44 protein-coding genes and 3 pseudogenes are annotated in these 44,474 nt (G+C 73.5%); 29 read left to right on the top strand and 18 right to left on the bottom strand.

Features of this window, described 5'->3' with window-relative positions; genetic code table 11:
• Nucleotides 1-612: 612 nt before the first annotated feature.
• Entirely contained in the window at nucleotides 613-1,542 is a 930-nt protein-coding gene (locus KBX37_RS18520) for a GNAT family N-acetyltransferase (RefSeq protein ID WP_210777196.1), read from the top strand.
• Here the strand turns inward: KBX37_RS18520 and KBX37_RS18515 are convergent.
• From KBX37_RS18515 to KBX37_RS18510, 3 genes and pseudogenes are all read right to left on the bottom strand, one after another.
• Nucleotides 1,514-2,164 carry a futalosine hydrolase gene (locus tag KBX37_RS18515; protein WP_210777195.1) on the bottom strand — a complete coding sequence of 217 codons (651 nt, stop codon included), beginning with the start codon at nucleotides 2,162-2,164 and terminating at the stop codon, nucleotides 1,514-1,516. The genes KBX37_RS18520 and KBX37_RS18515 overlap by 29 nt on opposite strands.
• A pseudogene (locus KBX37_RS36000) lies at nucleotides 2,161-2,361 on the bottom strand (MFS transporter); the annotation flags it as partial. The pseudogene KBX37_RS36000 and the gene KBX37_RS18515, both read right to left, overlap by 4 nt.
• Before the next feature lie 246 nt (nucleotides 2,362-2,607).
• Nucleotides 2,608-4,017: pseudogene (locus tag KBX37_RS18510) on the bottom strand (MFS transporter); the annotation flags it as partial.
• Nucleotides 4,018-4,104: 87 nt separating this feature from the next.
• On the opposite strand from KBX37_RS18510, the gene KBX37_RS18505 reads away from it, so the two are divergent.
• The gene (locus KBX37_RS18505; protein WP_210777193.1) at nucleotides 4,105-4,944 is read left to right on the top strand and encodes a DUF3027 domain-containing protein; all 840 of its coding nucleotides are present in this window, start codon (nucleotides 4,105-4,107) and stop codon (nucleotides 4,942-4,944) included.
• A gap of 3 nt (nucleotides 4,945-4,947) precedes the next feature.
• Here the strand turns inward: KBX37_RS18505 and KBX37_RS18500 are convergent, their stop codons facing one another.
• Complete coding sequence (locus KBX37_RS18500) at nucleotides 4,948-5,160, bottom strand: DUF2530 domain-containing protein (RefSeq protein ID WP_218896793.1); 213 nt, start codon at nucleotides 5,158-5,160, stop codon at nucleotides 4,948-4,950.
• Between the two features lie 134 nt (nucleotides 5,161-5,294).
• Here KBX37_RS18500 and KBX37_RS18495 point away from each other — a divergent pair, with 134 nt between their 5' ends.
• From KBX37_RS18495 to thpR, 5 genes are all read left to right on the top strand, one after another.
• Complete coding sequence (locus KBX37_RS18495; protein WP_210777192.1) at nucleotides 5,295-6,773, top strand: NCS2 family permease; 1,479 nt, start codon at nucleotides 5,295-5,297, stop codon at nucleotides 6,771-6,773.
• Nucleotides 6,774-6,894: 121 nt separating this feature from the next.
• Entirely contained in the window at nucleotides 6,895-7,344 is a 450-nt protein-coding gene (locus tag KBX37_RS18490) for a MarR family winged helix-turn-helix transcriptional regulator (RefSeq protein ID WP_172894517.1), read from the top strand.
• Between the two features lie 70 nt (nucleotides 7,345-7,414).
• Nucleotides 7,415-8,701 carry an MFS transporter gene (locus tag KBX37_RS18485; protein ID WP_210777191.1) on the top strand — a complete coding sequence of 429 codons (1,287 nt, stop codon included), beginning with the start codon at nucleotides 7,415-7,417 and terminating at the stop codon, nucleotides 8,699-8,701.
• Nucleotides 8,702-8,809: 108 nt separating this feature from the next.
• A complete protein-coding gene (locus KBX37_RS18480; RefSeq protein ID WP_210777190.1) occupies nucleotides 8,810-9,325 on the top strand; it encodes a hypothetical protein in 516 nt (171 codons plus the stop codon).
• The gene (gene thpR, locus KBX37_RS18475; protein ID WP_210777189.1) at nucleotides 9,322-9,900 is read left to right on the top strand and encodes an RNA 2',3'-cyclic phosphodiesterase; all 579 of its coding nucleotides are present in this window, start codon (nucleotides 9,322-9,324) and stop codon (nucleotides 9,898-9,900) included. The genes KBX37_RS18480 and thpR overlap by 4 nt, the downstream gene beginning before the upstream one ends.
• A 62-nt stretch (nucleotides 9,901-9,962) precedes the next feature.
• Here thpR and KBX37_RS18470 read toward each other — a convergent pair whose 3' ends face one another.
• From KBX37_RS18470 to KBX37_RS18455, 4 genes are all read right to left on the bottom strand, one after another.
• On the bottom strand, nucleotides 9,963-10,949 hold the full coding sequence (locus tag KBX37_RS18470) for an aldo/keto reductase (protein WP_210777188.1): 987 nt from the start codon (nucleotides 10,947-10,949) through the stop codon (nucleotides 9,963-9,965).
• A 58-nt stretch (nucleotides 10,950-11,007) separates the two neighbouring features.
• Nucleotides 11,008-12,084, bottom strand: coding sequence for a septation protein SepH (gene sepH, locus KBX37_RS18465; protein ID WP_210777187.1), 1,077 nt, complete (start codon nucleotides 12,082-12,084; stop codon nucleotides 11,008-11,010).
• A 123-nt stretch (nucleotides 12,085-12,207) separates the two neighbouring features.
• Entirely contained in the window at nucleotides 12,208-13,338 is a 1,131-nt protein-coding gene (gene serC, locus KBX37_RS18460) for a phosphoserine transaminase (RefSeq protein WP_210777186.1), read from the bottom strand.
• A gap of 389 nt (nucleotides 13,339-13,727) precedes the next feature.
• On the bottom strand, nucleotides 13,728-14,834 hold the full coding sequence (locus KBX37_RS18455; RefSeq protein WP_210777185.1) for a citrate synthase 2: 1,107 nt from the start codon (nucleotides 14,832-14,834) through the stop codon (nucleotides 13,728-13,730).
• 272 nt (nucleotides 14,835-15,106) lie between these two features.
• On the opposite strand from KBX37_RS18455, the gene pdxH reads away from it, so the two are divergent.
• The 7 genes from pdxH (at nucleotide 15,107) to KBX37_RS18420 (ending at nucleotide 21,227) form a co-directional block, all read left to right on the top strand.
• Nucleotides 15,107-15,736: a pyridoxamine 5'-phosphate oxidase gene (pdxH, locus tag KBX37_RS18450; RefSeq protein ID WP_210777199.1), complete on the top strand. Its 630-nt coding sequence runs from the start codon at nucleotides 15,107-15,109 to the stop codon at nucleotides 15,734-15,736.
• Nucleotides 15,733-17,028, top strand: a complete 1,296-nt coding sequence (locus KBX37_RS18445) for an MFS transporter (protein WP_210777184.1) — start codon at nucleotides 15,733-15,735, stop codon at nucleotides 17,026-17,028. Before pdxH ends, KBX37_RS18445 begins: the two co-directional genes overlap by 4 nt.
• Before the next feature lie 107 nt (nucleotides 17,029-17,135).
• Nucleotides 17,136-18,065 carry an aldose 1-epimerase family protein gene (locus KBX37_RS18440; RefSeq protein WP_210777183.1) on the top strand — a complete coding sequence of 310 codons (930 nt, stop codon included), beginning with the start codon at nucleotides 17,136-17,138 and terminating at the stop codon, nucleotides 18,063-18,065.
• Between the two features lie 12 nt (nucleotides 18,066-18,077).
• Complete coding sequence (locus KBX37_RS18435) at nucleotides 18,078-18,680, top strand: nitroreductase family protein (RefSeq protein WP_210777182.1); 603 nt, start codon at nucleotides 18,078-18,080, stop codon at nucleotides 18,678-18,680.
• Between the two features lie 179 nt (nucleotides 18,681-18,859).
• Nucleotides 18,860-19,165, top strand: a complete 306-nt coding sequence (locus KBX37_RS18430; protein ID WP_154940070.1) for a type II toxin-antitoxin system VapB family antitoxin — start codon at nucleotides 18,860-18,862, stop codon at nucleotides 19,163-19,165.
• Between the two features lie 32 nt (nucleotides 19,166-19,197).
• The gene (locus KBX37_RS18425) at nucleotides 19,198-20,361 is read left to right on the top strand and encodes an acyl-CoA dehydrogenase family protein (protein ID WP_210777181.1); all 1,164 of its coding nucleotides are present in this window, start codon (nucleotides 19,198-19,200) and stop codon (nucleotides 20,359-20,361) included.
• Between the two features lie 98 nt (nucleotides 20,362-20,459).
• Nucleotides 20,460-21,227 (top strand): DUF4230 domain-containing protein, encoded by a 768-nt coding sequence (locus tag KBX37_RS18420; protein WP_210777180.1) that lies wholly within the window; start codon nucleotides 20,460-20,462, stop codon nucleotides 21,225-21,227.
• A gap of 59 nt (nucleotides 21,228-21,286) precedes the next feature.
• On the opposite strand, the gene KBX37_RS18415 is transcribed toward KBX37_RS18420, so the two are convergent.
• Nucleotides 21,287-21,490 carry a PspC domain-containing protein gene (locus KBX37_RS18415; RefSeq protein ID WP_154940064.1) on the bottom strand — a complete coding sequence of 68 codons (204 nt, stop codon included), beginning with the start codon at nucleotides 21,488-21,490 and terminating at the stop codon, nucleotides 21,287-21,289.
• Between the two features lie 315 nt (nucleotides 21,491-21,805).
• On the opposite strand from KBX37_RS18415, the gene KBX37_RS18410 reads away from it, so the two are divergent.
• The 10 genes from KBX37_RS18410 (at nucleotide 21,806) to KBX37_RS18365 (ending at nucleotide 35,254) form a co-directional block, all read left to right on the top strand.
• Nucleotides 21,806-23,176: an L-serine ammonia-lyase gene (locus tag KBX37_RS18410; protein ID WP_210777179.1), complete on the top strand. Its 1,371-nt coding sequence runs from the start codon at nucleotides 21,806-21,808 to the stop codon at nucleotides 23,174-23,176.
• Between the two features lie 58 nt (nucleotides 23,177-23,234).
• Nucleotides 23,235-24,062, top strand: coding sequence for an ABC transporter permease (locus KBX37_RS18405; RefSeq protein WP_210777178.1), 828 nt, complete (start codon nucleotides 23,235-23,237; stop codon nucleotides 24,060-24,062).
• A 1-nt stretch (nucleotide 24,063) separates the two neighbouring features.
• A complete protein-coding gene (locus KBX37_RS18400; RefSeq protein WP_210777177.1) occupies nucleotides 24,064-24,807 on the top strand; it encodes an ABC transporter ATP-binding protein in 744 nt (247 codons plus the stop codon).
• Entirely contained in the window at nucleotides 24,804-26,756 is a 1,953-nt protein-coding gene (locus KBX37_RS18395; RefSeq protein WP_210777176.1) for a DUF5941 domain-containing protein, read from the top strand. The genes KBX37_RS18400 and KBX37_RS18395 overlap by 4 nt, the downstream gene beginning before the upstream one ends.
• A gap of 17 nt (nucleotides 26,757-26,773) precedes the next feature.
• Nucleotides 26,774-28,951, top strand: a complete 2,178-nt coding sequence (locus KBX37_RS18390; protein WP_210777175.1) for a bifunctional glycosyltransferase family 2 protein/CDP-glycerol:glycerophosphate glycerophosphotransferase — start codon at nucleotides 26,774-26,776, stop codon at nucleotides 28,949-28,951.
• A gap of 138 nt (nucleotides 28,952-29,089) precedes the next feature.
• On the top strand, nucleotides 29,090-30,397 hold the full coding sequence (locus KBX37_RS18385; RefSeq protein ID WP_210777174.1) for an ABC transporter ATP-binding protein: 1,308 nt from the start codon (nucleotides 29,090-29,092) through the stop codon (nucleotides 30,395-30,397).
• Nucleotides 30,398-30,492: 95 nt separating this feature from the next.
• A complete protein-coding gene (locus KBX37_RS18380; RefSeq protein WP_210777173.1) occupies nucleotides 30,493-31,515 on the top strand; it encodes a hypothetical protein in 1,023 nt (340 codons plus the stop codon).
• 97 nt (nucleotides 31,516-31,612) lie between these two features.
• Nucleotides 31,613-32,080 carry a DUF4442 domain-containing protein gene (locus KBX37_RS18375; RefSeq protein WP_088964229.1) on the top strand — a complete coding sequence of 156 codons (468 nt, stop codon included), beginning with the start codon at nucleotides 31,613-31,615 and terminating at the stop codon, nucleotides 32,078-32,080.
• A 58-nt stretch (nucleotides 32,081-32,138) separates the two neighbouring features.
• Nucleotides 32,139-32,888, top strand: coding sequence for a beta-phosphoglucomutase family hydrolase (locus KBX37_RS18370; protein ID WP_210777172.1), 750 nt, complete (start codon nucleotides 32,139-32,141; stop codon nucleotides 32,886-32,888).
• On the top strand, nucleotides 32,885-35,254 hold the full coding sequence (locus tag KBX37_RS18365; RefSeq protein WP_210777171.1) for a glycoside hydrolase family 65 protein: 2,370 nt from the start codon (nucleotides 32,885-32,887) through the stop codon (nucleotides 35,252-35,254). The genes KBX37_RS18370 and KBX37_RS18365 overlap by 4 nt, the downstream gene beginning before the upstream one ends.
• A 57-nt stretch (nucleotides 35,255-35,311) precedes the next feature.
• On the opposite strand, the gene KBX37_RS18360 is transcribed toward KBX37_RS18365, so the two are convergent.
• Nucleotides 35,312-35,491 carry a hypothetical protein gene (locus KBX37_RS18360; protein ID WP_088964226.1) on the bottom strand — a complete coding sequence of 60 codons (180 nt, stop codon included), beginning with the start codon at nucleotides 35,489-35,491 and terminating at the stop codon, nucleotides 35,312-35,314.
• Nucleotides 35,492-35,638: 147 nt separating this feature from the next.
• On the opposite strand from KBX37_RS18360, the gene KBX37_RS18355 reads away from it, so the two are divergent.
• On the top strand, nucleotides 35,639-36,343 hold the full coding sequence (locus KBX37_RS18355) for a dienelactone hydrolase family protein (RefSeq protein WP_210777170.1): 705 nt from the start codon (nucleotides 35,639-35,641) through the stop codon (nucleotides 36,341-36,343).
• Nucleotides 36,344-36,484: 141 nt separating this feature from the next.
• Here KBX37_RS18355 and KBX37_RS18350 read toward each other — a convergent pair whose 3' ends face one another.
• On the bottom strand, nucleotides 36,485-37,621 hold the full coding sequence (locus tag KBX37_RS18350) for an AI-2E family transporter (RefSeq protein WP_307849113.1): 1,137 nt from the start codon (nucleotides 37,619-37,621) through the stop codon (nucleotides 36,485-36,487).
• A gap of 273 nt (nucleotides 37,622-37,894) precedes the next feature.
• On the opposite strand from KBX37_RS18350, the gene KBX37_RS18345 reads away from it, so the two are divergent.
• The 4 genes from KBX37_RS18345 (at nucleotide 37,895) to KBX37_RS18330 (ending at nucleotide 39,946) form a co-directional block, all read left to right on the top strand.
• Nucleotides 37,895-38,077, top strand: a complete 183-nt coding sequence (locus KBX37_RS18345) for an antitoxin (RefSeq protein ID WP_210777169.1) — start codon at nucleotides 37,895-37,897, stop codon at nucleotides 38,075-38,077.
• 189 nt (nucleotides 38,078-38,266) lie between these two features.
• On the top strand, nucleotides 38,267-39,475 hold the full coding sequence (locus KBX37_RS18340; protein WP_307849112.1) for a cytochrome P450: 1,209 nt from the start codon (nucleotides 38,267-38,269) through the stop codon (nucleotides 39,473-39,475).
• 43 nt (nucleotides 39,476-39,518) lie between these two features.
• Nucleotides 39,519-39,767, top strand: a complete 249-nt coding sequence (locus KBX37_RS18335) for a ferredoxin (RefSeq protein ID WP_307849111.1) — start codon at nucleotides 39,519-39,521, stop codon at nucleotides 39,765-39,767.
• A gap of 2 nt (nucleotides 39,768-39,769) precedes the next feature.
• Nucleotides 39,770-39,946: a hypothetical protein gene (locus KBX37_RS18330; RefSeq protein ID WP_210777200.1), complete on the top strand. Its 177-nt coding sequence runs from the start codon at nucleotides 39,770-39,772 to the stop codon at nucleotides 39,944-39,946.
• Between the two features lie 51 nt (nucleotides 39,947-39,997).
• Here the strand turns inward: KBX37_RS18330 and KBX37_RS18325 are convergent, their stop codons facing one another.
• The 7 genes and pseudogenes from KBX37_RS18325 to KBX37_RS18295 form a co-directional block, all read right to left on the bottom strand.
• The gene (locus KBX37_RS18325) at nucleotides 39,998-40,597 is read right to left on the bottom strand and encodes a hemerythrin domain-containing protein (RefSeq protein ID WP_210777167.1); all 600 of its coding nucleotides are present in this window, start codon (nucleotides 40,595-40,597) and stop codon (nucleotides 39,998-40,000) included.
• Between the two features lie 246 nt (nucleotides 40,598-40,843).
• Nucleotides 40,844-41,503, bottom strand: a complete 660-nt coding sequence (locus KBX37_RS18320) for a C39 family peptidase (RefSeq protein ID WP_210777166.1) — start codon at nucleotides 41,501-41,503, stop codon at nucleotides 40,844-40,846.
• A 353-nt stretch (nucleotides 41,504-41,856) separates the two neighbouring features.
• Entirely contained in the window at nucleotides 41,857-42,276 is a 420-nt protein-coding gene (locus KBX37_RS18315; RefSeq protein ID WP_210777165.1) for a TIGR03618 family F420-dependent PPOX class oxidoreductase, read from the bottom strand.
• A gap of 42 nt (nucleotides 42,277-42,318) precedes the next feature.
• Nucleotides 42,319-42,660 (bottom strand): YkvA family protein, encoded by a 342-nt coding sequence (locus KBX37_RS18310; protein ID WP_210777164.1) that lies wholly within the window; start codon nucleotides 42,658-42,660, stop codon nucleotides 42,319-42,321.
• Nucleotides 42,661-42,746: 86 nt separating this feature from the next.
• Complete coding sequence (locus KBX37_RS18305) at nucleotides 42,747-43,544, bottom strand: hypothetical protein (protein ID WP_210777163.1); 798 nt, start codon at nucleotides 43,542-43,544, stop codon at nucleotides 42,747-42,749.
• A gap of 135 nt (nucleotides 43,545-43,679) precedes the next feature.
• A complete protein-coding gene (locus KBX37_RS18300) occupies nucleotides 43,680-44,024 on the bottom strand; it encodes a hypothetical protein (protein ID WP_210777162.1) in 345 nt (114 codons plus the stop codon).
• Between the two features lie 230 nt (nucleotides 44,025-44,254).
• Nucleotides 44,255-44,474: pseudogene (locus KBX37_RS18295) on the bottom strand (hypothetical protein); the annotation flags it as partial.

The following is a 44,474-nucleotide window of genomic DNA, read 5'->3' as shown; positions in this document are numbered from 1 at the left end:
CTCTTGTGACCCCGCCGCCGCGCTCGCGCTGCCCGCGCCCTCGCGCTGGCCGGGCCTTCGCGCTGGCCGGGCCTTCGCGCTGGCCGGGCCTTCGCGCTGGCCGGGCCCTCGCCCCCCGGCGCTTCACGCCGGCGCCGCCCTGCTCGCCCGCCTGCCGCGCCGCCCATCGGCCGCCCGCCCGCGCCGCCCATCGGCCGCCCCGCCCGCGCCGCCCATCGGCCGCGCCGCCGGCGCCGCTCAGCGCTCACTGGTCAGGCCGTTTCAGGACGCCTGGCACCACCTTCGCAACTCGCTTTGGAGCTGATGTCGTGAACGATTCAGCCGGGTGGGTGCCGCTGGTGGATGCGTCGGCGCCTCACCGTCCGTGCCTCACCCTCGGCAGGATGGCCGCCGCAACAACGGGCCGGTTACCCGCTGCTGCGCTTCGCGCCACCACCGGACGTCATACCGCTCACTCAGCGCGTAGAGCCGGGCGTGAGTCGTTAGCGACATCAGCTCCAAAGCGCCGCATCACCCCACCGTTGTCCCCAGCCCGGCGGGTTTTCCACAGGGTTGTCCACAGGATGGCCAGGGCTGTTGAAAGGACGCGGCGCTTGGCCGCAGCATGAGTTCGTGACGCAGACATCGCCCCGGATCGACCTGGGCCGCACGATCCGCGCGATGCGCCGCCGCGCCGATCTGAGCCAGCGGGAGCTGGCCGAGAAGGCCGGGGTACCGCAGGCGACGATCGCGCGCATCGAGTCGGGACGGGCGGTCGACCCGCGCTTCCGCACGATCGAGGCCCTGGTGGCAGCGGTGCAGGGCCGGATCGTGATGTCCGTGCCGACCGTCGGCGACGGGGTCGAGGTCGGGTGCGGCATTGAGGCTGGGCCAGCTGGCCACGGCGCGGCTGAGGAGGGTGGCGGGCAGGCGACGTGCGGGCTGCCGGCCGTACCGCACGACGAGCTGCGGGACGCGGTCGGTCGGCGCTACCCGGCACATCTGGACGCATGGCCGGTGCACGAGCCGAAGGACTGGCCGGGTGCGTGGTGGGCGGACTGGTACAACCTGCCGCCCGAGCGGTGGCCCCTGCCGCTGCCCGAGGCGACGTACGAGCGGGACCGCGGCTACCGGGACCGGCGGCGCAGGGCGGAACGGGTGCGCCGCGAGTTCTCGATACGCCAGGTCGTCGAGTCCGGCCGGTCGGCGACGTGCTGGCGGTTCGTCGCCGAGCTGCCCGACGGGGAGCTGATCGGCGAGTTGCGGGCCCACGAGCGCACGCTGCACCTGGCATACGGGGGCGACGAGTCGGTGTGGCCACGCGACCTGGTGCTCGACGGAGTGCTGGTCGCCGGCGAGCACCGGCGGCTCGGCATCGGGCGTCGGTTGCTGGACGCGTTGCTCCGGCGGATGGCGGAGGCGCGGATAGGTGCGGTGTCCGGGGTCGCCGAGGGCCCGGGCGTCAACTTCCTGGCAGCGTGCGGCTTCCGAATCGCATCGCACCGGCCCCTGGCGATGTGTCTCGCGCTGCCGGTCAGTTCAGGGCCCGGGCGGCCGCCGTGAGGGCGGTGAACGCCTCCCGCATCCGCCACGACCCCCGGTCGCGGGGGCCGATCGGGTTGGAGACGGTGCGCAGCTCGGCGAAGGGCAGGCCGGCGTGCGCGGCGGCCACCGCCACGCCGTACCCCTCCATGGCCTCGGCCACGGCGTCCGGGTGACGGTCGGCGAGGGCTCGGGTGCTCGCGGCCGTGCCGGTCACCGTGCTGACGGTCAGCACCGCGCCGACGACCGCCTCGGGGAGCGCCGCGCGCAGGGCGGCCAGCAGCTCGGGGTCGGCGTAGACGGTCGGGCCGCCACCCAGCAGCTCCGGCGGCATGCCCAGCTCGTCGACCGGGATGAACCCCTCGGGCGACTCCGCGCCCAGGTCCGCCGCCACGCTGCGGGTGCCGAGGACCGTCGCGCCGACCGCCACCCGGCCGGCGAAGCCGCCGCCGATCCCGGCGCTCACCACCGCCCGGTACGGGCGACCCGCCGCCTCGGCCAGCGTCAGCAGCCGCGCGGTGGCGGCACCGGCCACCGCCGGCCCCACCCCGACCGGCCGTACGGTCACCGTCGGGTCGGTGAGGCCGGCCCGGACCGCCTCCGCCTCGGCCGGTACGGCGGTCAGCACCAGCAGACCCGTCACGACACCGACCCTGGCGACTGCCGCCGCTGGTCGTCGTCCGCCCCGCCGGGACGCGCCACCGCCGAGGACGGCCGGTAGATGTGGTACCCGGGCGGCGCCAGCCCGGCGTCGTCGCCGGCGGTGTCGGGGGAGCGGTGGCCGGTCGGCGCCGGTGAGGTCGGCGCGGCCTGGGCGGCGGCCGCCGTGGCGGCGTCCGCCGCCGCGTCGTGATCGTGCGGACCGGCGGTGTACGGCTCGTGGCTCGGCCCGGGCCGGTCCCGACCGGCGGTGCGCGCCCCATGGGTCGGCTCAGGCCGGTCGCGACCGGCGTAGTGCGGCTCGTGGGTCGGCACGGGCCGGTCGCGACCGGCGTAGTGCGGCTCGTGGGTCGGCCCGGGCCGGCCGCGGTCCGGGCTGTCCGGCCGGTCTGAGCCCGGCGTGCTGCCTGCCGCGTCCTCCGGCACGTCGTGGTCCGCCAGTTCCTCGTCGGTGAGTGGGCGACCGATCAGCCGTTCGCCGCGCAGTCGACCGGCGACCACGATGCCCCGGACGGCGGCGAGCACGCCCACCCCGGCGGCGACCGCGATGCCCACCCGCCCCTCGAAGGGGACCAGGCCGAGACCGCCGCCGGCCACGAAGGCCAGCATCAGCGCGGTTTCCGAGTGGGCGAAGGAACTGGCCCGCAGCCGCTCCGGGATCCGCTCCTGGATCGAGGCGTCCACGGCCAGTTTGGCGATTCCGCTGGTCAGCGCGGCGACCAGGCAGAGCATCGCCACCATCGGCAGGGAGAACTTCAGCGTGGCCAGGACGGCGACCCCGGCCACGATGACCATGCTGCTCGACTGGATCGCGGCGGGCCGGTGGATGCGCAGCCGGGTGCCGAGCGCGGTGGCCAGGAAGCCGCCCACCACCAACGCCCCGCCGACCAGGCCCAGCGCCGCCTGGTCGCTGAGCTCCCGCCCGAAGAAGTCGGTGTTCAGGTCGCCCTTCTTGAGCGCGAACGCGAGGAAGAGCAGCAGGAAGCCGTAGAGCGCGCGCGGCGCCGCCGCGCCGATCAGGGTGGCGATCACCAGGCGGCCGGCCGGGCGACCCCGGCCGAGGGGCCGGTCCCGGTCGGGGTTCAGCCCGCGCCACGGGCGGGGTACCCGCTCCGGCGGCTCGGAGTCCGCCTTCGGTGGCAGCCGCAGCGCGATCACCATGCCGACCAGGAAGATCACCGAGGCCACCCGCAGCGGCCACTGCGGCCCGAACCAGAACGCGGCCAGCCCGATCGGCGCCACCAGCGCGCCGGCCACCGTGCCGTAGACGCTGGCCCGGGCCCCCACCTGGGAGAGGCCGAGCCCTTCGGGCAGCAACCGGGGCACGGCCGCCGAGCGGGCCACCCCGTACGCCCGGGAGAGCGCGAGCACGCCGAACGCGGCCGGGTACAGCCCGAGGCCGCCGATGTAGTCCGAGATCAACCAGGCCAGGAACGCCCGGCCGAGCATGGTGGTGGCCAGGGCGTACCGGCGGCCGTGCCGGAAGTGGTCGAGCAACGGGCCGACCACCGGCGCGAGCATGGCGAACGGCACCATCGTGACCAGCAGGTAGAGCGCGACCTTGCTGCGCGCCTCGCCGAGCGGGACGTCGAAGAAGATCGTCCCGGCCAGGCCGATCGCGATGAGCGTGTCACCGGCGCAGGAGACCGCGTGCAGGTCGAAGAGGCGGACCATGCCGACGTCACCGCCGGCACCCCGGGCCCGCGCCGACCCCGCCCGCCGGGTCATCCAGCGTCCTCCGCGCAGTGATCCGCGGAACAGCAGACGTACGGAGCGGATGCCCGTGCCGGCGGTCCGGCCGAGGACGGACCGCCCGGAGCGGGAGGAGAGCGGCATGTGCACCATCCTCGCCCATCTGATCCACGCCCGTCGCGCCACCCGGGGAAGACGTCATCGGGGAGTCCCTGTCAGGCGGCGACGTGCATGGGGAACAATGGACGGGTGACCAGGCCCGCCTCCACCCGCGCCGCCCGCCTCGACCAGGTCTGCGCCGCCGCCGTCGACGTGGCGCGCGACGCCATCACCGAGGTGGAGCCCTCCGACGTCGGTGATCACCTGCGCGCCGTCGCCGAGGGCGACCGGGTCGTCACGCACTACTTCGAGTGCCGGCTCGCCGGCTACCGCGGCTGGCGGTGGGCGGTCACCGTGACCCGGGTGCCGCGCAGCAAGCACGTCACGGTCTGCGAGACCGTGCTGCTGCCGGGCTCCGACGCCCTGCTCGCCCCGGGCTGGCTGCCCTGGCAGGAGCGGCTCAAGCCGGGCGACCTCGGTCCGGGCGACCTGCTGCCCACCGCGCCGGACGACGAGCGGCTCGCCCCGGGCTACCTGCTCTCCGACGACCCGGCGGTCGAGGAGGTCTCCTGGGAGCTCGGCCTCGGCCGGCCCCGGGTGCTGTCCCGCGAGGGGCGCTCCGAGACCGCCGAGCGCTGGTACGAGGGCGACCACGGCCCGTCCGCGCCGATCTCGGTGGCGGCACCCGCCGCCGCCCGCTGCGGCACCTGCGGCTTCTACCTGCCGCTGGCCGGCGCGATGCGGCAGGCCTTCGGAGCCTGCGGCAACTTCTACGCCCCGGACGACGGCCGGGTGGTCAGCGCCGACCACGGCTGTGGCGCGCACTCCGAGGCGCTGGTCGAGGCGGCGGAGTCGCCGGTCGACGAGATGCCCACGGTCTACGACGACAGCGCGGTGGAAGCCGTGTCGGTCAGTCGCGCGCCGGGCTCGGTGGAGACGGGCGAGCCGGCGGAGCCGTACGGCCACTCCTGACGGTCAGTCCCGCGGGGACGATTCGCGACGGCGGCGCCGGTTGGCGTCGTGCCGCATCATCACGGCCAGGCCGGGAAAGCCCCACAGGAAACCGGCCAGGCAGGTCCAGAGCCAGTTCTGGTGCCCGTGTTCGGTGAGCCAGCCCCGGAAGAAGACCAGCAGGACGAGGCCGACGACCGCCCAGGCGATCAGCCCGGCGACCGCGAACGGGACCATCGGCGGGTCGAGCGGCTCGGGCCGCGGCGCTTGCTCCTGTGGCACGGGGGAAAGCGTACGCGACCAACTTTTCCTGCCCTGCCGTGATCTGGGACGATGCGCGCGACAACGGAAGATCACCTGCGAGGGACCTGATGGCCATTGCGCCGCCGGACAACGGCACTCCACCCGATCCCGCCCAGCCCCGCACCGGTTTCGACCGGTTCTTCGAGATCTCCGCCCGTGGTTCGACGATGAGCCGCGAGGTTCGGGGCGGTCTGGCGACCTTCTTCACGATGGCGTACATCGTGGTGTTGAACCCGCTGATCCTGGGCGGCGCGGTCGACGGTGACGGCAAGAAGCTCTCGATCCCCGCACTGGCCGCCGCGACCGCCCTGGTCGCCGGCCTGATGACGATGCTGATGGGCGTCGTCGGACGATTCCCGATGGCGCTGGCCGCCGGCCTGGGCGTGAACGCGCTGGTCGCGTACGAGATCGCGCCGGAGATGACCTGGGCGGACGCGATGGGCCTGGTGGTGATCGAGGGTGTGATCATCGCCGTGCTGGTCCTCACCGGCCTGCGCACCGCGGTCTTCCGCTCGGTCCCCACCCAGCTGAAGACGGCCATCGGCGTCGGCATCGGTCTCTTCCTCACCATCATCGGCCTGGTCGACGCCGGCTTCGTCCGGCGGCTTCCGGACGCGGCCAACACCACCGTGCCGGTGGGCCTGGGCATCAACGGCAAGATCGTCAGCTGGCCGATGCTGGTCTTTGTGGTCGGCCTGCTGGTGACCCTGGTGCTGGTGGTACGCCGGGTGCGCGGCGCGATCCTGATCGGCATCCTGGCCTCGACCGTGCTGGCGATCATCGTGGAGGCGGTCGCCAACGTCGGGCCGTCCTTCGTCGACGGCAAGCCCAACCCCAAGGGCTGGTCGCTGAACGTGCCGGAGCTGCCCAAGCAGGTCGTGGACGTGCCCGACCTGTCACTGCTGGGCAACTTCAACGTGCTGGACTCGTGGAGCCGGGCCGGCTGGCTGGTGCCGCTGATGTTCGTCTTCACCCTGCTGATCACCGACTTCTTCGACACCATGGGCACGATGGTGGCGATCGGCCAGGAGGGGGACATGCTCGACGAGCGGGGCACCCCGCCGCGGGCCAAGGAGATCCTGCTGGTCGACTCGATCGCCGCGGCGGCCGGTGGCGCGGCGAGCGTCTCCAGCAACACGTCGTACATCGAGAGCGCCGCCGGTGTGGCGGAGGGCGCCCGGACCGGCGTGGCCAACCTGGTCACCGGCGCCCTTTTCCTGCTGGCGATGTTCCTGGCGCCGCTGTCGGTGGTGGTGCCCTTCGAGGCGGCCTCGACGGCGCTGGTGGTGGTCGGCTTCCTGATGATGACCGCGGTGCGCACCATCGACTGGACCGACTACGAGATCGCCATTCCGGCGTTCCTCACCATCACCTTCATGCCGTTCACCTACTCGATCTCCAACGGCATCGGCGCCGGCGTCATCAGCTACGTGGTGCTGAAGCTGGCCAAGGGGAAGGCGCAGGACATCCACCCGCTGCTCTACGGGGTGGCCGCGCTGTTCGTGCTCTACTTCCTGCGCGGGCCGATCGAGTCCGTGGTGCAGTAGCTCCACCGCCGATCCGGGCCGGGGCCGAAATCGGATACCCGGCCCGGAGCAGCACAAACTTCCTCGTGAGCATGGTCATATCGCATGTCGTTAGCCAGGCTCATTAGTTATGCTAACTACTGTGACGGAGCGGACGGTGACGGCGAAACGCGTGCCACCGGCGCAGCTGGCCCCTCAGCTGCGTGATGCGATCACCCGACTCAACCGACGGGTCCGACAGGCCCGGCCGGTCGGCGACCTGACGGTCACCCAGCTCTCCGCGCTCACCAGCCTCAAGCTGGCGGGCGCGCTGACGCCCCGGGAACTGGCCGACGTCGAGCGGGTGCAGCCACCGACGATGACCAAGATCGTCGCGAAGTTGGAGGAGCGTGGCCTCGTGCAGCGCACCCCCCACCCGACCGACGGTCGTCAGGTCATCCTGGCGGCGACCGAGGGGGGCCTGGCCGTGCTCGAACAGTTCGAGCGGGCCCGCAACGAGTGGCTGGCCAGCCGGCTCGCCGCGCTCACGGAGGACGAACGCGACACGCTACGGCGCGCCGCCGAGATCCTCCAGCAGCTCGCCAGAGCCTGACCGCACCCGTACCTCGGGGTCCGCACCGTCCGTCGTGGATGAGGCGTACCACCGAGGAGGCGCACCAAGAGTGCAGGCGAAGCTGACGACGATGTTCCAGTCCCTACAGGTCCGTAACTACCGGCTATTCGCATCCGGGCAGCTGATCAAGCTGATCGGCGTCTGGATGATGTTCATCGCCCAGGACTGGCTCGTCCTCGAGCTCTCCAACGACTCCGCCACCGCGCTCGGCGTGGTGACGGCACTCCAGTTCACCCCGGTGCTGCTGCTCACCCTGCTCTCCGGCCGGCTCGCCGACCGGTACGACAAGCGACTGCTGCTCTTCGTCGCCAACGCCTTCTGGACGGTGCTCGCGCTCGGGATGAGCGTGCTGGTCCTCACCGACCTGGTGCAGCTCTGGCACGTCTTCGCCTTCGCCGCCCTGCTCGGCGTCGCCAACGCCGTCGAGACCCCGGTCCGGCAGGCGTTCGTCTCCGAGCTGGTCGGTATGTCCCTGCTGCCCAACGCGCTCTCGCTCAACGCGGCGGTGTTCAACTCGGCGCGGATCGTGGGCCCGGCCGTGGCCGGCCTGGCCATCGCCGCCTTCGACGTCGGCCCGGTGTTCCTCTTCACCGCGGTCAGCTCGATCGCCCCACTGGCCACCGTGGTACGGATGCGCCCCGCCGAACTGCACCGCAAGGACCTGCTGCCGGTCGGCGAGCGGGACTCGGCCAAGGTCGTCGACGGGCTGCGGTACGTCTTCCGCCGTCCCGACCTGCTGCTGCCGATGGCGGTGATGTCGGTCGTCGGGATGACCCTGTTCAACTTCCAGCTCACCCTGGCCGCGCTGGCCAAGACCGTGTTCCGTACCGGTGCCGCCTCGTTCGGCCTGTTCAGCACCGCGCTGGCGATCGGGGCCCTGGTCGGGGCGCTGGCCGGCACCGGGCGGCGCAGCCGCCCCTCGGTCTGGGTGGTGCTCGGCGCGGCGGTCGGTTGTGCCGCCTTCGGCACCCTGGTCGGGCTGGCACCGGCGTACTGGCTGGTGGTGGCGCTGCTGCTGCCCACCGGCTTCTTCATGGTCTTCTTCGCCCAGGCCGCCAACCAGCGGGTCCAGCTCGGCGTCGACGCCGCCTTCCGGGGCCGGGTGATGGCCCTGTGGGTGCTGGTCTTCCTCGGCACCAACCCGGTCGGCGCCCCGCTGATCGGCTGGGTCGCCGAGACCTACGGCGCCGGGGCGAGCATCTGGATGGGTGGCCTGATCTCGCTGGCCACCGCCCTGCTCGCGCTCACCTGGCAGCTCCGGCGGTCCGGCGCCCGACTGCGCTTCCGGGTGCTGCCCATGCCCCGCTTCTACGTGGTCTCGTCGCCCGACTGCTGACCGACGCGCCGCCGGCCCGCCCCCCGCCACGCGGAAAGGTGGGCCGGTTTCGCGTCCGGATACGGCAATCCGGTGGCGGGAGCCGGGCGTGGGCCTTAGCGTCGATATGTGGCAGGCGGTGGCGCACTGACGCTGGTACTGGCGATCCTCGCCGTGGCATGTCTGCCGGCGGCGTTCGCCCTGCTCTTCTGCCTCGACGAGATCTTCGACCGGGTGGCCTGCGGCTGGGCCGAGTGGCGCGACGGGCGACGCGAGCGCCGCACCATCGCCCGGCTGGACCGGGCGATCGAGGCGGACGCCCTCACCCGCGACATCGACCTGACCCAGCTCGACCGGGTCGACCGGCAACCCCTGGAACGCATCGCCGCCGACCTGCGCCGCCTCGGCGGGCACCGGCTCGCCGCCCGCGGCCGCTCGGTGGTCTGGCACGCCTCGGTCATCGACGCGTACGACGACCGGCTCCGGGCCGCCTGCCGGGCCCTGGCGATCACCGAGCACCTCACCGAGCTGGAGGGCGTGGACCGGGAGATCGAGCGGGTCCGGGTCGAAGGACTGCTCGCCCAGGCGGGGCTGGCACTGCCGGCCGCCGCCGCCGGCCGCCGACCCCGTCACCGGCGGGCGTGAGACTCTTCGTCGCGGTCTACCCGCCGCCCGCCGCGGTCGCTCACCTGACCGACCGGCTCGCCGGGCTGCGGATCGGCGCCGCCTCCGCCGCCGGCATCAACGTCCGCCTCGCCGACCCGGCGAACCTGCACGTCACGCTCGCCTTCCTCGGTGACGTGGAGGCGGACCGCCTGGTCGACGTGGAGAGCACCCTCGGGCTCGCCGCCGAGACGTCCCGCGCGGGGCGCGTCGGCGCACCCCGGCTCCGGCTCGGCGGGGGCGGCCGGTTCGGTCGGGGCCGCTTCACCGTGCTCTGGGTGGACCTGCTCGGCGATGTCGAGGCGCTGCACGTGCTGGGCCGGCTGATCCGGATGGGGCTGCGCCGCAACCGCCTCCCGCACGACGAGAAGCCGTTCCGCCCGCACCTCACGATCGCCCGCCCCGGCGACCGGATCGACCCGACCGACGTGGCGGCCGACCGCGCCGCGCTCGGCGGCTACGAGGGGCCGGAGTGGCCGGCGACCGAGCTGGTGCTGGTCCGCAGCCACCCCGGCCCCCAGCCGACGTACGACCGGCTCGCCGCCTGGCCGCTCTGACCGGCCCCGGAGCCTGGTGCGGTCCCGACCTGCGGCGTGAGGTCACCGGTGTCGGGGGTGGGTCACCAGGCCCAGGCCTCCGGGCCGGGGCCACCGTTGCCGACCGGCGGGAACAGCTCGTCGAGGCGCTTCTCCGTCGCGTCGTCGATGTCGACGGTCAACGCGCCCAGGCTCCGGTCGAGCTGGTCCACGGTGCGCGGGCCGATGATCGGGGCGGTCACCCCGGGCCGGGAGAGCAGCCAGCCCAGCGCCACGTCGGCCGGGTCGTGCCCGAGGTCCGCGCAGAGTTTCTCGTACGCCTCGATGGTCGTCCGGTGCTCGGCCAGCGCGTCGGCGGCGCGCCCGCTGGCACCCCGCGCGGCACCGCCCTCGGCCATCTTGCGCAGGACCCCGCTGAGCAGTCCGCCGTGCAGCGGCGACCAGGGGATGACGCCCAGCCCGTAGTGCTGCGCGGCGGGGATCACCTCCAGCTCGACGTGCCGGGTGAGCAGGTTGTAGATGGACTGCTCGGCGACCAGACCGAGGAAGTTGCGCCGGCCCGCCGCCGCCTGCGCCTGGGCGATGTGCCAACCGGCGAAGTTGGACGATCCGACGTAGATCACCTTGCCTTGGGCGACCAGGGTCTCCATCGCCTGCCAGATCTCCTCCCATGGCGTGCTCCGGGAGACGTGGTGCATCTGGTACAGGTCGATCACGTCGGTCTGGAGCCGGCGCAGCGAGTCCTCGCAGGCCCGGATGATGTGCCGGGCGCTCAGGCCCTGCTCGTTGGGCCAGTCGCCCATCTTGCCGTAGACCTTGGTGGCGAGGACTACCTTGTCGCGCCGGCCGCCGCCCTGGGCGAACCAGCGGCCGATGATCTGCTCGGTGATCCCCTCACCGGTCTGCCAGCCGTACACGTTGGCGGTGTCGAAGAAGTTGATGCCGTGTTCCAGCGCCCGGTCCATGATGGCGAAGCTGTCCGGCTCGGTGGTCTGCGGCCCGAAGTTCATCGTGCCGAGGCAGAGCCGGCTCACCGACAGACCGGTGCGTCCCAGATTCGTGTACTCCATGGGTCCACCCTGGCACGCGCGCACTTAGAGTGCCTCGCGTGCCAGGGTGCCCGTTGGATCAGGAGGACTCGCGGGCCGCCGGGCCGGTGCCGAAGAGGACGTCGTCCCAGCTCGGCAGCCGCTTGCGCGGCTTGCCGGAGGCGTCGGTCGACTCGCCGCCGGCCGCCGCGGCACCCGTACGGCGGGGCCGGAGCACCGCCAGCGACGGTACGGCCGGGACCTCCTTCGGCGCGTCCGAGTCGTCGTCGAACGCCGAACCCTGACCGCCGCCGAGCAGTGCCGCCGCGCCTCCGCCAACGGCCCGCTGCCGGGGTGCGTCGGCGCCGGCCAGCGCGGCCGGGGAGCGCGGGTCGAGCCCGCGACCCGAGGTGCCGCCGAGCGGCCGGTCGAGGGAGGCGAGCAGGGCGTCCCGCCCGGCCCGGATCGGGTCCCGCCCGGAACGGCTGTGCTCGCCGGCCGCCGGCAGGCCGTGCCCGCCCCGGCTCGGCTCGCCGCGCGACGGGCCGGGCAGCGCGTGCCCACCCCGCTCCGGCGCCGGCTCCTGGCCGAGGATCGGCGTCGGACGCTCGGCGCACAGATATTGCGCCATGTCGTCGTGCGGGGTGACGTTCTGCCGCAGCTTGTCGAGGTCCCAGACCGCCTGCGCGGTGGCCTTGCCCGACGGCCAGGTGGCGATGATCCGCCAGGTGCCGTCGTCGCGCCGGTACGCGTCCCAGGAGATCTTCTCGGTGTCTATCCCGTGCTGGGCCAGCCGGCCGTTGACCACCTCGGCCAGCGGGGTCGGCTTCTCGGCGCCCTTGAGCCGGGTGCGCCGGGCGTGCTGGGCGAGCATGGCCCGCTCCTGGAGCACCGGGCCGGCGTAGCGCAGCACCCGGTCGACCGGGACACCCGCGATGCGGGCGACGTCCTCGGCGGACTCGCCGGAGCGGATCCGGGCCTGGATGTCCCGTGGGGAGAGCGACGGCGTCGGGTCGGCGGCGGTCGGCACCACCGCGAGCGGCGCCGCGCCGGGCTCGGCGTGCAGCACCGTGGCGATGCGTTCGTCGATGGGGAGGGCGAGCAGGCGCCCGACCTCGTCGGCGAGCACCAGAGCCTGGCCGTCCTCGGAGAGGGCGACGAAGCGTACTGGGCGCATGGCGTAGCCTCCGTCCCGCTTCGCTGGCCGTCACGCCACGAGCCGGCCACCCGGGCGTCCTCGGACCACCGTACGCTCTCGTACCCGAAGGTGGGGGATGCGACACCCGCATGTCGTGACTGTCTACTGGAGCCGGTCCACCACGTAGTCGATGGAGGCGGTCAGCGCCTCCACGTCGGCCGGCTCGACCGCCGGGAAGAGCGCGACGCGGAGCTGGTTGCGGCCCAGCTTCCGGTACGGCTCGGTGTCCACGATGCCGTTGGCGCGCAGCGCCTTGGCGATCGCCGAGGCGTCCACCCCGTCGGCGAAGTCGATCGTGGCGACCACGTTGGACCGCAGCGCCGGGTCGGCGACGTACGGCGTGGCCACGGCGGAGCGCTCGGCCCAGCCGTACACGATGCCGGCGCTCTCGGCGGTGCGCTTGGCCGCCCAGGTCAGCCCGCCCTGCGAGTTCATCCAGTCGGTCTGCTCGGCGGCCAGGAAGATGGTGGCCAGCGCCGGCGTGTTGTACGTCTGCTCCAGCCGCGAGTTGTCGATCGCGGTGACCAGGTCGAGGAAGGCCGGGATGTAGCGGCCGGATCCCTTGATCTCGGTGGCCCGCTCCAGCGCGGCCGGCGACATCAGGGCCAGCCAGAGGCCACCGTCGGAGCCGAAGCACTTCTGCGGCGCGAAGTAGTAGACGTCGGTCTCGCCGACGTTGACCTCCAGGCCGCCCGCGCCCGAGGTGGCGTCGACCAGCAGCAGCGAGCCGGGGTCGGCGCCGGGCACCCGGCTGATCGGCACCGCGACGCCGGTGGACGTCTCGTTGTGTGGGGTGGCGTAGACGTCCACGCCGGCCTCGGCGACCAGCGTCGGCGCGGTGCCCGCCGAGGACTTGCGGACCGTCGGCTCGCCGAGGAACGGCGCGTCGGCGACCGACTTGGCGAACTTCGCGCCGAACTCGCCGAAGCTGGCGAACTGGGCGCGGTCGCGGACCAGGCCGAAGGTGGCGACCTCCCAGAAGGCGGTGGTGCCACCGTTGCCGATGATCACCTCGTAGCCCTCGGGGAGGGAGAAGAACTCGGCGATCCCCCGGCGCAGCCGGGCCACCTCGTCGCGGACGGTCTTCTGCCGGTGCGAGGTGCCCAGGTAGCTGGTGGCCACGTCCGCGAGTGCGGAGACGGCCGCCGGACGGACCTTGGACGGCCCGCAGCCGAACCGCCCGTCGGCGGGCTTGATGTCGTCGGGAATCCGGATGGTCGGTGCGTCAGCCACGGTTGTCGAGATCCTTCCGCATGGGCGAGGGCGGGCCCTTCACCGGGCGGGGACCTGCGGCGGACGCGTGCGCGGGCGCACGGGCGGCCGGGATCCAGCCCGGTCCGGCGGCACTGCCGAGCCTTCATCCTCGCACCTCGTCCGGGCCGTCCGGCGGCTGGTCCCGTCCCGTGCGCTGAGGGATGCGCCACAACCAGCCGCCGCGGCCGGGCGGACCGGCCGGTCGGCCGACCGCTAGATCGACTCCGTGTCGGCGATGTGGCGGTGTCGCGGCGGCTCGGATACCGCCATGTCGCCGACATGGCGAGCCGACGCCGACGTCAGCGCCGGGCCGGGGGCGCGAAGGGGCCCCGTCCGCGCGGACGGGGCCCCTTCGACGGGTACGCGGGTCAGACGCCGTGCGGGATGGCGTCCCAGCCCTCGACCTCGCTGGGCTTGCGGCTGCCCGGCCCGACGTAGCGGGCGGACGGCCGGACCAGCCGCTGGAGCCTCTTCTGCTCCAGGATGTGCGCGCTCCAGCCGCCCATCCGGGCGCAGGTGAACATCGAGGTGAACATGTGCGCGGGCACCTCGGCGAAGTCCAGCACCACGGCCGACCAGAACTCGACGTTGGTGGCGAGCACCCGGTCCGGGCGGCGGGCCTGGAGCTCGGCCAGCGCGGCCTTCTCCAGCGCCTCGGCGATCTCGAAGCGCGGCGCGCCCAGCTCCTTGGCGGTCCGGCGCAGCACGCGGGCGCGCGGGTCCTCGGCCCGGTAGACCCGGTGGCCGAAGCCCATCAGCCGCTCGCCGCGGTCGAGGACGCCCTTGACGTACCCCTCGGCGTCGCCGCTGCGCTCGACGGCCTCCAGCATGCTCAGCACCCGGCTCGGGGCGCCGCCGTGCAGCGGGCCGGAGAGCGCGCCGATGCCGGAGGAGATGCAGGCCGCGGCGTCGGCGCCGGTGGAGGCGACGATCCGGGTGGTGAAGGTGGAGGCGTTCAGGCCGTGCTCGGCGGCCGAGATGAAGTACGCGTCGACGGCCTTGACGTGCCGCGGGTCCGGCTCGCCGCGCCAGCGCTTCATGAAGCGCTCGACGATCGTCTCGGCCTTGTCGATCTCCTTCTGCGGCACGGCGGGCAGGCCGAGGCCGCGAGCCGACTGGGCGACGAAGGACAGCGCGGTCACCGAGACCCGGGCCAGGTCCTCGCGGGCCTGCTCGTCGGAGATGTCCAGCAGCTGGTCCAGCCCCCAGTACGGGGCCAGCATGGCGACCGCGGACTGCACGTCGACGCGGATGTCGCCGGAGTGCACCGGCACCGGGAACGGCTCCGCCGGCGGCAGGCCCGGGCCGAACCGCCCGTCGACCAGCAGCGCCCAGACGTTGCCGAAGGAGACCTGGCCGATCAGATCCTCGATGTCGACGCCGCGGTAGCGCAGCGCGCCACCCTCGCGGTCCGGTTCGGCGATCTCGGTCTCGAAGGCTACGACGCCCTCCAGGCCCGGTTTGAAGTCAGACATGTCGTCTCCTGGCTTCCGGCTCGGTGCGCCCTCGCGGGCTCAGTCCGGCCCAGACCTTAGGCGACCCTCAGGGATGGTTTCGTGACATCTTGCCTGCTCGGTAACCAAATGCGCGACCCACTGCGACTGTGCCGCACGTGACATCCCCGCCGGTGGAGGCCGTCACGTCCTCGGTGACACTCTTCCGTGGGGGCTGGCCAGCGTCGGGGGACGCGGGCGCCGCCGCGAGGGGGAGAAGGAACGTGACGGGCGACACACCGCCGCCGGCGGCAATGCGTAACGAGTACGCCGCCGACCTGGGCCTTTCGGAGGCCGATCTGGCCGCGGACTGGTACACCCAGTTCGACCGCTGGTTCGCCGACGCGGTCGCCGCCGGGCTGCCCGAGCCGAACGCGATGATCGTCGGCACCGCCGACGCCGCCGGCCGCCCCAGCGGCCGCACCGTGCTGCTCAAGGGCTACGACCCGGAGGGCTTCGTCTTCTACACCAACTACACCTCCCGCAAGGGCGGCGAGGCGACCGCCAACCCGCACGCCAGCCTGGTCTTCCCCTGGTTCCCGATGCAGCGGCAGGTGGTCGTCGCCGGTCCGGTGCAGCGGGTCGACCGGGCGGAGACGGAGGCGTACTTCGCCAGCCGGCCCCGCGGGTCGCAGCTCGGGGCCTGGGCCAGCGCCCAGTCCCGGGTGATCGGAGACCGGGCGGCGCTGGACGAGGCGTACGAGGCGGTGGTGGCGCGCTTCGCCGACGTGGCGCAGATCCCCGCGCCGCCGCACTGGGGCGGCTTCCGGGTCCGGCCCGAGTCGGTGGAGTTCTGGCAGGGGCGGGTGAGCCGGCTGCACGACCGGCTGCGGTTCCGCCGGACCGACGGCGGCGACTGGGTCGTGGAGCGGTTGGCCCCGTGACCGCGACCAGGGAGACCCGGCCGCGCGGGGCGCGCCGCTGGGCGATCGACCTGCGTCCGCTGGCGGTGCCCGAGTTCCGGCGGATCTGGCTCGGCGGCGGCATCGCGATGCTCGGCTTCCAGTTCACGGCGGTGGCCGTGCCGGTGGAGATGTACGCGCTGACCCGGGACTCGTTCTGGGTCGGCCTGCTCGGGATCGCCGCATTCCTGCCGCTGCTGGTCTTCGGGCTCTGGGGTGGGGCGGTCGCCGACGCCCGGGACCGGCGGGGCGTGCTGCTGGCCAGTCAGGCGCTGCTCTGGGCGTCGATGCTGGCGCTGCTGCTGCAGGCGGTGCTCCGGGTGGGCAGTCCGGTGCTGCTGCTGGCCCTGGTGGCCCTCCAGTCGGTCGGCTTCGCGGTCAGCGGGGCGGCCCGCACGGCGAGCCTTCCCCGGCTCGTCCCGGCCGAGCTGGTGCCGGCCGCGAGCACGCTGAACTTCACCACGTACACCGCCGCGTCGGTGGCCGGGCCGCTGCTGGCCGGGCTGATCTTCGCGAGCTGGCGGACCGACGTCGCGCTGCCGATCGCGTACGGCCTGGACACGGTCCTGTTCACCGCCGCCGTCTGGGCGACCGTACGGATGCCGGCGCTGCCGCCCGAGCCGGACCCGGACGGTGACGGTAGCCCGCGCAAGGCCGGCCTGGCCAGCATCGTCGACGGGCTCCGCTACCTGGCGACCACGCCGGTGCTGATGCTCTCGTTCGCCATCGACCTGATCGCGATGGTCCTGGCCATGCCCCGGGCGCTCTTCCCCGAGGTGGCCGAGGAGCGGTTCGGCGGCGCCGCGGCGGTCGGCTGGCTGTACGGCGCGATCTCGCTCGGCGCGATGCTCGGTGGGCTCACCTCCGGCTGGATCGGCCGGCTCCGCCGGCAGGGCCTGGTGCTGGTGGTGGCGGTGGTCGGCTGGGGCCTCGCGGTGGCGGCGGCCGGGCTGGCCCGCCAGCTCTGGCTGGTGGTCCTGCTGCTCGCCCTGGCCGGGGCGTCCGACCTGGTCAGCGCGGTGCTGCGGCAGTCGATGCTGCTGGTCTACGCGCCGGACCGGATGCGCGGCCGGCTCCAGGGCGTCAACACGGTGGTCATCGCCGGCGGGCCGCGCCTGGGCGACCTGCGCGCCGGCGCGGTGGCGGCCGGGTTCGGCACCGGCGTGGCCTGGGTGGGCGGGGGCCTGGTCTCCGCGGTGCTCGCCGTCGCGCTGGTGGTGGTCTTCCCGGCGCTGCTGCGCTACCGGGCCACCCCGGCCGCCGACCGGGACTGAACCGTCCGCCGCCGGCGGGCGGGTCGCGGCGGACCGGGCGACCGCTGGGCGGGAAGCGGCTCGGCTGGTCCGACGGGGGCGGGGGCGGGCGACTAAGGTCGCCAGACATGGAGAAGGCCGGAACCCGCCCGCCGTCCGGGACACAGTGGACCATTGCCGCCGACGGCCACGAGGCGGTCATCGTCGAGGTCGGTGGTGGGCTGCGGTCGTACCGGCACGACGGCGTGGACTACGTCGACGGGTACGCCGTCGACGAGATCTGCCCCGGCTCCGCCGGGCAGGTGCTGGCGCCCTGGCCGAACCGGATCCGCGACGGGCAGTACACCTTCGGGGAGCGCTCGTTGCAGCTCGACCTGAGCGAGCCGGCCAAGCGGAACGCGATCCACGGCCTGGTCAACTGGGTGTCGTGGCACCTGGTCGAGCAGTCCGCCGACGCGGTCACCGTCGGGTACGACCTGCCGCCGACCCCGGGCTACCCGTGGGCACTGCAGCTGCGGAACCGGTGGAGCGTCGGCGCGGGCGGCCTGCGGGTCGAGCACGAGGTGACGAACCTCGGCGCGGAGGACGCCCCGTACGGCTACTCGATGCACCCCTACCTGCGACTGCCCGGCGTGCCGGTGGACGAGGTGTCGCTGCGCGTACCGGGGCGGATCCGGGTGCTGCTGGACGGCCGCCTGCTCCCCGTCGCCGCCACGCCGGTGGCCGGCACCGAGTACGACTTCACCGAGCCCCGCCCGATCGGCGACGCGGTGCTCGACCTGGCCTTCGGCGACCTGGTGCGGGACGCCGACGGGGGCTCGGCGGTGACCCTGGCCGCCCCGGACGGCTCCGCCGCGGTGCACATCTGGGCGGACCGGGAGTTCGGTTGGTGGCAGGTCTTCACCGGGGACACGCTGACCGGGGAGCGGCACCGGCGGTCGGTGGCGGTGGAGCCGATGACCTGCCCGGCGGACGCGTTCCGCTCCGGCAAGGACCTGATCACGCTGAAGCCCGGCGGCACCTGGCAGGGCGCCTGGGGCCTGCGGCCCGGCGTCTGAGCGGCGGGGGGCATGGAGTTCGGCGAGGTCGTCCGGCGACGGCGGATGGTGCGCAACTACGACCCGGACCGTCCCGTCCCGCCGGACGTGGTGGACCGGCTGCTCGACCACGCGGTGCGGGCGCCGTCGGCCGGGTTCGCACAGGGCTGGGGCTTCCTGGTGCTGGAGACCCCGGAGGACCGGGAGCGGTTCTGGACGGCGGCCACCCCGGGCGGCGGCGGCCGGGAGCGCTGGCTGGCCGGGATGCGGCGGGCCCCGCTGATCGTGGTGCCGCACGCCAACCGCTCCGCCTACCTGGAGCGCTACGCCGAGCCGGACAAGGGCTGGGCGGACCGGGCGACGGACCGCTGGCCGGTGCCCTACTGGTACGTCGACACCGGCTTCGCCGCGCTGCTCATGCTGCTCACCGCCGTCGACGAGGGGCTGGGGGCCTGCTTCTTCGGCATCCCGCCGCAGCGGCTGGACGCCTACCGCGAGGCGTTCGGGGTGCCCGAGGAGTACCAGCCGATCGGCGCGGTGACCGTGGGTTACCGAGCGCCCGACCACCGGTCACCGTCACTGCGTCGGGGGCGTCGACCGGTCGGCGAGGTGGTCCGGCGCGGCCGGTGGAGTTGAGCGTGGTTCACGCGGTCCGGGGTGGGTATCGGCGGTAGGGAAACCGACATGAGGGAGCAAAACGCAGTGTGGCGGAGGCGGTTAGGCTGGCACGGTCATCGGTGCCGCACCGCGCGGCGCCACGGCGTGACCCGGCTCCGCGCCGTCGGTCGGCCCGGCCACGGGGAGGGGAGCGTGCTGTGATCTTCAGAGCGGTCCGGGACGGGCGTCCGTACCCGGAGCACAACTTCACGCTCAAGCAGTGGGCGGAGATCCCGCCGCGCCCGCTGCGGCTGGACCAGCTCATCACCACCAAGCGGGAGTTGGCGCTGGACAAGCTCCTCGCCGAGGATTCGACCTTCTACGGCGACCTCTTCCCGCACGTCGTGCAGTGGAACGGCGGGCTCTACCTGGAGGACGGGCTGCACCGGGCGCTGCGCGCGGCGTTGCAGCAGCGCAACCAGATCCACGCCCGGGTGTTGGTGCTGGGCGGCCAGGAGGGATGACGCCCTCCTGACGACTCGTTAAGGTGGCCCCCATGACCGCACCCCTGGACCTGCTCGACGTCGATGCCTCGCTGAGCGAGGAGGAGCGGCAGATCCGCGCCGTCGTGCGCCAGCTCGTCGACGACCGGGTACGCCCGCACGTCGCCGACTGGTACGAGCAGGGCCACGTGCCGGCCCGCGAGCTGGCCCGGGAGTTCGGCAAGCTCGGCCTGCTCGGCATGCACCTGACCGGGTACGGCTGCGCCGGCGCCTCGGCGGTCGCGTACGGGCTGGCCTGCCTGGAGCTGGAGGCCGGCGACTCCGGCATCCGCTCGCTGGTCTCGGTGCAGGGCTCGCTCGCCATGTACGCCATCTGGCGCTACGGCAGCGAGGAGCAGAAGCAGCGCTGGCTGCCGGCGATGGCGGCCGGCGAGGCGATCGGCTGCTTCGGCCTGACCGAGCCCGACCACGGCTCCGACCCGGCCTCGATGGCCACCCGGGCGCGCCGCGACGGCGACGACTGGGTGCTCAACGGCGCCAAGATGTGGATCACCAACGCGCCGATCGCCGAGGTCGGCGTGATCTGGGCGCGCACCGACGAGGGCGTACGTGGTTTCGCCGTACCCATGGACACGCCGGGGGTGACGGCGCGCGAGATCCGGCAGAAGATGTCGCTGCGCGCCTCGCTGACCGGCGAGATCGCCCTCGACGACGTCCGGCTGCCGGCGGACGCCCAGCTGCCCGGGGCGATCGGGCTGAAGGCCCCGCTGAGCTGCCTGACCGAGGCCCGGCACGGCATCGTCTGGGGCGCGCTCGGCGCGGCCCGCGACTGCCTGTCGACGGCGCTGGACTACGCGATCACCCGGACCCAGTTCGGCCGGCCGCTGGCCGGCTTCCAGCTCACCCAGGCCAAGCTCGCCGACATGGCCGTCGAGTGGAACAAGGGCTACCTGCTGGCGCTGCACCTGGGGCGGCTCGCCGACGCCGGGAAGCTGCGCCCGGAGCAGGTCAGCGTGGGCAAGCTGAACAACGTGCGGGAGGCGTTGGCGATCGCCCGCCAGTGCCGGACGATCCTCGGCGCGAACGGCGTCTCGGGCGAGTACCCGGTGATGCGGCACGCCAACAACCTGGAGAGCGTGCTGACCTACGAGGGCACCTCGGAGATCCACCAGCTGGTCATCGGGCAGAAGCTGACCGGGGTCTCCGCCTTCGCCTGAGCGGCGCTTCACCCGATCGGGTCGCTCGACGCGCGGGTGTCGTAGCCGGCACGTACCGTCATCGCTAGACGACGTGTCTGACGAGGACGGTGAGGGCCATGGCCCGCGACGGTGACATCAACGAGCCCACCAGGGAGTTCCCCGGCTACCCGACCGCCGACACGCTTCCGGCCCGGTCGGACGACACCTCCCCGCCGCAGCCGCGTGGGTCGGCGCCCTCCGGCGGGCCCTCCCCCCGGGGCCTGCTCGTGTGGCTGGGCGCGGCGGCGCTGGCGGTGGTGGTGCTGCTCGGCGCCCAGGCGACCGGGATCTTCCCCGACTTCCGCAACCCCTTCGCCAAGGAGCAGACCGACCGCAGCCAGCCGCCGCTGCTCAAGTCGATCCAGGACCTCAGCCGCTACGTCGCCGCCGAGGGCAACTTCCAGGTCGTGGTCGACCTGCAGAACGACCGCAACAACGTGCCCGATTTCCTGCTCAACCAGCGGACCCTCTTCGTCGGGGCGGGCAGCGTGGAGGCGTACGTCGACTTCACCAGGATCTCCGAGGGGGCGGTGGTCGAGTCCGCCGACGGCAAGTCCGTCGAGATCAAGCTGCCGGCGCCGCAGCTCGGCAAGACCAACCTCGACCTGCAGAAGAGCTACGTCTTCGCCGAGGAGCGCGGCCTGCTCAACCGGCTCAACGACCTGGTCAAGGGTGACCCCAACCGGCAGCAGCAGGTCTACCAGCTCGCCGAGGAGCGGATCACCGCGGCGGCCCGGGACAGCGGGCTGACCCAGCGCGCCGAGGAGAACACCCGCAAGATGCTGGAGGGCCTGCTCCGCTCGCTCGGCTACGAGAAGGTCACCGTCACCTACGCCGCACCCTGACTCTGAAACCGGCAGCGCCCGCCCCGAGATGCCGGGGCGGGCGCTGCCGTGCGGGGAGGTCAGTAGCGGGTGGCGGCGCGGTCCTCGTTCGGCATCAGCACCCAGAGGACCAGGTAGACGATCACCTGGGTGCCGGGCAGCAGCAGCGACAGCAGGAACAGCAGCCGGATCATGAACGCCGAGGTGTTGAACCGGCGGGCCAGGCCGGCGCAGACGCCGGCGAGCATGCGCCCCTCGCGGGGCCGGACCAGTTTGCGACTCATCGTGGTACTCCCACTCTGCGGCGATCCGCCGCTCTGGAACCAACGGTAGGAAGGGGTGGCCACCGCGCCCTCCGTCGGAAGTCGGATCCGGCGGCCCCTCACCCGTAGGTGGTTACCCGCGCCGCCTCCGCCTGACGCACTCTGGAAGGTGTCGTCACCTGCGGCGGAAGGGCGGGAGGTGCGGCGGGCGGGTAGGCTCGCCGGTCGGATGCCGTCCACCACCCCGGGCGGTGCCGACGGCCGCCGGAGACCCCGGCGGGCGGAACCCGGGTCGGACCCGGCACCACCGGGCGCGACGGCGAGGAAAGTGCAGCCATGATCAGTGTTTTCGACCTCTTCAGCGTCGGCATCGGGCCGTCCAGCTCGCACACCGTGGGCCCGATGCGGGCCGCCCGGACGTTCGTCGCCGGGTTGAAGGGCGACGGGCTGCTCGCCGACGTCGTCCGGGTTCAGGCCGAACTGTTCGGGTCGCTCGGCGCCACCGGTCACGGCCACGGCAGCGACCGGGCCGTGCTGCTCGGGCTGGAGGGCGAGGCGCCGGAGACGGTCGACACCGACACCGTCGGCCCCCGGGTGGCCACGATCCGCGCCGAGGGCCGGCTGCACCTGCTCGGCGTGCAGGAGATCGACTTCGACCCGGACCGGGACCTGGTGCTGCACCGCCGCCGGTCGCTGCCGTACCACCCGAACGGGATGACGTTCGCGGCCTACGACGCCGCCGGCGCGCAGGTCAGGGCCCGTACCTACTACTCGGTGGGCGGCGGGTTCGTGGTGGACGAGGCGGCCGCCGGGGCGGACCGGATCAAGCCCGACACGACCCGGGTGCGCTACCCCTTCTACACCGGCGCCGAGCTGCTCGACGTGACCGCCGCGACCGGGCTGTCGATCAGCGAGGTGATGCTGGCCAACGAGTGCTCCTGGCGCAGCGAGGCCGACGTGCGGGCCGGCCTGCTGGAGATCTGGCGGGTGATGCGGGAGTGCGTGGTGGCCGGCTGCGAGCACGACGGCGTCCTCCCCGGTGGGCTGAAGGTCCGCCGCCGCGCCGCCGAGCTGCGCCGGAGCCTGGAGGCGGAGACCGACTCCACCGACCCGCTGCGCGCGATGGACTGGGTGACGCTCTTCGCCCTCGCCGTCAACGAGGAGAACGCCGCCGGCGGTCGGGTGGTGACCGCCCCCACCAACGGCGCGGCCGGCATCATCCCCGCGGTGCTGCACTACTACACCCGGTTCACGCCGGACGCCGACGACGACGGGGTGGTCCGCTTCCTGCTGGCCGCCGGCGCGATCGGCGTGCTGTTCAAGGAGAACGCCTCGATCTCCGGCGCCGAGGTCGGCTGCCAGGGCGAGGTCGGCTCGGCCTGCTCGATGGCCGCCGCCGGGCTGGCCGAGGCCCTCGGTGGCACGCCGGCCCAGGTGGAGAACGCCGCCGAGATCGGCATGGAGCACAACCTCGGGCTGACCTGCGACCCGGTCGGTGGGCTGGTGCAGATCCCGTGCATCGAGCGGAACGCGGTGGCTAGCATCAAGGCGATCACCGCCACCCGGTTGGCGCTGCGTGGGGACGGGGTGCACGCCGTCTCGCTGGACAAGGTCATCAAGACCATGCGGGAGACGGGCGCCGACATGAAGGTCAAGTACAAGGAGACGGCGCGCGGCGGCCTGGCCGTCAACGTGATCGAGTGCTGAGGGGCGTTCGTTCACCGACTGCTAACCTGTCGTCCGTCCTGGGAGGCGGGAGGCGACGGTGACCGCTGGCGTCGCGGCGTTGTGGTCGCACCGCAACTCGCTGCGGATCCTGGTCAAGCGGGACCTCGCGGTGAAGTACCAGCAGTCGGTGCTCGGCTACTTCTGGTCGCTGATCGAGCCGCTGGGCATGGGGGCGATCTACTTCTTCGTCTTCGGCGTGCTCTACTCCGGCGACACCGAGCGGCACCTCGGGCAGGCCGCCGAGTCGTACCCGCTCTTCCTGATCACCGGCATCTTCGCCTGGATGTGGACCAGTTCGGCGCTGAGCGAGGCGACCAACGCGCTGACCGGGCAGTCCCGCCTGATCACCACGATGAACGTGCCCCGGCAGGTCTTCCCCATCGGCCGGGTCACCGGCCGGTTCGCCGAGTACGCCGCCGGCCTGCCGATCCTCTTCGCCGTCGCCGCCGTCTACGCCGCGCACGGCAGGATCCACCCCGGCTGGTCGCTGCTCGCCCTGCCGCTGGCCGTGCTGGTGCAGGCCACCCTGCTGGTCGGGCTGTCGCTGCTGCTCTCGGCGGTCAACGTGCTGATGCGCGACGTCGAGCGCTTCATGCGGCTGATCATCCGGGTGCTCTTCTACGCCACGCCGATCATCTACCCGCTGAGCCTGGTCCGGGAGTCCGGGATGCCGGGCTGGGTGAAGGTCGGCTACGAGCTCAACCCGCTGGTCGGCATCTTCCAGCTCCAGCACGCGATCTGGTACCCGGACGAGTTCCCCGACGCCCGGCTGCTGGCCACCACGGTCGCCGGCAGCCTGCTGCTGCTGGTCGCCGGCTGGTGGGCGTTCCGCCGGCTCGAACCCGCCGTGCTCAAGGAGCTGTGAGGTGGCGCCGATCATCGAGGCCGAGGGCCTCGGTATCCGCTTCGTCCGCAACCGCCGGCGGCAGCTGCGGCTGCGTGAGCTGTTCATCCACCGGGGCGGGCGGGGCGCCGCGCCCGGGCAGTTCTGGCCGCTTCGGGACGTCTCCTTCACCGTCGAGCCCGGCGAGACGGTCGGCGTGATCGGGCGCAACGGCACCGGCAAGAGCACCCTGCTGCGGCTGATCGCCGGGGTGCTCATCCCCGACGAGGGGCGGATCCGGGTGCGCGGCGACGTCGCGCCGCTGCTGGAGCTCTCCGCCGGCTTCTCCAACGACCTCACCGGGCGGGAGAACCTCTACCTCGTCGGCGGCCTGCACGGGCTGTCGTCGGCGTACCTGAAGCGGAACTTCGACGACATCGTCTCGTTCGCCGGCGAGCAGGTGGAGCGGGCCATCGACACCTCGGTCCGGCACTACTCGTCCGGGATGAAGGTCCGGCTCGGGTTCGCCATCATCTCCCACCTGCCGCACCCGATCCTGCTGATGGACGAGGTGACCGCGGTGGGTGACGCGGAGTTCCGCAAGAAGTGCTATTCGACGATCGACCGACTGCTCGCGGAGGGGCGCACCTTGGTGCTGGTGTCACACAACGAGAAGGACCTGACCCGGTTCTGCCGTCGGGGGCTCTACCTCGACGGCGGGCGGCTGACCGTGGACGGCACAGTCGCGGAGGCGCTCGACGCGTACCACGCCGCGGTCCCGCGGTGACGCTCGCGATCGTGCTCGCCGCCGGTGCGCCGGCCGCGGGCCTGCCCACCGGCGCCGGGGAGCCGCTCGCCGACCGGCTGGCCGCCCAGTGGCGCCGGGCCGGGGCGGACGAGGTGCGCGCCGCCGCCGACCTGGCCGAGCTGGCCGCCCTGGTGGGCGCCGCCACCGGCCCGGTGATCGTCAGCGGGGCCGACCTGGTCGCGCACACCGCCGTACTGAAGCACCTGGCGACCAGCCCGGTCGGCCCGACGGTGGCCCTGGTGCTCACCGACCCGCCGGTCCCCGGCCGCACGGCGGTGCGCGAGGAGCGCGGCCAGGTGGTCGAGGCCGGGCCGGAGCTGGCCGACGCCACCGGCGTCTTCGGCGGCGCGCTGCGGGTCGGCGTGGAGGACCTGCCGGCGCTGGCGGCCGCCGCCCGGGCCGCCGCCGCCCGGCCCGCGACCGGGCCCGCCGTGGACGGGCTCTTCGCCGCGCTCACCGCGCTCGGCACGCTGACCTTCGCCCACCGGGTACGCCTGCTCGTGGCGCACCGGGTCGGCGACGCCGCCGGGCTGCCCGCCGCCGAGGCGGCGCTGGCGGGGGTGGACGAGGACAAGGCCGAGCTGCGGCTCTCGGTCAAGGAACGGGACGACTTCTTCACCACCTACTTCGTCAGCACCTGGTCGCCGTACGTGACCAAGGCGGCGGCCCGGATCGGCCTTGGGCCTACCGGCGTGACCATGCTGTCGGTGCTCCTCGCGGTCGCCGCAGCGGTGCTGTTCGCGGTGGGCGGCCGGCCCGCGCTGGTCAGCGGGGCGGTGCTGCTCTACCTCGGCTTCGTGCTCGACTGCGTGGACGGTCAGCTGGCCCGCTACACCCGGCACTTCAGCGCCTGGGGCGGTTGGCTGGACACGATGGCCGACCGGGCGAAGGAGTACGTGGTCTACGCCGGCCTCGGCTACGGGGCGACGCACGCCGGCTTCCGGTACGGCTGGGCTCTCGCCATCGCCGCGATGACGCTGCAGACCGTGCGGCACATGACCGACACCTGGTACGGCGTGCTGCACGACGAGGCGGCCCGCCGGCCGAAGACGGCCGTGGGCGGGGGTGGCGGGGGCATCGGTGACCGGCTGAACGCCGCCTCGACCCGGGTGCAGGCCGACACCGGCTCGGTGTCGTACTGGTTGAAGCGGACGGTGGTCTTCCCGATCGGCGAGCGGTGGGCGCTGATCGCGCTGACCGTGGCGCTGTTCAACCCGCTGGTCAGCCTGGTCGCGGTGCTGGTCTGGGGGACGCTGGCGTTCGCGTACACCGGGGCGCTGCGCACCTTGCGGGCCCGCTGGATGTGGGTGCCGGTGCTGGACACGGTCGACGCCACGCTGCACCGCGACGACGGTCCGCTGGCGGCGCGGCTGCCGGTGGTTCGCCCGATGGGCCCGCTGACGCTGGCGGTGCTGGCGGCGCTGGGTCCGGCGGCGCTGCTGGTCGCGGCGCTGCTGACCGACGACGGCGGGCTGCGCTGGTGGGTGCCGGTGGCGCTGCTGGTGCTGCTGGTCGCCGGGCTGGGGGCCGGCGCGGCGCACAACGGGCCGCTGGACTGGCTGGTCCCGGCCGCCCTACGGGCCGGGGAGTACCTGTTCGCCATCGCCGTCGGGGTGGTCGGCGGCGCGCCGGCCTGGCTGGTCTTCGCGTACGTCCTCGTGCTCACCCTGCACCACTACGACCTGACCGCCCGGCTGGAGAAGCGGCAGGCGGCCCCGCCGCTGCACCGCTGGACGCTGGGCTGGGAGGGGCGGTCGGTGCTGCTGGCACTGGCGGCGATCGTCGGAATTGTGAGTATCAGTCTGGCTACACTCGGTACGTACCTTCTCGTGGGATTCGTGGCGAGTGTCGTCCTGGCCTGGGTCGTCCTGCCGGCCCGCGCCGCGCGGGTGACGGCCGTCCCGGTCGGAGGCGGTTCGCCGGGCTGACCAAGGGGGCGGCCGGGATGACCCTGATCAGCTTCGTCGTACCGGCCTACCGGGTGCAGGGCTACCTGCGTGAGTGTCTGGACTCGATCCTCGGGCAGCCCTTCGACGACCTCGAGGTGATCGGCGTCGACGACGCCTCGCCGGACGCCGTCGGCGACATCCTCGACGAGTACGCCGCCCGCGACCCCCGGGTCCGGGCGCTCCGGCTGCCCCGCAACGTCGGGCTCGGTCCGGCCCGCAACGCCGGGCTGGACCGGGCCGCCGGCGAGTACGTCTGGTTCGTCGACGGCGACGACTGGCTCGCCCCGGACTGCCTGTCCGAGGTCGCCGACCGGCTGCGGGCCGCCCGCCCGGACGTCCTCGTGGTGGACCACGTCCGGGCGCACTGGAACGACACCGCCAGCCGCAGCGCGATGGCCGAGGTGTTCCCGGAGCCGCCCGGCGAGGCCACCTTCCGGCTGCGGGACCGGCCGGAGACCCTGCACCTGCTGCACACCGCCTGGAACCGGGTGGTCCGCCGGGAGTTCCTGGTCGACCTCGGGCTGCGCTTCGCCCCCGGCTGGTACGAGGACGTCTCCTTCACCTATCCGGTGCTGCTGGCCGCCGAGCGGATCGCCGTGCTCGACCGGGTCTGCGTCAACTACCGGCAGCGGCGCGCCGGGGCGATCACCCGGACCCGGGGGGACCGGCACTTCGAGGTCTTCGCGCAGTGGCACCGGGTGTTCGCGCTGATGGACCGCTGGGGACCGGCGGTGGCCGAGCTGCGGCCGGCGGTCTTCGAGCGGATGGCCTGGCACCACCTGACCGTGCTCGGCAACGGCGAACGGATCGCCCCCGCGCTGCGCCCGGCGTTCTTCGCCCAGATGACCGCCGACCACCGGCGCTTCCGGCCGCCCGAGGGCTACCCCGCGCCGGACGGGCTGGACGGGCTCAAGCACCGGCTGGTCGCGGCGGGACGATGGCGGACGTTCCGCGCGTTGCGCGCGGTGAACCAGGCCCGGGCGACGGCCCGCGGCACCGCCCGGCGGGCGCTGCCGGTGGCCCGGCGTACCGCACGGCTGACCCGCGACGCCGTGCTGCGCGAGTACTACCGGGCCGAGCTGCGCCGGCCGATCGACCCGACGCTGGCCGTCTACGCCGCGTACTGGTACCGCGGGTACGCCTGCAACCCGGCCGCGATCCACGCCGCCGCCCGCCGGCTGGCCCCGCAGGTCCGGGGGGTGTGGATCGTCCGGCGAGACCGGGTGGACACGCTGCCGCCCGGCACCGAGTACGTGGTCGCCGGCACCCCCGGCTACTACCGGGCGCTGGCCCGGGCCCGGTGGCTGGTGAACAACGTCAACTTCCCCGACTTCGTCCGCAAGCGACCCGGCTCGCTGCACGTGCAGACCCACCACGGCACGCCGGTGAAGGTGATGGGCCTGGACCAGCAGCGCTTCCCGCTGGGGGCGGGCGGGATGGACTTCGCCGGGCTGCTGCGCCGGGTGGACCGCTGGGACTACAGCATCACCTCGAACAGCTTCTCCACCCAGATGTGGGACCGGGCCTACCCGGCCACGTACACCACGTTGGAGGTCGGCTACCCGCGCAACGACCGGCTGGTCACCGCCACCGCCGAGGAGATCCGGGAGATCCGGGACCGGCTCGGCGTCGGGCCGGACGAGCGGGTGGTGCTGTACGCGCCGACGCACCGCGAACACCTGCCCCGCTACCGCCCGCCCTTCGACCCGGGACGGCTGCTCGACGTGCTCGGGCCGTCGGGGCGGCTGCTGATCCGCAGCCACTACTTCCACGACCGGGCGGGCCGGGCCCGCCGGCGTACCGGGGGCCGGGCGGTCGACGTCAGCGACCACGGCTGCGTGGAGGATCTCTATCTCGCGGCGGACGTGCTGGTCACCGACTACTCGTCGGCGATGTTCGACTACGCCGTCCTGGACCGCCCGATCGTCGTGTACGCGCCGGACCGCGACGCGTACGCGCTGGCCCGGGGGGTCTACTTCGACGTGACCGCCGAACCGCCCGGCGCCGTCGCGCTGACCTTCGCCGAGCTGCTGGAACTCTTCCGCTCCGGCGCGGATACCGGGGCGGAGGCGCAGCGGGCGCGGCAGCGGTTCCGGGGCCGGTTCTGCACCTTGGACGACGGGCACGCCGCGGATCGGGTGGCCCGTCGGGTCTTCCTCGACGATCCCGCCTGACGCTGCGGTCCCGTCCACGGGCCCGCTGCCGGTAATAGGACCGTCATGACCGCAACATCGCACGTTTACCCGATGTGCTGATCCGATGATGCTCGTCACAGTCAAGCGCGGGGTTCGGCCGAGCTGGGGGAGGAGACGGTGACCACCGTCGCGCTCAAGGATGTCACCAAGGTGTTCCAGGACGGGACGCTCGCGGTCGACAGCGTCAATCTGGACGTCAACGACGGCGAGTTCATGGTGCTGCTCGGTCCGTCGGGCTGCGGCAAGTCCACCGTGCTGCGAATGGTGGCCGGCCTGGAGGACCCGAGCTCCGGCGCCGTGATGCTCGACGGCGAGGTCGCCAACGACCTGCCGCCACGGGAGCGGAGGATCGCCATGGTCTTCCAGGACTTCGCGCTCTATCCGCACATGACCGTCGGGGACAACATCGCCTTCCCGCTGCGGCTCGCCGGTGTGGAGCCGGCCCCGCGCGGCGAGCGGGTGCAGGACGTCGCGGGCGCGCTCGGCATCGGGGACGTCCTCGGCCGCAAGCCGAGCCAGCTCTCCGGCGGCCAGCGGCAGCGGGTGGCCATGGGGCGGGCGATAGTGCGCCGTCCGGGGCTCTTCCTGATGGACGAGCCGCTCTCCAACCTGGACAGCGGCCTGCGCGCCGAGCTGCGCGCGGAGATCTCCGGGCTGACCCGGGAGCTGGGCGTCACCACCATCTACGTCACGCACGACCAGGCCGAGGCGCTGACCATGGCCGACCGGGTCGCCATCATGCGCAAGGGCGTCCTGCAGGACGTCGGCACGCCGACCCAGGTGTACGGTCGCCCGGCCACCCTCTACGTCGCCGCGTTCCTGGGCAGCCCCCGGATGAACCTGCTGGAGGCGTCGGTCTACGTCCACCTCGACCGGTACGTCACCCTCACCCTCGGCGAGCAGGCGCTCTACCTGCCCTGGGACGACATCCGCAGCCGGGCGGTGGCGCACTACCACGGCGAGCGGATCGTGGTCGGGATGCGGGCCGAGGCGCTGACCCCGGTCGCCCCGGACACCACCGGCGACGTGCTCCAGGGCCGGGTCCGCTATCTGGAGCACCACGGGCACGAGTCGCTGGCCTTCCTCGACATCGGCGCCACCGCGATCGTGGTGGACGAGATGGGCGCCACGGCCGACGACGCACCGGCCGGGCAGCGCGGGCTGCGCCGGTTCGGGCAGGTCATGCAGCGGCTCACCGGCCGGGCCGGCGAGCTGGACCCGATCTCCGCCCCGACCGGGGGCGGCAACCGGACCAGCGTGCTCCCCGACCTGGGGCGCCACCACCGCCGTCCCGCCGAGCTGGCGGTACGCCTCGCCCCGTACCCGGCGATCTCGGCGGGTCACCCGATGTCGGTCGCCGTACGGATGGACGCCCTGCACTTCTTCGACGAGCGCGGCGACCGGATCGACGTCGGCTGGCGCTGAGCCGTCAGGCTCGGCGGGGCTGCGGGCGACCGGGCCCATGCCCTACGGTCAGCGCACCCAGTCCACCGAGCACCGCCTGTAGAGAGGGGCCCGCCGTGTCGGGTGACCGTCCGAGCCCGCTCGTGATCGAGCGGATCCTGCGTGATCGGCAGGGCATCTGGCAGCAGATCGTCGCCGACGACGACCTGAACGCGCTGACCGGGCGGATGCTGGCCAGCTCCGCCGTCGCACTGGCCTGCTACGGGGCGGTGCTCGGCGCGTTCCACGGCGTGCTGATGGCGTTGACCTCGGCGGTCAAGCTGCCGCTGCTCTTCCTCATCACCCTGGCCATCTGCCTGCCCACGCTCTACCTGTTCAACCTGGTGTTCGGGGCCCGGCTGTCGGTACGCCAGTCGGTGGCCCTGGTGATGGTGGCGATCACGGTCACCTCGATGCTGGCGGTGGCGTTCGCCCCGATCAGCCTCTTCTTCCTGATCACGGCGCCGGACTACGGCTTCTTCAAGCTGCTGAACGTGGCGATCCTGACGCTGTCGGCGGTGGTCGGGCTGCGCTTCCTCACCGGCGGGATGCAGGTGCTCAACGCGCACGGCCTGCTCGCCCCGTCGGCCGCCGCCCCTGCTCCGCAGGGCGCCGTGGCCGCCCCGGCCGCCCCGGCCGCCGTACCCGCCCAGCCGGCGTCCGGTGAGCCGGTCGCGGAGCCGGTGGCCGTGGGAGCGAGCGCCAACGGCGCGGCGGGCGCGAACGGCACCACCACGCCGGCCGCCGAGGCGCAGCCGGTGGCCGTCGTCCCCGCGCAGCCGGTGGCCGTCGTCCCGGCGCAGCCGGTCGTGCTGGCCGGCCACCCGGTGGCGGCCTTCCCGCCCGGGATGGTTCCGCCGGGGTACGCCGGTGCGGGCCGGCCGTGGGCCACCCCGCCGGTGCGGCGCGGCGAGTCGGAGCGGCCGGCCAGCATGACCCTGCTGTACGTCTGGATCCTGCTCTTCGGTTTCGTCGGCACCCAGCTCGCCTGGACCCTGCGTCCGTTCGTCGGCAGCCCGGGCGAGGACTTCGCCCTGTTCCGCAGCATCGAGGGCAACTTCTACGCGGAGATCCTGCGCACCCTCGGCAACCTGTTCTGAGAATTCGCCGGTGCGGGCGGCCAGCGCTGCCCGCACCGCTGAAATTCCTGGTCCGCCGCGTCTTGCCGGAAAAGTTACCGGCTAGTAACGTCGGGGCATGTCCATCGACTCGCGCCAGGTGGCGGCCGGGATGCTCCAGGCCGTGCCGTTCGCCCGTACCCTCGGCTTCGAGTTCGTCGAGGTCGCCCCGGAGGCCCAGGGCGGGGTCCGGGCCGTGGTCCGGCTGCCCGACACGCCGGCCACCCACAACCACGTCGGCGGCCCGCACGCCGGAGCCATGTTCACCCTCGGCGAGACCGCGTCCGGCACGGTGGTGATGGCCGCCTTCGGCCACCTGCTCGACCGCGCGGTGCCGCTCGCCGTCCGGGCCGACATCGCGTACCGGAAGCTGGCCATGGGGCCGGTGCTGGCCACCGCGCGGCTCGGTCGTACGCCGGCCGAGGTGGTCGCCGAGCTCGACGCCGGGCAGCGGCCGGAGTTCCCCGTGGAGGTGGAGATCGGCACCGAGGACGGCACCGTCACCGGCACGATGACCGTCGTCTGGACGCTGCGCCCCAACCGCTGACGCACCGGCACCTGACGAAACGGGCTTGTTCGGGCGGTGCGCTGGATAGATTCGTACCGTGCTGGGCCTACCTGCTCATGTGTCCGCCTGTCTCTTCGATCTGGACGGTGTGCTGACGCAGACCGCCAAGGTGCACAACGCCGCCTGGAAGCAGACCTTCGACGCGTTCCTGGCGCGCCGGGCCGCGGCCACCGGTGAGCCGTTCCGGCCCTTCGACCCCGGGCCGGACTACAACCGGTACGTGGACGGCAGGCCCCGCGCCGACGGGGTCCGATCCTTCCTCGCCTCCCGGGGCGTGGTGCTGCCGGAGGGCAGCCCCGACGACCCGCCCGAGGCGGACACGGTCACCGGGGTCGGCAACCGCAAGAACGTCGTCCTGCTGGAGCGGATCCACCACGACGGGGTCGAGGTCTACCCGGGCTCGGTGACGTACCTGCGGGCGGCCGTCGCGGCCGGGCTGCGCCGCGCGGTGGTCTCGGCCAGCGCGAACTGCCGCGCCGTGGTCGCCGCCGCCGGCCTGGAACCCCTGCTCGAGGCGCGGGTCGACGGTCTGGTGGCGCGGGCCGAGGGGTTGCGCGGCAAGCCGCACCCGGACACCTTCCTGGCCGGCGCCAAGCTCCTCGGGGTCGACCCGGCCAACGCCGCGGTCTTCGAGGACGCCCTCGCCGGGGTGGCCGCCGGGCGGGCCGGCGGCTTCGGCTACGTGGTCGGCGTGGACCGGGTCGGCCAGGCCGACGAGTTGCGCGACCAGGGCGCCGACATCGTGGTCACCGACCTCTCCGACCTACTGAAGGGGACGGCGGCATGATCCGCGAACGCGCCTATCCGGTCGAGCCCTGGCACATCCGGGAGACCCGGCTCGACATGGACGTGCTGGCCCAGTCCGAGTCGGTCTTCGCGCTCTCCAACGGGCACGTAGGGCTGCGCGGCAACCTCGACGAGGGGGAGCCGCACGGCCTCCCCGGCACCTACCTCAACTCCTTCTACGAGCTGCGCCCGCTGCCGTACGCGGAGGCCGGCTTCGGCTTCCCCGAGTCGGGCCAGACCATCGTCAACGTCACCAACGGCAAGCTGATCCGGCTGCTGGTCGACGACGAGCCGCTCGACCTCCGCTACGGCGAGCTGCTGAGCCACGAGCGGATCCTCGACCTGCGCGCCGGCACCCTGCACCGGGAGATGCACTGGCGCTCCCCGGCCGGGCGCGAGGTCAAGGTCCGCAGCACCCGCCTGGTCTCCTTCACGCAGCGGGCGGTCGCCGCGATCAACTACGAGGTGGAGGCGGTGGACGGGCCGCTGCGGCTGATCCTCCAGTCCGAGCTGGTCGCCAACGAGACGCTGCCGGCGCAGAGCCGCGACCCGCGGGTGGCCGCCGTGCTGGAGTCGCCGTTGCAGGCCGAGGAGGAGCTGACCACCGACGACGGCGGGCTGCTCATCCACCGCACCAAGGTCAGCGGCCTGCGGGTGGCCGCCGAGATGGGCCACGACGTGTACGCCCCGGCGAAGTACACCGTCGAGTCCGAGGGCTACGAGGACTGGGTGCGGACCACCGTCGGCTGCGTGCTCAAGCCCGGCGAGACGCTGCGGGTGGTCAAGTACCTCACCTACGGCTGGTCGAGCAAGCGGTCGCTGCCGGCGCTGCGCGACCAGGTCGGCGCGGCGCAGGCCGGGGCCCGGCTGGACGGCTGGGAGGGCCTGCACCGGGAGCAGCGGGAGTACCTCGACGAGTTCTGGGACGCCGCCGACGTGCGGGTCGAGGGCGACCCGGAGGTGCAGCAGGCGGTCCGCTTCGGGCTGTTCCACGTCCTGCAGGCCGGCGCCCGGGCCGAGCGGCGACCCATCTCGGCCAAGGGCCTGACCGGCCCCGGGTACGACGGGCACGCGTTCTGGGACACCGAGATGTTCGTGCTGCCGGTGCTCACCTACACCCAGCCGTCCGCAGTCCGGGACGCGCTCTACTGGCGGCACTCGACGCTCGGGCAGGCCCAGGAACGGGCCCGGACGTTGAACCTCCAGGGCGCCGCGTTTCCCTGGCGGACCATCGAGGGCCCCGAGTCGTCGGCGTACTGGCCGGCCGGCACCGCCGCCTTCCACATCGCCGCCGACGTGGCCGACGCGCTGCGCCGCTACCTGCTGGTCACCGGCGACGACCAGCTGGAGCAGGAGATCGGCCTGGAGGTGCTGGTGGAGACGGCCCGGCTCTGGCGCTCGCTGGGCCACCACGACCGCAGGGGTCGGTTCCACATCGACGGGGTGACCGGGCCGGACGAGTACACCGCCGTCAAGGACGACAACATCTACACCAACCTGATGGCGCAGCGGAACCTGCTCACCGCCGCCGACTGCGCGATGCGCTACCGGGACGAGGCGATCGACCTCGGGGTGACCGAGGAGGAGGCGGCGCAGTGGCGGGACGCCGCGAACGCCATGTACATCCCGTACGACCAGGGGTTGAAGGTCCACGCGCAGGTGGAGGGCTTCACCCGGTTGCAGGAGTGGGACTTCGAGCACACCCCGGCGGAGAAGTACCCGCTGCTGCTGCACTACCCGTACTTCGACCTGTACCGCAAGCAGGTGGTCAAGCAGGCCGACCTGGTGCTGGCCATGCACTGGCGGGGTGACGCCTTCACCGCCGACGAGAAGCTGCGCAACTTCCTCTACTACGAGCGGCGTACCGTCCGGGACTCCTCGCTGTCGGCCTGCACCCAGGCGGTGATGGCGGCCGAGGTCGGGCACCCGGAGCTGGCCCACCGCTACCTGCGCGAGGCAGCGCTGATGGACCTGCACGACCTCAACGAGAACACCCGCGACGGGGTGCACATGGCCTCGCTGGCCGGCGCGTGGATCGCGCTGGTCTCCGGCTTCGGCGGGCTGCGCGACCACGACGGGACGCTGTCGTTCTCGCCGCGCCTGTCCAGTCGGCTCAGCCGGCTGGAGTTCTCGTTGCAGTGGCGCTCGCTGCGGCTGCGGGTGGACGTCCGGCCGCACCAGACCACGTACTCGCTGCGCAACGGCGGGCCGGACACGGTGGTGGAGCTGCGCCACCACGGCGAGAAGATCACCGTGACCAGTTCCCTGCCGGTCACCGTCCCGGTGCCCACGCCCGACCCGCCCGGTCCGGCGCCTGAGCAACCCCCGGGTCGGTCCCCGCTGCTGCACCTTCCAGAGGAGGGCTGACCAGACGGACCGGCCACGAGGTCGGCGGCGTACCGCCAACCTCGTGGCCGGAAAGGGTCAGAACTGGCGACCGTTGGAGGGACGGCCCCCCGCGTCGCGCGGAGCCATCGCGGCCGGGTCGTCCGCCGTGCGGGCCCGGGCCGCCTCGTCCGCCCAGTCCCGGCCGCGCTCGGCGTCCTGTTCGCGTTCTTCCTGCTCGGCCGTCCGGGTCTGCTGCCTGGACTTCTGCTCAGCCATGGCGATCCTCGCGATCCGTCGGGGCGCCGGGCACGCCGGCGCCGTCGTGCGGTCACCCTGCGGCTTCCCGAGGTTGTCGGCGGCAAACGCCGGGGCGACCGCCCCAGCCCGTCGCCCGCCCCCTGCTTGGGTACCGGCGGCGCGGGTATGACCGCCGGGCCGGTGCGAATCCGACGGTACGGAGGGGTGCAGATTCGGACAGGAAGCAACGAGGTGACCATCCCGGTGGCCGACGTCGGGCTCCCGGCCGACGTGGCCGTCCCGGAGGGCGCCAACGGCGTGGTGCTCTTCGCCCACGGCAGCGGCAGCTCGCGGCACAGCCCGCGTAACACGGCGGTGGCCGGGGTGCTCCGGAGTCGGGGCGCCGCCACCGTGCTGGTCGACCTGCTCACCCCGGAGGAGGACGCGGTCGACGCCGTCACGGCCGAGCTGCGCTTCGACATCGGCCTGCTCGCCGACCGGCTCGCCGGCATCGTCGACTGGCTGGGCACCGAGCCCACGCTGGGCCGGCTGCCGGTGGGCCTGTTCGGGGCGAGCACTGGTGCGGCGGCGGCGCTGGTCGCCGCGGCGGGGCGGCCGGACCGGGTGGCGGCGGTGGTCTCCCGGGGCGGACGGCCGGACCTGGCGGGCCCCGCGCTCACCGGGGTACGCGCGCCGACGCTGATGCTGGTCGGTGGCCTGGACGAGCAGGTGATCACGCTCAACGAGCAGGCCGCCGCGGCGCTCACCGCGCCGCACGAGCTGCGGATCGTGCCCGGCGCCACCCACCTCTTCGAGGAGCCCGGTGCGCTGGAGCAGGTGGCGGCCGACGCGGCCGACTGGTTCGCCGCCCACCTCCGCGTCCCCGCCTGACCCACCCACCCCGCTCCGCGGGCGAGCACTTTCACGGAAAGAGTGGCTATTCGGCGCGCGATAGGCCCTCTTTCCGTGAAAGTGCCTGCCGTGCATGTGCCCGTGCCGCGGGGGGCGGGCGGGGTGGGTGGGTCAGGTGGGTCAGGTGTGGGTGCGGGGTGGGGTGAGGCGGGTGGTGGCGATGCGTTCGCGGTGGCGCTGGACGGTGTCGATCACCCGGTAGGCGACGGCGGCGATCGGCACCGAGACGAAGGCGCCGGCGACCCCGGCGATCAGCGTGCCCGCCGTGACCACCACCAGGATCACCGCCGGGTGCAGCTGCACCTGCCGCTTCATGATCAGCGGCTCCAGCAGGTTGCCCTCGATCTGCTGCACGGCGATCACCGCGAGCAGCACCAGCAGCGCCGTCGTCGGACCCTTGGCGGCGAGCGCCACCAGAACGGCGACCGTACCCGCGACCGTGGCGCCGATGATCGGCACGAAGCCGCCGAGGAAGGTGATCAGCGCCAGCGGCAGGGCGAGCGGCACCCGCAGCAGCACCAGGGACAGCCCGATGCCGATCGCGTCGATCGCCGCGATGATCATCGTCCCCCGGCTGTACGCGCCAAGGGTGTGCCAGCCGGCCCGGCCGGCCTCGGAGGTCAGCTCGCGGTTCGGGCCGGTCGTCCGGCGCAGCACCCAGTGCCACATCGTCCGGCCGTCCTTGAGCAGGAAGAAGAGCAGCACCAGGGCGAGCAGGGCGGAACCGACCACCTCGGCTGCCGTCCGGGCCCCGCCGACCGGGTCGAAGCCCCCACCCATGCCGGAGCGCACCTGCTGAATCAGCTTGTCCAGCTGGGCGTCGCTGACCGGCAGGGTGGAGGTGACGAAGTCCCGGCTGCGCTGGACACCCTCGCCGAGTTCCTTGCTCAGCTCGCTGAACTGGGCGGCGGTCAGGTTCCACACCAGCACGCCGACCCCGACCAGGATGCCCAGCAGCAGCAGGAGCGACAGCAGCGCCGCCAGCGCGCGCGGCACCCGCAGCCGGCGCAGGCGCAGCAGCACCGGATCGAGCAGCGCGGTGAGGAAGAGGGTGACCGCCACGGCGATCGCCAGCGGCGCCAGCAGCACCGCCACCCGACCCAGCAGGTAGAGCGCGAACACCACGACCACCAGGCAGGCGCTCCACACCACCGCCGTGCGGACCAGCCAGGGCAGCGCCCCCCAGGCCTGCCGTGGCGCCGGCCGGGCGCCCGCCGCCGTCACCTCGGGCGTACGCCCGGCACCGTCCTCGTCCACGTCGATCCTCCTCGGTCTCGGCGGAATCGATACCCGTACGGCCGCTCTCCGACACCCGTCGGTGGATCAACGCCGTCCCGGGCAGGTGGTTCCGCTCTGGACAGTCCCGGCACGCGCGGCCGGGACTGCCGCCGCCGGGCATGGCCGCCGAGGGACGTCCGCCTGCGCCACTGCCGCGACGGCGGCGAGGTGAGGTGGGCGTACGACAGGGGCCGGGGTGTTTGCGGCCGGGACCGGAGGGAACGCAGCAGGCACCGAGCGAGGAGGACCGTGGTGAGTGACTTCATGGACAAGGCCAAGGACATGGCCGACAAGCACGACAAGCAGGTCGACCAGGGCCTGGACAAGGCCGGCGAGGCCGCCGACCAGCGCACCGGCGGCAAGTACGACGAGCAGACCGACAAGGCCGTCGACATGGCGCAGGCGCGCACGGGTGAGGGCGACCAGGGCCGCTGACCTCGCGTTTCCGCTGCCGGACCGCCCTCGGGTGGTCCGGCAGCGGCGTGTCCGGGGAGGGGCACGGTCTGGTCAGCATCGACGGGGCTCGCTACGATCCGCAGTCGTGGCATGACTCACCGTGGAGTCGTGCGGAGCGGACGGCCCCGCCCGGCGCGGCGGGCCGCGGACCAGAGGGAGCCACCCCCGGTGACCGAGACTGCCCAGCCGACCATCCCGCAGCCCTACCCGTTCAGCGATCCCCACCGGCTCGACATCGACCCCCGCTACGCCCGGCTGCGTCAGGAGCAGCCGTTGACCCGGATCCGGATGCCGTTCGGCGAGCCCGCCTGGCTGGCCACCCGGCACGCCGACGTCCGGATCGTGCTCGGTGACCCCCGGTTCAGCCGGGCCGCCTCGGTGGGCCGCGACGAGCCCCGCAACAGTCCACGACAGACCGACACGGGCATCCTCCAGATGGACCCGCCGGAGCACACCCGGCTGCGCCGGCTGGTGGCGAAGGCGTTCACCGCCCGCCGGGTGGAGGAGCTGCGCCCGCGTACCCGGTTGGTCGCCGAGGAGCTGGTCGAGGCCATGGTCGCCGCCGGGCCGCCGGCCGACCTCGTCGCCGGCCTGGCCACCCCGCTGCCGATCCGAGTGATCTGCGACCTGCTCGGGGTGCCGGTCACCGACCAGGACCGCTTCCACACCTGGTCGGAGGCGATCGTGTCGACCACCTCGCTGCCGTCCGAGGTGGCCGGGAGCTACGTCGAGCAGCTGCTGGGGTACATGGCCGGGCTGATCGCCCAGCGGCGGACCGAGCCGACCGACGACCTGATCGGCGCGATGGTCCGGGCCCGGGACGAGCACGCCGACCGGCTCAGCGAGGAGGAGGTCGTCCGGCTGGCCGCCGGCCTGCTCGCCGCCGGCCACGAGACCACCGTGACCCAGATCCCCAACCTGGTGTACGTCCTGCTGACCGAGCCGGACGGCTGGGAGCGGCTACGGGCCGACCCGGGCCTGGTGCCGACGGCGGTCGAGGAGCTGATGCGCTTCATCCCGCTCGGCGCGACCGCCGCCTTCCCCCGGTACGCCCTGGAGGACGTCGAACTCGGCGGCGAGCTGGTCCGGGCCGGCGAGCCGGTGGTCGTGTCGATCCACTCGGCCAACCGGGACGAGCGGGTCTTCGCCGACCCCGACCGGCTGGACCTGGGCCGGGAGGTCAATCCGCACGTCGGGTTCGGCCACGGCGTGCACCACTGCGTCGGCGCGCAACTGGCCCGGATGGAACTCCAGGTGGTGCTGGAGACCCTGCTGCGGCGTACCCCCGGTCTGCGGCTCGCGGTGCCGGAGTCGGAGCTGACGTGGAAGAGCGGCCTGCTGGTCCGGGGTCTGACCGCGATGCCGGTGGCCTGGTGAGCGCGGAGCGGGGTCCGGCGGTGGCGGCCGGCCGGTGGCGCTGGTGAGCGCCGGGATCGCGGCGGGCGACGCCACGCGTTGGCGGGTCTTCGTCGACGCGACCCGGTGCATCGGGTCGGGGATCTGCGCGGGAGTGGCGCCCGCCCACTTCGTGCTGGTGGACGGGCTCTCCCGCCCGCTGGCCGAGCGGATCGCCCCGACGGATGAGGTGCTGGACGCCGCCGAGTCGTGCCCGATGGAGGCCATCATCGTGTCCGACGCCGAGGGGAGCCGGATCGCGCCGGAGCCGTGAGCGTGGCGCGCCCAGGTGGCCGGCGGGACCGACCACCCGGACGCCGGCCGGTCACCAGCCCGGCCAGCCTCCGCCGGCTGTTCGGCGTCGAGGGGGTCACCGGCACCCGGACCATCGTCGTGCCGGAGACGTTCTTCGAACGCCCGCTCGATCCCCGCCCGCCGACGGCCGTCCCCTGAGCGACGCGACGGCCAGGCCCGGTCGGGCCTGGCCGTCGCGAGACGATCGGGTCAGTGCTGCTTCTCGCGCAGCTCCGCCATCGAGTTCGGCCGGCCGCTGAGCGCGTCGCGCATCCGGTCCACCAGGCCGGCGCCGGGGGCGAGCAGCTTGTTCGCCGGCGGGTGGTCCGGGGCGGCCGGGTGCGGGCGGGTCGGCGCCGACTTCTTCGCGGCCTGCACCTTGCCGGCGAGTTCGACCAGTTCCTCGCGCGCCACCGCGGCCCGCAGGCGCGGGAAAAGGTCTGCCTCCTCGTCCTCGATGTGGTGTCGGATCGTGCCGGTCAGGTGGGCGAGCAACTCGTCGAAGCGCGGGTCGGAGGGGTCGACGGACTCCAGCTCCTTCATGGTCCGCTCGGCCTCGGCGTGCTCGGAGATCTCGTGCTCGGCGACCTGCTTGCCGTCCGGCAGCGCCTTGCGGGCGGTCGGGTAGACGTACGCCTCCTCGGCGACGGAGTGCCGGACCAGCTCGGCGATCACCACGTCGACGAGCTGGCGGCGGTGCTCCGGCGTGCCCCGGCGGCTCTCCAGCTCGACGAAGATCGATTCGACCTCGCGATGGTCGGAGATCAGCACGTCCACGACGTCCTGGTGGCTCTTCTCGTGATGGCTCATGTTCTCGTGCCCCTTAACCGGTGCGGACGGTCGGATGGGGGGCTGGTACCCGTCCGTGGCCGACCGAATCCCCTCCGGCGCGATCCGACCCGGCCGGGTCGCCGCCGCCGGCCGGACGGGCGCGGATCCGCCGTTGTCGCGCCGGCATCGTGGGGCCTGTCGGCGCGGGCCTCGGCCCGCCGCTGAACAGCGACGAGGGCCGGCCTCCCCTGTCGGGGAGACCGGCCCTCGGTCATCAGGTGGGGATCAGGAGCTGTAACCGCGGCCCGCGATCCAGTTGGCCAGCTCGGCCACGTCCATCCAGTACTCCTGGACGTCCGGCGCGGCCGGGTCGGCGATCTTGACGGTGTTGCCGTCGTCCTTGTACTCCACCACGGTCAGGTAGTGACCGGGGTAGTAGTGCTCGACGCCGTCGACGTCCACCGCACCGCCGAGGATGTTGGCCACCACCGGGTCACCGGCGTCCACCGCGGCCTTCACGTCGGCCCGGAGCCGCTCGATCTGCTCCTTGGACGCGACCTCGTCGCTGATCTCGGTGGTCTTGTACCGGCCGCCGGTGTACTCGTTGAGCACCCGGGTGACGTCGATGGCCGAGTCCGTGCCGTTCTCGGTGGTGCCGAGCTTCTCGGCCAGCTCGTCCTGGCTGACCGCCTTGCCGTCGGCCGAGAGCGCCATCCGGGTCGACGCCGGACCGCAGTAGAAGAAGTTCGGCTGCGCCTGGTACTCGTAGCCGGCGCGGCGCTCGCCCTTGCCCTTGCCCTTGCCCTTGCCCTTCTCGGACACGACGGACGCGGACGCCTTCTCGGCCGGCGCGGCCTGTGCGGCCACGGCGGGGCCGACGATGGCGCCACCGGTCATGACCAGGCCGGCGACGGAGAGCATGCCATTACGGAAAATCGTCTTCATGGTCGAAGCTCCATTCGGGGGGTTTGCCGCCCGGTCGTGGAAACCCGGACGCAAGCACCGGGAAAGGCGCTCGGATCATCAGGACGCGGACCCACTCGGCCCGCGCTCACCAGCAACGCAACGACCGCCAGCCCGGACCCATTCCGGCGCGGTCGTACGGACAATCCAACGACCCGCCCCACCCCCTGATTCCGCCTCCCCCGTGGCCCCCCTCACCCCCGCCCACCCGCGAACCCGACACCCGGGCCGAGACCTCACACCGCCCAAGACTGGCGCACTTTCCCGGAATGAGCGGCGATTCAGCGCGGAACAGCCACTCATTCCGTGAAAGTGCGGACCGAGGAGGGCGGGGGTCAGGTGGGTGGGGGGAGGCTGCCGAGGAGGCGGGTGACGGCGATCTCGATGACGACGCGTTCGGGGTTGGGACGGGGCCGGCGGTAGCGCTCGGCGTACCGGCGCTCGGCCTCGGCCACCGACGCCGGGTCGGTGCGGAGGGTCCCCCGGCCCTCGATGGTCAGCCACCACCGCCCGTCGAGGTGGCACACCGCGACGGGCGTGCCCTCGGGGCCGGCGGCGGCGACGTGCCGGGCCTTGGCGGAGCCGCCGGAGGTGATCACCCGGGCCAGCCCCGCGTCCGGGTCGAACGTGACCCCCACCGGCACCACGTGTGGGGTGCCGTCGGCGCGCAGGGTGGTCAGCGTGGCGAGGTGCCGCTCCGCGCAGAACGCGACGACCCGCTCGTCGTGTGGGTCCAACCGATGGTCGCCGGCCATGTCCGTCCCCCTTCGGGCCCGGTGCTCGGCCGGCCCGCACGATCATGGCACGGGACGGCGTACCCGGTCCTGACCAGGGGGAGTGTCCGGCTGGCCGGGCAACCGGCGGGCCTGCGCCCGGCGCTGGTGGGCCAACCGGGTCAGGTAGATCAGCGCCCCGGCGAGGATGCCCATGTCGTCCAGGTAGATCGGGTCGGGCAGCAGGTCGACCGGGAGGATCGTGTAGATCAGCGCGCCGTAGAAGGCCACCTTGCCCCCGACGCCGAGCGTGCCGAGCAGCCGGCGGGTGCGGACCACCCGGATCGCCAGCAGCACCGCGCCGACCAACGTCGCCAGCGCCAGGATGCCGCCGATGACGACGAGGACCAACGTCTCGCGGGACATGCCGTCACGCTAGCCGAACACCGCACCCACCGCCGACGAGCGCGGCGGTGAGACCCGGCGACTGCCATCGCCGAGCCCGCTCGCGGTCAGTAGGCGGCGACGGCGGCCCGACCCCGGGCCACGCCCGCCGACTCCCGGGCCGGCTCGGCCGCCGGCCGCCGGGTCTCCGGCATCGGCACCACCGACTCGACCTCCTCCGGCCTGCGGTCCAGCGCGGCGAACGCCTCCTCGCGCAGGCTGCGCGCCGCCGTCACGGTCAGCTCGGCTTCCCGCCACGCCGCCCGCTCCCGCTCCGACGCGGCCCGGTGCCGAGCGGCCAGGTTGTCCCGGATGGCACGGCGCAGCACCAGCTCCTGCTCGACCGGGTGCCGCCGCGGGTCCCAGCCGTTGCGGTGGGCGAAGACGTCGCTGAGCTGCTCCACCGAGAGCTCCTTGCGCCAGTACGCGTCCAGCGCGGCCCGGTGCAGGTACCGCTCCCGGTCGGCGTACTCGGCCGGGGTGCGGACCGTGCCGGGCAGGGGCATCGCGGCGGCGGCGGACAGCCGGCGGACGTCCGCCTCGGCCGCCTCGTACGCCGCCCAGGCCGCCTCGACCTCGTCCTGGGCGGCCAGCCACTCGGCGCGCCGCCGCCCGGCGGTGGCCGACGCGCGCTCGGCGGCGACTCCCACCTCGCCGGCGTACCGGGTGCGTTCCCGGTCCTCCTCGGCCAGCTCCATGGTGCTGGGCAGCGCGGCCTGCCGGATCCGGCCGGCGACGGCGGAGCGCAGCCAACCCGGACGGGCGACCAGCGCGCCGAAGGCGACGGCCGCGACGGCGAGCAGAACCAGCCAGATCACGGCGGCGGCGGGGACGTCGGGCAGGACGGAGGAGAAGACGGTCTGCATCACCAGCACCTCACGGCGGGAAACAATGTGGACGGGCGGGCCGGGCGAGCGGAGCGGCGGGCGTACCCGGGGCGGACGGCACGGCGCGACGGGTCGCGTGGCGGTGGTCCGGCACCACGGGGGGCGCCGCGTAGCTCAGCTCCGGGGTGGGCCGCGCCGGCCGGTGGCGTCCCGGACCGGGTCGGTCGTCGTCGCCGGCGCCGCGAGCGGCCGGTCGGTCGAGGCGGCGTCACGCCGGGCCGGGATCGGCCGGGCGGGGAAGTCGGCGGGCTGCTCGTCGGTCGGCCGGGCGGTGGCCGGCGACTCGGCCACCCGGGCGGCCGACACGGCGGGCCGGGTGGGCGCGGCGGCGGCCGGTCCGGTCGTCGGGGTGAAGACGCCGCCGAGACCGACCGCGAGCACCAGGGCGGTCAGCGCCAGCCGGGTCAGGTCGCGCAGCGTCGCCCGCCGAAAGGGGCGGGTGGACGCTACGGGCAGCACCTCTCCAACCTATCGCCACCCGAGGGCCGGTGCAGCGGACCGACGGCGTTCATCGGCGTGACCCGAACCACTCGTCCTACGTGGACCCACACTCGTCGGGGCGGCGGGCCCGTTGGCTTCGCTGAAAACAGGGGGGCCGGGTGGGCCCGGCTCTTCTGCTGACCAGATGCCCTGGAACGAGAACCGGCCCACCCGGCAACTCCCGGGTGGGCCGTTCCTGGTGCGTCAGGTCAGCGGTCGCCGCCGAGCACCGGCGGGGCGGTGTCGGCGCCGTCGTGCCACACCATCTCGTCCTCGGTGAGCCAGGTCAGCCGCTCGTCGCTCTCGTCCTCGCCGTGCTGGCCACGCCCGCCGATCACGCCGTTGCGGCCGGCGCCGCCGGCCGTGGCCGCCCGGTTGGCCGGCGCCCCGCCCGTGCCGGGCCGGCCGCCGCCGTTGGCGCTGCCCAAC

Source organism: Micromonospora sp. U56, from assembly GCF_018070095.1.
GTDB lineage: Bacteria > Actinomycetota > Actinomycetes > Mycobacteriales > Micromonosporaceae > Micromonospora > Micromonospora purpureochromogenes.
This window is presented reverse-complemented; position numbering and strand designations above follow the sequence as displayed.

What these genes read in the sequence shown, in the direction of transcription:
- KBX37_RS18505 (WP_210777193.1), top strand. Translation starts at nt 4,105, where the DNA reads ATGGGGAACAATGGACGGGTGACCAGGCCCGCCTCCACCCGCGCCGCC.
- KBX37_RS18500 (WP_218896793.1), bottom strand. Translation starts at nt 5,160, where the DNA reads ATGGTCCCGTTCGCGGTCGCCGGGCTGATCGCCTGGGCGGTCGTCGGC.
- KBX37_RS18495 (WP_210777192.1), top strand. Translation starts at nt 5,295, where the DNA reads ATGGCCATTGCGCCGCCGGACAACGGCACTCCACCCGATCCCGCCCAG.
- KBX37_RS18470 (WP_210777188.1), bottom strand. Translation starts at nt 10,949, where the DNA reads ATGGAGTACACGAATCTGGGACGCACCGGTCTGTCGGTGAGCCGGCTC.
- sepH (WP_210777187.1), bottom strand. Translation starts at nt 12,084, where the DNA reads ATGCGCCCAGTACGCTTCGTCGCCCTCTCCGAGGACGGCCAGGCTCTG.
- KBX37_RS18455 (WP_210777185.1), bottom strand. Translation starts at nt 14,834, where the DNA reads ATGTCTGACTTCAAACCGGGCCTGGAGGGCGTCGTAGCCTTCGAGACC.
- pdxH (WP_210777199.1), top strand. Translation starts at nt 15,107, where the DNA reads ATGCGTAACGAGTACGCCGCCGACCTGGGCCTTTCGGAGGCCGATCTG.
- KBX37_RS18440 (WP_210777183.1), top strand. Translation starts at nt 17,136, where the DNA reads ATGGAGAAGGCCGGAACCCGCCCGCCGTCCGGGACACAGTGGACCATT.
- KBX37_RS18435 (WP_210777182.1), top strand. Translation starts at nt 18,078, where the DNA reads ATGGAGTTCGGCGAGGTCGTCCGGCGACGGCGGATGGTGCGCAACTAC.
- KBX37_RS18425 (WP_210777181.1), top strand. Translation starts at nt 19,198, where the DNA reads ATGACCGCACCCCTGGACCTGCTCGACGTCGATGCCTCGCTGAGCGAG.
- KBX37_RS18420 (WP_210777180.1), top strand. Translation starts at nt 20,460, where the DNA reads ATGGCCCGCGACGGTGACATCAACGAGCCCACCAGGGAGTTCCCCGGC.
- KBX37_RS18415 (WP_154940064.1), bottom strand. Translation starts at nt 21,490, where the DNA reads ATGAGTCGCAAACTGGTCCGGCCCCGCGAGGGGCGCATGCTCGCCGGC.
- KBX37_RS18410 (WP_210777179.1), top strand. Translation starts at nt 21,806, where the DNA reads ATGATCAGTGTTTTCGACCTCTTCAGCGTCGGCATCGGGCCGTCCAGC.
- KBX37_RS18390 (WP_210777175.1), top strand. Translation starts at nt 26,774, where the DNA reads ATGACCCTGATCAGCTTCGTCGTACCGGCCTACCGGGTGCAGGGCTAC.
- KBX37_RS18375 (WP_088964229.1), top strand. Translation starts at nt 31,613, where the DNA reads ATGTCCATCGACTCGCGCCAGGTGGCGGCCGGGATGCTCCAGGCCGTG.
- KBX37_RS18365 (WP_210777171.1), top strand. Translation starts at nt 32,885, where the DNA reads ATGATCCGCGAACGCGCCTATCCGGTCGAGCCCTGGCACATCCGGGAG.
- KBX37_RS18360 (WP_088964226.1), bottom strand. Translation starts at nt 35,491, where the DNA reads ATGGCTGAGCAGAAGTCCAGGCAGCAGACCCGGACGGCCGAGCAGGAA.
- KBX37_RS18355 (WP_210777170.1), top strand. Translation starts at nt 35,639, where the DNA reads ATGACCGCCGGGCCGGTGCGAATCCGACGGTACGGAGGGGTGCAGATT.
- KBX37_RS18325 (WP_210777167.1), bottom strand. Translation starts at nt 40,597, where the DNA reads ATGAGCCATCACGAGAAGAGCCACCAGGACGTCGTGGACGTGCTGATC.
- KBX37_RS18320 (WP_210777166.1), bottom strand. Translation starts at nt 41,503, where the DNA reads ATGAAGACGATTTTCCGTAATGGCATGCTCTCCGTCGCCGGCCTGGTC.
- KBX37_RS18315 (WP_210777165.1), bottom strand. Translation starts at nt 42,276, where the DNA reads ATGGCCGGCGACCATCGGTTGGACCCACACGACGAGCGGGTCGTCGCG.
- KBX37_RS18310 (WP_210777164.1), bottom strand. Translation starts at nt 42,660, where the DNA reads ATGTCCCGCGAGACGTTGGTCCTCGTCGTCATCGGCGGCATCCTGGCG.
- KBX37_RS18305 (WP_210777163.1), bottom strand. Translation starts at nt 43,544, where the DNA reads ATGCAGACCGTCTTCTCCTCCGTCCTGCCCGACGTCCCCGCCGCCGCC.